This window comes from Alitiscatomonas sp. (assembly GCF_037242085.1).
Classification (GTDB): Bacteria; Bacillota; Clostridia; order Lachnospirales; family Lachnospiraceae; genus Alitiscatomonas; species Alitiscatomonas aceti.
In genome coordinates, this window is sequence record NZ_JAXXBR010000086.1 from 1 (window position 1) to 57,671 (window position 57,671).

Genomic DNA, 57,671 nt, shown 5'->3' on the forward strand with positions numbered 1-57,671 from the left:
GGTACTATATGGAAAGCCGGCTGATGGGCCGGTCGGCGGGCTTTGGAAAGCTTTTGTGGGGCTTTTCCCGCCATTACCTGAATATCGTGCTGACCATGTTCCTGCGGGACCTGATCATCGTCGGCGGAACGTTTTTATGCGTGCTGCCGGGGCTCTATTTTGCCTACTGCTACTACATGGTGCCTTATATCCTGGCGGAAAATCCGGAAATGAAGCCCATGGAAGCCCTGCGGCTTTCCAAGCAGATGATGGAGGGCCATAAAATGAACACATGGCTGCTGGAAATGTCCTTTTTGGGATGGATGTTCCTGGGGGCCATGGCCTGCGGCGTGGGAACCTTCTTCGTGCTCCCGTATTACTACGCCACCTTTGCGGAGCTGTACGCAGTGCTCCGGGCGCCTTACGGCGGGGAGTTAAACGGCTTCGGATATCCGGAGGTGGTACCCACAGGCAGCTTTGGCGGAACGTATGTAAACCAGGCAGACAGCGCCGGAAACGGCCAGTACGGCGGTTACGGCCAGACACAGGGAGGTGCAGACTATGTCGATCATCCACAAGGGAGGTATGGATCCGGCGGAATTTGCGGGCAGGACCATGTACCGTGTAATGGAAACGAAGCAGATGCAGAAGGAAGCGGAGTATTCGGTGGAGGACAGAGTGAAGGAGCGTCCGGCTGGACCGAAGCTTCGGGACAGGGTGAGGAGCATCCTGCAGAAGATCAGAGGGACGAGAGCATAAAGCGGTCCGAGGGCGGCCCGGGCCGGGGATACTACCTAAACGGCGTGTTCCATCCCTACTCAGAGGAGGAAGATAACTAATGGCAAAGGTTTATACATTCCTGGCGGATGGAATGGAGGAAGTGGAATGCCTGGGCGTGTGCGACGTACTGGCCCGGGCCGGCGTGGAGGTAAAGCTGGTGTCTGTCATGGGAAGACGCCAGGTGACCGGCTCCCATGGGTTCACGGTCACAGCCGACGCGCTGTTTGAGGAGATCACCGACGATGCCGACGTGCTGTTCCTGCCCGGAGGACTCCCGGGGGCAGACCATCTGCGGGACCATGAGGGCCTGGCGGCCATGCTGAAGGCCCACGGGGCAGCCGGGAAACGTCTGGCAGCCATCTGTGCGGCTCCGGGCGTCCTGGGAGGCCTGGGACTTTTAGAAGGGCGCAGGGCCACCTGCTTCCCCGGCTTTGAGGAGAAGCTTGCCGGAGCTGTCTGCACCGGGGAGGGCGTTGTCACCGACGGCCCCGTGACCACCGGAAAGGGCATGGGCTGGTCCCTGGACCTGGGGCTTGAGCTGGTGCGTCTCCTTATAGACGGAGAAACAGCGGAAGCCTTAAAAAAGAAGATCCAGTATGACCGTGTTTAGGGCGCTTTTTTAAAAAATAATACTAGTATTTCTAAAAACAGTATGATATAATGCTAAATTGAAGTGTAACGCCCAGAGTGACGGCGTTTCGATATTGGACGGATATGGAAGCCATGTCCGGTACAGATATATTTAAGGAGGAACCCATACAATGAGTTTACAGGTAGAAAAGTTGGAGAAGAATACGGCGAAGCTTACCATCGAAGTGCCGGCAGAAAAATTTGACGCAGCTGTGAAGAATGCTTACAATAAGAGCAAAAGCAGATTCAATATCCCGGGCTTCAGAAAAGGCAAAGCTCCCTTTGAAATGATCAAAAAGATGTACGGAGCAGGCGTATTCTTTGAAGACGCGGCCAACGAAGTGATCGACGAGAGCTATCCGGACGCTGCAAAGGAGAGCGGACTTGTGATCGTTTCCCGCCCCACTGTGGACGTTACCCAGATCGAAGAGGGTAAGGATTTCATCTACACAGCCGTTGTGGCTGTAAAGCCGGAAGTGACCCTGGGCCAGTACAAGGGCGTAGAGGTACAGAAGGTGAAGGCAGATGTGACAGACGCAGATATCGACGCAGAGATCAACAGCGTGAGAAATAAAAACTCCCGTCTGGTGACCGTTGAGGACAGAGCCGTTGAGAACGGCGATCTGGTGACCATCGACTTCGACGGCTATGTGGACGGAAAGAGATTCGACGGCGGAAAGGGCGACGATTATCCCCTGACCATCGGCTCCCACACCTTCATCGATACCTTCGAGGAGCAGCTGATCGGTAAGAACATCGGCGAGGAGTGCGACGTAAACGTGACATTCCCGGCTGAGTACCATGTAGAGGACTTAAAGAACAAACCGGCTGTATTCAAGGTAAAGGTAAAAGAGATCCAGAAGAGAGAGCTTCCGGAGGTGAACGATGAGTTCGCCAGCGAAGTATCCGATTTCGATACACTGGAAGAGTACAAGAACGATTTAAGAGTAAAACTCCAGGATGAGAAGCAGAAAGCCGCTGACACAGAGATAGAGAACCGTGTTGTGGATAAGGTGGTTGAGAACGCTTCCATGGAGATCGCTGACCAGATGGTTGACGAGGAAGTCAACGGTATGTTAAACGACTATGTGCGCAGACTGGAAAGCCAGGGCATCTCCTTCAAGCAGTATGCAGAGATCACAGGCATGACTGCAGAAAAGATCGGCGAGCAGATGAAGCCCCAGGCTTTAAAGCGGATCCAGACAAGACTGGTACTGGAGGCTGTTGTAAAGGCTGAGAACATCACTGCCAGCGATGAGGATGTGGACGCACAGTTCGACAAGATGGCTGAAGCCTACAAGATGGAGAAGGACCAGATCAAGGGTATGTTCGGCGAAGAGCAGATCGCCCAGATGAAGGAAGACCTGGCTGTACAGAACGCCATCACCTTCCTTGTAAAAGAGGCAGCTCTGACCGAATAGTCAGAGGTTTCAGTTTTAGAATACGCAGGAGAAACGGGGGTTGCTGCAGCTATGCTGTGACAATCCCCTGTCAAATGTTATGAGCAGGAGGAGAGAATATGAGCTTAGTACCTTACGTACTGGAATCCACCAGCAGAGGCGAGCGTTCCTATGACATTTATTCCAGACTTTTAAAAGACAGGATCATCTTCCTGGGAGAAGAGGTCAATGACGTGACCGCCAGCCTTGTGGTGGCACAGCTTCTGTTCCTGGAGTCTGAAGACCCCAATAAGGATATCAATCTGTACATCAACAGCCCCGGCGGCTCCGTTACAGCCGGTATGGCGATCTACGATACGATGAATTATATCAAATGCGACGTATGCACTACCTGTATCGGAATGGCAGCCAGCATGGGCGCATTCCTGCTTTCCGGCGGCGCCAAAGGAAAGCGGTTCGCTCTCCCCAATGCTGAGATCATGATCCACCAGCCCTCCGGCGGAGCCCAGGGCCAGGCCACAGAGATCAACATCGCGGCTGAGCATATTTTAAAGACCAGAAAGAAATTAAATGAGATCCTGGCTGCCAATACAGGCAAGCCTCTGGAGACCATCGAAAGAGATACAGAGAGGGATAATTACATGTCCGCCCAGGAGGCCATGGAATACGGTCTCATTGACCGCGTGATCACTGGACATTAATATGGAAATTTTTAGAATTGAGGTGTGAACATGCCAGTAAGACCTGAAGACAAGATCCGTTGTTCCTTCTGCGGAAAAAGCCAGGAGCAGGTCAGAAAGATGATCGCAGGCACTGGAAATAATGTATTTATCTGTGATGAATGTATTGAGCTGTGCAGCGAGATCCTGGAAGAGGAGCTGGGTCCCGAAGGGGAGGAAGCGCCGGATTTCGCAGGAATCAATCTGTTAAAGCCCAAGGAGATCAAGGAGTTCCTGGACCAGTACGTGGTGGGACAGGAGGAGGCCAAAAAGGTCCTGTCTGTGTCTGTATACAACCACTATAAGAGGATCACCTCCCAGAGGGAATCCGACATCGAGCTCCAGAAGAGCAATATCCTGATGTTGGGCCCCACAGGCTCTGGAAAGACCTACCTGGCCCAGACCCTGGCAAAGCTTTTAAATGTTCCCTTTGCCATCGCCGACGCCACCACCCTCACGGAGGCGGGATACGTGGGCGAGGATGTGGAGAACATCCTGTTAAAGCTGATCCAGGCGGCGGACAACGATGTGAGCCGGGCGGAGTACGGGATCGTGTATATCGATGAGATCGATAAGATCACCAAAAAGAGCGAGAATGTCTCCATTACCAGGGACGTTTCCGGCGAAGGCGTACAGCAGGCTCTCCTTAAGATCCTGGAGGGAACTGTTGCCAACGTTCCTCCCCAAGGCGGAAGAAAGCATCCCCAGCAGGAGCTGATCCCCATTGACACCACCAATATCCTGTTCATCTGCGGCGGGGCCTTTGACGGCCTGGAGCGGATCGTGGAATCCAGGATGGAGGCCAGCACCATCGGCTTTGGCGCCAAGATCGCCGACCGGAAGCACATGGATGTGGGGGCCCTGTTAAAGCAGGCCATGCCCCAGGATCTGACCAAATTCGGCCTGATCCCGGAATTTGTGGGCCGTGTGCCGGTGATGGTATCCCTGGATCTTCTGGACGAGGACGCCCTGGTGAAGATCCTGACAGAGCCGAAAAACGCCATTACCAAGCAGTATCAGAAGCTGTTTGAGCTGGATGACGTGAAGCTGGAGTTTACCCCCGAGGCGGTCCATTCCATCGCCCATATGGCAGTGGAGAGAAAGACCGGGGCCAGGGGACTGCGTTCCATCATGGAAAACGTCATGATGGATATGATGTATGAGATCCCGTCGGATTCCAATGTGGGGATCTGTACGGTGACCAGCGACGCAGTGGAAGGAAAGGGAAAGCCGGAGATCGTATACCGGGATCTGACGGTTCCCAGAAAGAACCTTTTAGGCAGATCAAAGAAAGACAGTAAGGGCGAGATCGCCTGATAGAGACGGGCTGCTGCAAAGCGAACAGGTTTTACAGCGGCCCATTTTTTCTATATATACAAAAGGAGAATGTTCATGGATGAAAAATTGATGACGCTGCCGGTCATTGCGCTCAGAGGGCTGACAGTGCTTCCTGAGATGATCCAGCATTTTGATATCAGCCGGGACAAGTCCATCAGCGCCGTGGAGCACGCCATGGTGGGAGAGCAGAAGGTGTTCCTGGTGACCCAGCGCCAGATCGAGGAGGAGGATCCCGATGCCTCCGGCCTGTTCCAGATCGGTACCATCGCCAGGATCAAGCAGCTGGTGAAGATCCCCGGCGGCCTGGTCCGGGTCATGGTGGAGGGCCTGGAAAGGGCAGAGCTTATCAATCTGCTCCAGGATGATCCGTATCTGGAGGCCGAGGTGGCAGAAGCGCCTCTGATGGAAGAAAACCTAAGCGATACTGTAAAGGAGGCCATGGCCCGCATCGTCAAGGAGAAGCTGGAAGAGTTTGGAAACGGCAATCCCAAGACGGTCAAGGACTTCATGGGCGGGCTTATGGCCATTACGGATCTGAACGAGCTGCTGATCCAGACGGCCGGTCAGTTCCCCTGGGAGTATACGGTGAAGCAGGAGCTTTTGGAGTGCGGTTATGTGAGCCATCTGTATGACCGGGTGGTCTATTATCTGATGCGGGAGATCGAGATCTTAAAGATCAAACGGGATTACCAGGGAAAGGTAAAGGCCAGCATTGACAAAAACCAGAGAGACTATATTTTAAGGGAAGAGCTTAAAGTGATCCAGGAGGAGCTGGGGGAGGAGTATACCGGCTCCGACGCAGACAGCTTCCTGGAGCAGCTGGAGAAGCTCAACGCAGATAAGGAGACGAAGGAAAAGATCCGCAAGGAGATCATGCGCTTCAAGGCGATGCCCGGCGGAAGCCAGGAGGCCAACGTGCTGCGGACCTACATCGAAACAGTGCTGGAGCTTCCCTGGAAAAAGACGTCCCGGGACAACCAGGATATCCGCCATGCGGAAAAGATCCTGGAGGAGGACCATTACGGACTGGAAAAGGTCAAGGAGCGGGTGCTGGAATATCTGGCAGTCCGGGTCCTGACCAAAAAGGGGACCAGCCCCATCCTCTGCCTGGTGGGCCCGCCGGGAACAGGAAAGACCTCCATCGCCCGGTCGGTGGCCAGGGCATTAAATAAGAAATACGTCCGCATCAGCCTGGGCGGCGTCCATGACGAGGCGGAGATCCGCGGTCACAGGAAGACGTATGTGGGCTCCATGCCGGGCCGGATCGCCGAGGCCATGCGCCAGGCGGGCGTGGCCAATCCGCTGATGCTTCTGGACGAGATCGATAAGGTATCCGGCGATTACAAGGGAGATGTGGCGTCGGCGCTCCTGGAGGTCCTGGATGGAGAGCAGAACGTGAAGTTCAGGGATCACTATGTGGAGATCCCCCTGGATCTTTCCGGCGTTCTCTTTATCGCCACAGCCAACACCACCCAGACCATCCCCGGCCCTCTTCTGGACCGTATGGAGGTGATCGAGGTATCCAGCTATACGGAAAATGAAAAGTTCCATATTGCCAGGAACTACCTGGTGACCAAGCAGCTGGAGCGGAACGGGCTGGATAAAGGAAAGCTCACCATCAGTGATAAGGCCCTGGAAAAGATCATCCACAACTATACCAGAGAGGCCGGCGTCCGGAACCTGGAGCGGCGGATCGGAGAGATCTGCCGGAAGGCGGCCAGGGAATTCCTGGAGAGGGATAAGACCTCTGTACGGGTGACCGAGGCCAACCTGGAAAAATACCTGGGCAAGGAAAAGATCACCTTTGAGGACGCCAACCAGGAGGATCAGGTGGGCATTGTCCGCGGCCTGGCCTGGACCAGTGTAGGGGGAGATACCTTGCAGATCGAGGTCAACGTGATGCCAGGAGACGGAAAGCTTCAGATGACGGGCCAGATGGGCGATGTGATGAAGGAATCGGCCCAGATCGCCCTGACCTATGTGCGCTCTGTCAGCGAAAAATATGAGATCCCCAGGGATTATTTTGAGACCCATGACATGCATCTGCATATTCCGGAGGGAGCCGTTCCCAAGGACGGCCCATCCGCCGGCATCACCATGGCCACGGCCATGCTGTCGGCGGTGACCGGAACAAAGGTCCATGCCAGGGTGGCCATGACCGGAGAGATCACCTTAAGAGGACGGGTGCTTCCCATTGGCGGCTTAAAAGAAAAGACACTGGCGGCCAGGATGGCCCATATGGAAAAGGTCCTGGTGCCGGCGGGCAACCAGCCGGATATGGCAGAGATCTCCAAAGAGATCACAAAAGGCCTTTCCATTGTCTATGTCAAGACCATGGAGGACGTGATCCGGGAGGCGTTCGTTTAAGATCGGAGGACAATATGATCATAAGAAATGTAGAACTGGAAACTGTCTGCGGCGTGACCAGCAGGCTGCCGGAAAATACTCTTCCAGAGTTTGCGTTTGCAGGAAAGTCCAATGTGGGAAAATCCTCGCTGATCAACGCGCTGATGAACCGGAAGGCCCTGGCCAGGACCTCGGCCCAGCCGGGAAAGACCCAGACCATCAATTTTTATAATATAAACAAAGAGCTGTATTACGTGGACCTGCCGGGATACGGCTATGCAAAGGTGTCCCAGACGGAAAAGGAAAAATGGGGGAAGATGATCGAAAACTACCTCCATAAGTCCAAAATGCTGAAATGCGTGTTCCTTCTGGTGGATATCCGCCATGAGCCGTCGGCCAATGACAGGACCATGTACGAGTGGGTGGTCTACAATGGCTTCCGCCCGGTGATCATCGCCACAAAGCTGGATAAGATCAACCGGAGCCAGATCCAGAAACAGGTGAAGCTCATAAGGAACGGCCTGGGAATGGAAAAGGACGACGTGATCATCCCGTTTTCCGCTGCCAGCAAGCAGGGGAGGGAAGAGATCTGGGCGCTGATCGGGAAGATGGCCGCCGGAGAAGAAAAAGAACAGGAGGAAGGCTCTGGGGAAACCGAGCAGGCCTGATCCGGGAAAAAGAACGGGGGAGCCCATATCGCCATGACATGGGCTCCCCCGGAGCCTTTATACGCCGTTTTTCCGTTTTACAGCCTGCTGGTATGCATCCATCACTGCCAGTCCAAGGGCGACCACGGCAGTGGGGACGGTGACCAGAAGAAAAAAATTCCGGCGGATCCGCCGGATCCGTCTGGACAGATCAGACCGCTGTCTTTTCATGGACTCCTCCTATTCTGACCGCATTAACGACCGCATGACAAAGGAATAGATCTCCTGGCTCCGCTCCTTCCAGTGGCCGCACATGATCTCGGCCTGGTCCTTATCGGGAACGGATACATCCAGGCTGATGAGCGCGGATTTTCCCTCCCGCACCTCACAGTGGACGATGTAATCCTGGTTTGTGGACTTATAGAAATCAGAGATGACGCCCACCTCGCTGCGGAGACGGAATTTATTTTCCTTTAAATAGCCGTCAATGTCGGAGACAATGGCAGGAGAGATATTGGATCCGAAGAAGGAAAGGGTATCCTCCCCTTCCCTGGTGATCTCATAGCGGGAGGAGTTGTGGATGGACTCCATTTTCAGAAGCCCGGCTTCCCGCAGCTCATTTAAGGCCTGCTGCAAAGTAAAGTAGGTGGTGTATTCATGGTCCAGGAAAAAATCCGTGAGCTGGGAATTGGTCAGCGGGAAGTTGACGTGGGCCAGCATATAGAGGATCATGAGCTTATAAAGGGTGATCGGATCCGATAACATAGGCTTACTCCTTTGAATCAATAGGGAACTATCCTTATTTTACAGGTTTCTCCCGGGGGATTCAAGTCCTTTTTCTTTTTTTAGGGGACAGCCTGGCGGCGGAGGGGAGGACCTTCCGGGCAGACATGCCCGAATTTCGTCGAAAATGGTAGTGTATTTACCAGTAAAGTATGATATGATAAACTGAAACGATTATGGCGGCCGGGCCTTCAGGGCGGCTGCTGATTATGAAAATCCAGGGTGAAATATTATGAGAGAACGGATCAACCGCCTCGCGCGAGGGATTGTGGATGCGGAGCTGCCGAAGCTGTTTCTTTCTCCGGTGAAGGTGGAGGAAACGCTGGGCAGCGATACCATATATAAACGAGAGCTGTACCTTTCCAGTGAAAATAATCTTTCTATCAAGGGGCTGGCCTACTCCACCCATTCCAGGGTGAGGATCGCCTCCCGGTCCTTCGGCGGCCTGAGAAACCATATTGTGTACGAGGTGGATACCTCCTGGTGCGAAAACGGGGATGTGATCCGCGGAACCATCAATCTGGTGACCAACGGCGGAGAGCTGGAGGTCCCCTTCCTTTTTTGTGTGGAAACGACGGCGTCCATCCGGGTCCTCTCCACCCTGCATACGGTGGAGGATTTTGTGGATCTGGCCCAGAAGGATATGGATCTGGCTCTGCGGCTCATGGAATATAAGGATTTTACGGACGCACCCTTCCTCCAGGACCTGCGGGTACGGGCAGTCTTTGACGGGATCCGGGGCCATGGAAACCGGCAGAACGCCCTGGAGGAGTTTTTCCTGGGGCTGGGAGTGAAGGAGCCGGTGGAGCTGACTCTTTCAGCCGCATCCAAAACGTATGATAATCCGAAAAAACAGGTGAGCGACCGGATCGTCCTCCAGAAAAATGGCTGGGGCTATGTATATATGGAGGTGAAGGCTGACGGGGATTTCATTGAGCTTTCTCAGAAGACCGTGACCCAGGCAGACTTTACGGACGGCCGCTTTGACCTGGCTTTTAAGATCCATCCGGAGCGGCTGCACAGGGGAAAGAACCTGGGGGCCATCCGGTTTTTGACGGTCCACGGAGAAACGGCGGTCCAGATCACGGCCACAGCTGGAAATGAGCCGGGAGCGGCAGCCAGGGACCGGGAGATCACCCGGTCCAGCATAGCCCGGTATCTGACGCTCCGGGAGGAGTATGAAAGCGGGAAAAATGATCCGGCAAAGGTTTTAGCGAAGCTCCAGAGGGAGCTGGACGCCATCCGCGGGGCCTGCGGCAGCTCTCTGCTCCACTCCCTGTTCCAGGCGGAGACGTATCTGGATGCGGGACGGCCGGATCAGGCGGCCCTGTGTCTGGACAGCTGCCGGGACCAGATCGCGGCAGAGGAGGAGAGGACCGGGACCCTGTACTGCTTTTACCAGTACCTCCAGTACCGGGTGAACCCCGATGAGACCAGGAGGGATGCGGTGCTGCGGCTTCTGAGAAAGAAGCTGGATAAGCGGAAGGGACGGTTTTATTTACAGCTCCTGCTTTTAAAGATGGAGCCGGAGCTGTTTGAGGAGGGCCCGGCGCTGTTTGACAGCTTTAAGACCCAGTACAGGAACGGATGCCACAGTCCCTTCCTGTATATCGAGGCCTGCCGGCTTCTGGAAAAGGATCCGGCTCTTCTGATGAATATGGAGCCCTTTGAGATCCATGCCCTGTATTACGGCGTGACCCATGGCATGATAGGAGAGGCGCTGGCCCTGCGGGCCGCGTCCCTGGCCTCCGGGGCGAAATTTTTCCACCGGCTTTACTACCGGCTCCTGGCGTCCCTTTATGAGAAATATCCGGAAAAGGAGATCCTGACGGCGGTGTGCTGTCTGCTGATCAAGGGCAATATGCGTACAGATGCCTGCTTCCCCTGGTATGAAAAGGGGATAAAGGAGGAGATCAGCCTCACCAGGATCTATGAATATTACCTGTATTCCCTGCCGGCCTCCTATGACCAGATGCTGCCGAAGCAGGTTCTGCTGTATTTTTCTTATGAGCACAGCCACATGGACCGCCGCAGCCGTTCCGTGCTCTACGCCAACGTTCTGACGTATTTAAAGCCCGGAGACAGGCTTTATAAGGCCTATGAGCGGGAAATGGAAAAGTTTGCCATGGAGCAGCTTTTTGAGGGAAGGATCGACCGATTCCTGGCAGTGATCTACCGGCATATGATCTACCGGGATATCATCGACGCCCAGGTGGCAAGGGTACTGCCGGGGATCTTAAGGGCCAACCGGATCTGCTGCCAGGATGCGTCCATGAAATATGTGGTGGTGGGCAGCGCCCTTCTGGAGGGAGAGGACGCCTATCCCTTAAACGATGGGACGGCATATGCGCCCTTATATTTTGACGATTGTGTGCTCCTGTTCCAGGATGTGTATGGAAACCGGTATATGGACGTTCCCTATACAAGGGAGCCGGTGTTGGAGGAACGGGAGCTGGAGGAACGGTGCTTTGAAATGTTCCCGGACCACCCCATGCTGAAAATGCGGGCCTGCCTTGGGATCATGGAAAAAGAGGAGATAGACGGAGACGGGATCCGCGTACTCCAGGATGCCCTGGATTCTCTTCCGGTGAAGGAGCTGTACCAGCAGAAAATTCTCACCCGGATCATCGCCTATTATAATGACCCGGCAAGGAACGGTGAGGAGGCCATGAACGAAGAGGGAGGAGCCTATCTTCTCCGGCTGGACAAAAAACGCCTGTCCCGGACGGAACGGGTGGGGATCTGCGAGACGCTGATCAGCCAGGATCTTTATAAGGAAGCCTATGATATGATCCGTGAATTCGGAGAAGAGGGCCTTAGGATCAAACGGCTTTTAAAGCTATGCACAAAGCTGATCGCACAGAATCTGGCAGAGGCAGACGACCTGCTTTTACATATGGCCCGGAGGATCTTCCTGTCCGGAAAAGGCGACAGCGTGATCCTGGACTATCTGTGCCGGTACTTCAACGGTGCCAACAGCGATATGTACCGGATCCTGGTACAGGCGGTCCGGGAGCATACAGAAACCTATGATATGGAGGAACGGCTCCTGGCCCAGCTTCTGTTCACCGGAAGCGATAAACACCTGGATACGGTATTCGATCTTTATGCCGGAAGGAAAAAGACCAGCGATGCCATTGTAAAGGCATATTTTACCATCCGCTGCGTGGATTATTTCTTAAAGGGCCAGACGCCGGGGGACCGGGTGTTTGCCTATCTGGAGGGGGCCATCAACGGAAGCCAGGAGATCCGGAAGCTGCCGGAGATCTATCTGATGGCCATGACAAAATATTACGCCGGTCTGCCGTCCCTGGAGAAGGAGCAGCAGCAGGTATGCCGCCGGTGTATGGCCGTCCTGCTGGACCAGGGCATGATTTTTGCATATTTTAAGGATCTGGCTCCCTATGTGGACCTTCCGGGAGAACTGCTGGATAAGGAGATCGTGGAGTACCGCGGCGCGCCGGAGGGCCGTCCGGTGCTCATGGTCCGTGTTCTTCCCGATGAGGAGGAGTTCCATGAGGAAGAGCTGAAGCCGGTGTATAAGGGGATCTATGTGCGCCAGAAGCTTCTGTTCGAGGGCGAGGTCATGGAATATACCATAAGCGAGTATGAGAATGGGGAGCCGGTGGAAAAGGCAAGCGGCAGGATCTCCTGCCGGGAAGCGGCCGCCGGGGACCGGGGAAATCGTTTTTCCGCCCTCAATACCATGGGACTCTGTCTGGCCATGAAGGACGACCGGAGGCTTAAGGAGGCCATGGTGCGGTATGTGACAGAAAGCCAGGCGGCAAAAGAGCTGTTCCCGCTGGCGGAGTAAGAGGAAAATGAAATGGACAAACTGATAATCGGAATCGACCTGTGCGATGCCTATACCCAGGCGGCGGTGGCCGGACGGGATGAGACCTGGGTGATCCCCACGGTCATCTGCCGGAAAAAAACAGACGGCGGGTGGTACGTGGGCGAGGAAGCATATAAATATACACTGATGGGCGAGGGCGTGATCGTGGACAAGCTCTTAAGCCTGGCTGTAAAGGATGGGACCGCCACCATCTCGTCGGTGAAATACCAGGGAGCAGAGCTTTTAAGGATGTATATGGAACGGATCCTGGCCATGATCCGGGCGGAATATCCGGGTGTGCCGGTGGCCCAGCTGGTGATCTCCCTGGAAAATATGGAAATGAAGCTGATGGACTGTCTTATGGGCTGTGCAGACGCTCTGGGGATCTCCAGGGATCTGGTCCACATTGCCAGCCATACGGAGTGCTTCGTTTACTACGTTCTGAGCCAGAAGCGGGACGTATGGGGCGGCCAGGTGGGGATGTTTTCCCTGTCGGATGAGGCACTGCGGTATTATGAGCTGAAGGTGGTCCAGGGGCCGAGGCAGATGACGGCCTGGGCGGAGCACGAGGATCTGGAGGAGGGCTTCAGCCTTAATGTGCTGGATTCGCCCTCCGGAGCCAGGATGGCCGATCAGATCCTCTGTGCCTGCGGGGAACGGCTTCTCCAGAAAAAGCTGTATTCCTCAATTTTTTTAACGGGAAAGGGCTTTGGAAGGACTGACTGGGCTCCAGAATTTATGAAGCAGGTGTGCCACCGGAGACGGGTGTTTGCGGAGCCATCCCTTTTTGCCCGGGGAGCGGCCTTAAAGGCCGGGGACTATCTGGAGGAGAGATCCTCCTATCCCTTTGTATGTCTGTGTGAGGGAAAATTAAGATCCACGGTGGCTATGGAGGTCATGAAGCGGGACAGCCGGATCCAGATCGCCCTGGCCTCCGCCGGAGAGAGCTGGTATGAGGCCAGGAGCGTTCTGGAGGTGATCCTGGACGGTCAGGAGGAGATCGAGCTGATCATCACATCGCCCCAGAATCCCAAGCAGAAGAGGCTGGTCCGGATCCCGCTGGAGGGCTTTCCCAAACGTCCTCCCAAGACCACAAGGGTGCGGATCGCTGTGGGCTTTCTGGATGAAAGGACCATGGTGGTGAAGATCGTGGACCGGGGCTTTGGGGAGCTGTTCCCGAAAACAGACGCTGAGATCCGTCAGGAGGTGAGAGTATGAGCCTGATCCTGTGCCGGCAGGAACCGGTGACATCCCCCTATTTTGTCGAGGAGCTGGGGGTCCATCTGTATTCCTCCCAGGAGCTGAATTACGTGATCTATCATCATCCTCTCCTGGTGATGGAGGATTTTGTGAACGAGCGTCTGGCGGCATTTTTACGGACTGAGCTGAGGCTTCCGTTCCTGGCGGAGCGGATCCAGAAGTGGATCCAGAGCCGGGGACCGTCGGATGAGCTTCTGTTCCTGATCCTCCAGGACTGCGCTTTCTATACCCAGGCAGAGCAGGCGGCCTACCGGCAGAAGGTGGCGGGCCTCAGGAAGCTGTCCTCCCATGAATATGAAAAGAGGAGGGCCGATTACTTTTACAGCCTGGGGCTTTACGGCCGGTCGGCCTCCATGTACAAACGGATCCTGGACAATGGGGACGGCAGGAGCTTATCCCACGAATTCAGGGGAAAGGTCTGGAACAACCTGGGAGCCTGCTATGGGGAGCTGTTCTCTTTCCAGAAGGCCATGGACGCCTATGTCTGCGCCTGGAATGAAAAGCCAGAGGCCGCGTATCTGAAGGGGATGTATTTCCTTACAAAGCTGGATCCGGAGCTTTCCATGAAGGACCGGTGCCGGGAGCTTCTGGCTTCCCAGGATACAGAGGGCTGGGACCGGGAGTTTAACGAGGCTCTGGCCAGGGCCGGACAGACGGGACCTGCGGTACGGCTCCAGGAAATTTTCGACAGGGATCCGGAAAAAAGGCTGGAGGGAGCCGCAAAGGTACTGAACCAGTGGAAGCTGGAATACAGGAAGATGCTGTAAAAATACCATAAGGCCCTTGACAAGGAGAAAAGATTCCACTATATTATTGGGTATATGAAAAAGCTGGGAAGAAGAGGAGTACGTACCAGGCGCCAGCAGAGAGGACTGTCCGCAGGCTGAAAGACAGGCCGGGAATGCAGGTACGGAAGGTAGCTTTGGAGCTGAAGCGGTGAGGGGCGAATGCCTGTCCAGCCGTTTCCGGGTGGTTTCCGTTATGGACCGGAAAGATCGCCGCAGCTGCGGTGAATAAAGGTGGTAACGCGGTATTTCGCCCTTTGCATTTGCAGAGGGCGTTTTCTTTTTAAGGAGAATTCTATGATTCGTTTAAGGCCATATAAACCGGGAGACGCCTGGAACCTTTTGGAATGGTGGGAAAACGCCGGTGAGGAAGATTTTTTAATGTGGAGCTGCGGGGAATTTTCATATCCCCTGGCCATCGAAGAGCTGGACGGATACTTTGCCCGGTGGTGTCTGCAGGAGACCGACGGCTGGCCGATGACGGCCCTGGATGAAAAGGGAACGCCTGTGGGCCATTTCCTGGTCAGGAAGGCGGATTATGAAGATGCCGAAGCCCGGGTGGGATTTATCATGACAGCCCCGGAGATCCGGGGAAAGGGCCTGGGAAAGGAATTTGCCGGCCAGATCCTGCGGTATGTATTCCAGGTGCTGGGGATGAAGAAGGTATCCCTGGCGGTGTTTGATAAAAATACCCAGGCAAAGGCCTGCTATGAGGCCGCAGGCTTCAAGGCCGTTTCCCACATACCAGATCATCTGGAGTATAAGGGAACCGTATACGGCGCATACGAAATGGAGGCGTATTCCAATGAATAAGCCCCAGGGCGGCTGCGAAAGCTGCGCGTTTTACGCCTATGACGAGGAATATGAGTATTACGTCTGCGAGGCAGATCTGGATGAGGATGAGATGTCCGCATTTCTGCGGGGCTCGGATTTTTCCTGCCCGTTTTACCAGCCCGGCGATGAGTACCGGGTGGTAAGAAAACAGATGTAGGGATACAAAAGAGATGGAACATAAAGGAGAGGAGCAGTTATGAAAGAACTGGAAAAGACCTATAATCCGGCGGCCATTGAGGACCGTCTGTACCAGAAATGGCTGGACAATAAATATTTCCATGCCGATGCAGAGAGAGGAAAGAGGGAGGGGAAGAAGCCCTTTACCATCGTAATGCCTCCGCCCAATATCACAGGCCAGCTCCATATGGGTCACGCCCTGGACAACACCATGCAGGACATCCTGATCCGTTATAAGAGGATGCAGGGATACGAGGCCCTCTGGCAGCCGGGTACGGACCATGCGGCCATTGCCACAGAGGTCAAGGTCATCGATAAGCTGAAAAAGGAAGGCATCGACAAGAACGACCTGGGCCGGGAGGGCTTTTTAAAGGAGGCCTGGAAGTGGAAGGACGAGTATGGCAGCCGCATCATCCGCCAGCTCCATAAAATGGGCTCCTCCGCCGACTGGGACCGGGAGCGGTTCACCATGGACGAGGGCTGCTCGGACGCGGTATTAGAGGTGTTCACAAGGCTTTACGAAAAAGGCTATATCTATAAGGGCTCCAGGATCATCAACTGGTGTCCCGTATGTAAGACGTCCATCTCCGACGCGGAGGTGAACCACGAGGAGCAGGACGGCTTCTTCTGGCATATCAATTACCCCATCGTGGGCGAGGAAGGACGCTTTGTGGAGATCGCCACCACCCGTCCGGAGACCATGCTGGGAGATACGGCTGTGGCTGTGAACCCGGAGGATGAAAGATATAAGGACCTGATCGGCAAGATGTTAAAGCTGCCGTTAACGGACCGGGAGATCCCGGTGGTGGCCGATGAATACGTGGACAAGGAGTTCGGGACCGGCTGCGTGAAGATCACACCGGCCCATGACCCCAACGACTTTGAGGTGGGAAAACGCCATAACCTGGAAGAGATCTGCATCATGAATGACGACGCCACCATAAACGTTCCCGGAAAATATTTCGGCATGGACCGTTATGAGGCAAGAAAGGCCATGGTGGAGGATCTGAAGGAGCAGGGGCTCCTGGTGAAGGTGGTCCCCCACTCCCATAACGTGGGGATCCACGACCGCTGCGGCACCACAGTAGAGCCCATGGTAAAGCCCCAGTGGTTCGTGCGTATGGATGAGATGGCAAAGCCGGCCATTGAGGCGTTAAAGACCGGAAAGCTGAAATTCGTTCCGGAGAGCTTTGGAAAAACGTATCTCCACTGGCTGGAGGGGATCCGCGACTGGTGCATTTCCAGGCAGCTCTGGTGGGGACACCGGATCCCGGCCTACTACTGCCAGGAGTGCGGCGAGATGGTTGTTGCGAAATCCATGCCGGAAAAATGCCCGAAATGCGGCTGCACCCACTTAAAACAGGATGAGGATACCCTGGATACCTGGTTTTCCTCTGCTCTCTGGCCCTTCTCTACCTTAGGCTGGCCGGAAAAGACAGAGGAGATGGAGTACTTCTATCCCACAAACGTTCTGGTGACCGGCTACGACATCATCTTCTTCTGGGTGATCCGTATGGTATTCTCCGGCCTGGAGCAGACGGGAGAATGTCCCTTTGACACGGTGCTGATCCATGGACTGGTGCGGGATTCCCAGGGACGGAAGATGAGTAAGTCCTTAGGAAACGGCATCGATCCCTTAGAGGTCATCGACAAATACGGCGCCGATGCCCTTCGTATGACCTTAATGACCGGAAATGCGCCGGGCAACGACATGCGCTTCTACTGGGAGCGGGTGGAGGCCAGCAGAAATTTCGCCAATAAGGTATGGAACGCCAGCCGCTTCATTATGATGAATATTGAAAAGGCTCCGGTCCTGGACGCACAGCCGGCGGATCTGACCATGGCCGATAAGTGGATCCTTTCCAAGGCCAACAGCCTGGTGAAGGAAGTCACTGAAAACATGGATAAGTTCGAGCTGGGCATCGCCCTCCAGAAGGTCTATGACTTTATCTGGGAGGAATTCTGCGACTGGTACATCGAGATGGTGAAGCCACGTCTCTGGGATGATAACGATACCACCAAGGCTGCGGCCATCTGGACCTTACGGACGGTGCTCATGGATTCCTTAAAGCTCCTGCACCCGTTCATGCCCTTTATCACAGAGGAGATCTTCTGCAATCTGCAGGAGGAGGAGCCGTCCATCATGATCTCTTCCTGGCCGGTCTACAAGGAGGAAAGGAACTTTGGTCCCGAGGAGCATGCCGTGGAGATCATCAAGGGAGCCGTGAGGGCGATCCGGAACGTGCGTACCTCCATGAACGTTCCGCCCAGCAAAAAGGCCAAGGTATTCGTGGTTTCTGAGGACCAGGAGGTACGGGAGATCTTTGAGCACAGTAAGGTATTCTTCGGGACCCTGGGTTATGCCAGCGAGGTAGCGATCCAGGCAGATAAGAACGGCATTGCTGAGGACGCCGTATCCGCAGTAGCTCCCCAGGCGGCCATTTATATGCCGTTTGCAGAGCTGGTGGACATCGAGAAGGAAGTAGAGCGTCTGAAAAAAGAGGAGGAGCGCCTGGCAAAGGAGCTTGCCCGGGTAAACGGAATGTTAAATAACGAGAAATTCGTTTCCAGAGCGCCTCAGGCCAAGATCGACGAGGAGAAGGCGAAGCTTTCCAAATATACCCAGATGATGGACCAGGTAAAGGAGCGTCTGGGCCAGCTTGTAAAATAAAAAAATTCCAGAGATCACCAGACTGCCGCAGGCTGTCGAAACAGAACGATGGGTTCTGCTTGCAGGCAGTCTGGATTTCTAGTATGATGGGGAGGTACAGGCGGTATGAAAAGGAAACAGAAAGAAACGGCAGAACAGTACCTGGAACGGATCCCGTCCTTTGCGAAAAAAAAGAGCGGGATGGAGGATGTGAGGGCATTTCTGGAGCTTCTTGGAAGCCCGGACAGGGGAATGAAGATCTTCCATGTGGCCGGGACCAACGGAAAGGGCTCTGTGTGCGCCTTTCTGTCCTCGGCCTTAAAAGAGGCCGGGCTTTGCTGCGGAGCCTTTACCTCGCCCCATCTTTCGGATATCCGGGAACGGTTTCTGATCCAGGGGGAGATGGTCTCACGGGAGGCTTTTGACCAGGCCTTTGAGACCGTGTACGGGGCCGCCGGCCAGTGGACCGCCCAGGGGAAGCCGCATCCCACGTATTTTGAGTTTCTTTTTTATATGGGGATGGTGCTGTTTTCCAGAGCCGGGATGGAGGTCCTGGTGCTGGAGACCGGTATGGGAGGCCTTTACGATGTGACAAATGTGGTGGAACATCCCCTGGTCTCTGTGATCACGTCTGTGAGCATCGACCATACGGCCTTTCTGGGCCATACGGCCGGCGAGATCGCAGTACATAAGGCAGGGATCATAAAACCCGGCTGTCCGGCCGTCTATGACGATTCCAGTCCGGAGGCGGAGGCTGTGATCCTTGAAACGGCAGAAAAGAAAGGGAGTCCGGCGTTCCCGGTGGGATGCGTCCCCTTCCGCCTGGAGGGGGAAACGCTGGTCTTCCAGTGGGATTACCTGGGAAAGACAGAGGAATTTACTGTGGGCTTTCCGGCCCCCTACCAGGCAGAGAACGCAGCCCTGGCGGTGACGGCTCTTTCCGTGTCCGGTCTTGGGATCCCGGCAGAAGCCGTACGCCGGGGCTTAAGGAGCGCCAGATGGCCGGCCAGGATGGAACGCCTGCTTCCCGGGGTCTATCTGGACGGCGCCCATAATGAGGACGGGATCCGGGCCTTTCTGGAGGCGGCCTGTCTTTTAAAGCGGGAACGGAGACCGGAGACCACCAGGCTTTTATTTGCCGTGGCAGCGGACAAGGAGTACGGACGGATGCTGGAAGAGATCGGCCGGAGCCTTCAGCCGGATGAATGTTATCTGACGGCGGCGGATACCTCCAGGGCCCTTTCTGTGGACGGGCTTTTCCAGGCGGCCAGGGAGCGGATGCCGGAAACAGCCAGGATCCGCTGCTTTGAAACTACGAAAAAAGCCTTTGAGGCACTGCTGGCAGACCGGACCGGCCGGGATCTTTCGTTTATTGCAGGATCCCTTTATCTGGCTGGCGAGATCCGGACGGCGGCAGCGGCCTGGATGGAGGAAGAACGATGATCGATTTTGAGGAAGAGATCCAGCGGTTTAAGCCCAGCCTTGAGGTGGAGGCAGTCAGCGATGCTATTATAAAGAGCGATCTGACGGATATGGCAGACATCATGATGGAGATCATGAAGGAGATAAAGGAAAAATAATCTATGGACTATTTGCAGAAGATCCAGTTTGCGGCCAACAGCTACTATAACCGCGGTCTGGAAATGGCGAAGGAAAGAGATCTTTCCGGGGCCGCGCTGTACCTGAAGAGGGCGCTGCAGTTCAACAAATATCATACGGACGCCAGGAATCTCCTGGGACTGATCTTTTATGAGATGGGGGAGACCTCTGATGCGCTGACCCAGTGGGTCATCAGCATCAATCTCCAGCCGGAGAATAACCGGGCGGACCATTATCTGGATGAGGTCCAGAGAAAGCCGGGCCAGCTGGAGATCGCCAGCCAGACCATAAAAAAGTATAACCAGGCGCTGTTCCATGCCCAGGGCGGCAGCGACGACCTGGCGGTCCTGCAGCTGAAGCGGATCGTGGAGGAAAAGCCCAACTTTGTAAAGGCCCATCTGCTCCTGGCCCTTCTTTATATGGAGCACGGGGATCATACAAAGGCAGGAAAGTCCCTTTTTAAGGTCTTACAGATCGATAAGACCAACCAGAAGGCCCAGCGGTACATGGAATATGTGAAATCCAGGACCGGAAAGGCCGATGTGGAAAAGCGGAAGATGAAAAACGCCTTTTCCCACCGGGAGATGCAGGACGACGACGTGATCCTGCCGCCCACCTATAAGGAAAATACCGGCTGGCAGTCCATCATCAACATTGCCATCGGTCTGGTCCTGGGGGCGGTGCTGGTGGTGTTCATGGTGATGCCGGCCAGGGAGCGTTCGCTGAATTATGAGCATAACCAGGAGATGCGGGCCTACGCCGATAAGCTGAACCTGGCCAACCAGAAGGCCGACAGCCTCCAGAAGGAGGCGGACCAGTACCGCCAGGAAAAGGAGGCGGCGGAGGAAAACCTAAGCAGCCTCATGGGCGATTCAGACAGCACCCTGTCCCAGTACGGGACCATGGTACAGATCTTAAACGCCTGGAGGAAGGGAGACATCCAGACGGCAGTGCAGCTTTATATCGGCCTGGACCAGAGTAAGATCACCGATGAGAGCATGGCTGGCGTCCTGGGAGAGCTCCAGGCAGAAATGAATGCCAGCGCCCCGGCGGTCTTAGAAAGCCTGGGAGCCCAGAGCACAGCGGCCGGAGATTATGACACGGCCCTTCACTACTACGAAAAATATATGGAGATCAACGATAAGAATCCCCAGATCATCTTCAACATGGCCATGATCTATAAGACCAAAGGCGATGAGGAGACGGCGGACCAGCTGTTCGGCCAGGTGATCATGAATTTTGCCGATTCACCGCTGGCGGAATCGGCCAGGGCAGAGCGGGGATATTAGCGGAGACAGGCGCATGCCTGGTGAAAAAGACCTTACAGAAGAAAAGCTGCAGGGTCTTTTTTTATGTCATGGGAAAGGAGACATAGTATGGAACCATCATTTATTTATGAGGCCAAGGGCCGGACCCTGGTGATCCATCTGCCCAGGGAGCTGGACCACCACAACTGCCGGAACCTGAAATATGAGACGGATCTGCTCATGGCAGAAAATTATATTTCCAGGATCCTGTTTGATTTTACAGGGACGGAGTTCATGGACAGCTCCGGTATCGGCATCCTGCTGAACCGGTACAAGGAGATGAAGGCCAGCGGCGGGAAGACCTGTCTTTACGGAGCAGGTCCCCAGGTACTTCGGGTGTTAAAGATCGCCGGGATCCCGGCGCTGATGGAGATGTATGATTCAGAAGAGGCGGCGTTTGGCGGCCAGGGGGTGGAGAAGCCATGAAAAAGAGAGAAGTCGTAACCATAAAAATGGACAGTGTATCAGAAAACGAGGAATTCGCCCGGGTGGCGGTGGCGGTGTTTTTAAGCCGCATGAACCCGACCCTGGAGGAGATCGAGGATGTGAAGACAGCGGTGTCTGAGGCAGTGACCAATGCGGTGATCCACGGCTACCAGGGAGGAGAGGGTACCATTACCCTGGAGGTGTCGGTGGAGGAGGACGTTCTGACGGTGCTGGTCCAGGATGAGGGCGTGGGGATCCGGGATGTGGCAAAGGCCATGGAGCCCATGTACACCACAGCGCCGGACGGGGAGCGGTCCGGCATGGGCTTTTCATTTATGGAGGCCTTTATGGATCAGGTGGAGGTGGTGTCCGCCCCAGGCTCCGGCACCACAGTGACCATGAGAAAGAAAATCGGCAGGTGACGCAGATGACAGACACCATGGAGTACATCAGACGGGCACACCAGGGAGATAAAGAAGCCAGGGATGCGCTGGTTACAGAGAACATGGGACTGATCTGGAGCATCGTCCGGCGGTTTGCGGGCCGCGGTTATGATCTGGAGGACCTGTTCCAGATCGGGAGCATCGGGCTTATGAAGGCCATCGACAAGTTCGATCTGTCCATGGATGTGAAGCTTTCCACCTATGCGGTCCCCATGATCACTGGAGAGATCCGGAGGTTTCTCCGGGACGACGGCATGATCAAGGTGAGCCGTCCCTTAAAGGAGCTGGCCGCAAAGACCGGGGCCGCCAGGGAACGGCTGGAGTTTTCCCTGGGCCGGGAGCCCACCATCGAGGAGCTGGCAAGGGAGGTGGGAGCCAGCCGCGAGGAGGTGGCCGCATCCCTGGAGGCGGGGGCGGAGGTGGAGTCCATTTACCGGCCTGTGGGCAGGGATGAAGAAAACGGCGGCTGTCTCATGGACCGGATCGCAGAAAAAAATTCAGAGAATGACCAGGTCTTAAACCGTATGGTCTTAACGGCGCTTTTAAAGGACCTGGGAGAGCAGGAGCAGCAGATCATCTTAAAACGGTATTTTGAAAATAAGACACAGACCGTCATTGCGTCGGAGCTGGGTATCTCCCAGGTCCAGGTCTCAAGACTGGAAAAAAAGATCCTAAGGCAGCTAAGGGAGCGGATGCTGGAATAATAAAACAGAGTCTGTGCATACTAGGGATAAAAGGAAAGAAGGAGAGACCAATGAAACACGGACTTCAGATTTTTGCATCGGCAATGTTTTTTGCTGTCATTGTATTTATGGTCTGGTATATGATCTGCGGCATGCAGGGAGCAGAGGAGGGACCGGAGGGGACCCTGGTCTTCCACGAGGACGGGAAGCTGGTGGAGCTTTGAGCGATACGGTCTATATAAAGATATCCCAGAGCACAGAGGTGCATGAGCCGGAGGTAAGGGTAAAGGATATCGCCCAGGTCCACTGCCGGAATAAGGCGGCGGAGGCCAGGATCAAGGCCCTTAAGGTCACATCCTTTAAGGAGCGGGACCGGGAGGCCTCTTATGTGGGGAGCGTCATGGATCTTCTGGAGGAGCTGGAAGGGACCGGCTCCTCCATCCAGATAAACAGTGTCGGGGAAACGGATTTTATCGTTTCATATAATCCACAGATAAAGCGAAGAGCAGCCCTCCAGTGGATGAAAACGGCCTTTGTATCGGCGGTCTCCTTCTGTGGGGCGGCCTTTGCCATCATGACCTTCAATAACGACGCCAATGTCACCGACGTGTTCGGGAATCTTTACCAGCTCATCATGGGGGCAGAGCCCCAGGGGATCACGGTTCTGGAGATCTCGTATTCAGCGGGGCTTTCCCTGGGGATCCTGGTGTTTTTCAACCATTTTGCTTCCTGGAAGATCACCGTGGACCCGACTCCCATTGAAGTGGAGATGCGGCTTTATGAGGAGAACCTGGATAAGGCCCTGATCCAGAATGCCGGAAGGAAGGAGGCGCAGACGGATGTACGGTAAGCTGGCTCTCTGCTTCATCGGACTCAGCTCCGGAGGCGTCATCGCCGCAGGGATCTTTGCCTTTCTGGCCATCATCGGCGTGTTTCCTCGGCTCATCGGAGTGACACACACAAGATGTCATGTGATCCTTTACGAGACCCTGCTGATCCTGGGGGGAACGGCCGGGAACCTTATGGACCTGTTCCATCTGCCCCTGGCAGGAGCCGGAACTGCGTTCCTGGCCCTGTGGGGACTGGCCCTGGGAGTGTTCGTGGGGTGCCTGGTGATGTCCCTGGCAGAGACCTTAAAGGCGCTTCCAGTGCTGGGACGGCGTCTGGGGCTTGCGGTGGGGATCCAGTATCTGATCCTTTCCATTGCCGCCGGGAAATTCGTGGGAGCCATGGTCTATTTTTCCAGAGGATTTGGAGGTAACTGATGGAGATCGAGAAAAAAGAATACGGAACGTACGTCAAGGAGATCACCCCGGTCCACAGCACTGTAAAAAATATGCTGCGGGCATTTCTTGCGGGAGGGGCGGTCTGCACCATAGGACAGGCATGTCTGGGCCTTTACGGCTCCATGGGCATGGAGAAGGAGACGGCTGCGGCCTGGACCACCTTAACGCTTATTGCCGCCAGCGTGCTCTTAACGGGCCTTGGACTTTACCAGAGGATCGTGAAATTCGCAGGCGCAGGAGCCCTGGTGCCCATTACAGGCTTTGCCAATTCTGTGGCGGCCGCAGCCATCGAATACCGGTCCGAGGGCCATGTGTTCGGCATCGGCTGTAAGATCTTTACCATCGCCGGTCCGGTGATCCTGTATGGGATCTTTGCCAGCTGGGCCCTGGGCCTGGTATACTGGGTGGGAGAGGCCCTGGGGCTCCTTCCGCTCTGATCCGGGTACGGAAGCTGGAAAAAAGGATACTGCAAAGGCGGCTGCGGCGCTGCTTTTACAGTATCCTTTTTGCGTTTGTGAAAAATGTAAAAAAATATAGATTTTACTTGATTTATTTGTTGGTTTTTGCTATATTGATGGAGTAGGGAATGATTATTTGAATGAAAAGTTCAAAATGTATAAATATTTTGAATTGTAAAAAAATGCATTGTGTCGCGGCATGCAAATAAAAATGAAAAAGAGAAGGAGAACGAGTATGAGGAAAAAACAGATGCGCAGACTTGCGTCTGCTCTGGCACTGACAATGGCAGCAGGTTTATTTACAGGCTGCGGAAGTCCTGCTCCCAAGGAGAGTGAAAGCGCTTCCGCTGAAACGGAGAAGACCGAAGCCGGAGAGTCCCAGGAAGCTGGAAAGACTGAGGACAGCAGCGCTGCTGCAAAGGATACGCTGATCATTGCTACGGCCAATGAGGCTCCTAACATGACCACGAATCTGCACAATGCAACAGCCGGCGAGTATCTGAACCTTATGACTCATGACCGTCTGTTTTATTCCAGTGAGGATCTTACGCCGAAGCCGTCTTTATGTGAAAGCTATGAGATCGTAAGCGATACGGAGTGGCTGTTCCATTTAAGAAAAGGTGTAAAATTCCACAATGGACAGGAAATGAAGGCAGAGGACGTAAAGGCTTCCCTGGAGCTCTGTAAAGAATCTCCCCAGGTTTCCCAGTACGGCCAGTCCACAGGAACGATTGAAGTTGTAGACGATTATACGGTGAAGATCACCACAGATGGTCCCCAGTCCGGACTTCTTTATGATCTGTGCCATCATGGGAACGCGATCCTTCCGGCAGAGCTGATCGCAAACGGCCATGATTTCAATAAGGAACCCATCGGAACCGGCCCATATAAGCTGGTGGAATGGAAGAAGGGCGAGAGCATTGAATTTGTTGCCTTTGAGGACTATTGGAACGGCGAAGCTCCCATCAAGCATGTGATCTGGAAGGTGATCCCGGAGGGCTCCTCCCGTACAATGGCTCTGGAGACCGGAGAAGTGGACCTGGTAGTAGATGTGGAGACGACCGATCTGACCCGTTTGATGGAAGCAGACGGGATCGAGGTATTTAATGAAGCAGGAACGACCCATCAGTGGATGATGGTCAACAACGAAGTGGCCCCGTTTAACAACCCGGATTTCAGAAAGGCCATTGCTTCTGCCATTGACAAAGAGGCTGTGATCCAGGTAGCGTTACAGGGAACCGGAAGCGTCAGTGATTCTATGCTTCCCGGCTGTTTCAAAGGCGTGACGGATACAGGCGCTCCGTCTTACGATTTGGATAAGGCGAAAGAATATATGGAAGCTTCTGGACTGAATCCGGCAGACTGTGGATTTGCGATCATCTGCTCGGATGATATGAAGCTTCGTATGGGTCAGGTGATCCAGAGCTGCCTGAAGGAAAATCTTGGGATCGATACGACTCTGGAGTCCATGGACCTGGCTACGTATCTGGATGTGACAGCCACCGGCGACTACCAGGCTGCCATCGGTAACTACACGGCTTCCTCGTTACTGGCCTATTCCCAGGGTGTTTACCACTCCATGTCCGTGAATGGATCCAATAAGACCAGACTGAACCTTCCTGAGATCGATGCTCTGATCGAAAAGGTCCAGACCACTTTGGATCCAGAAGAGAACGTGAAAGCCGTTACAGAGCTGAGTGACGCATTGAATGAAATCTGTCCGCAGGCTCCGTTGTTTGTAAGAAATAATGTCCGTGCATACAAGAAAGGTCTGAAGGGCTTTAATATTGATGCATCCGGAACTACATATTATCATAGGATGAGCTGGGAATAGGAAGTTTCCCAATACAGCCAGACACAGAAAAGAGTCAGCCCTGGGGTGTCCTCCTTGTGGAGGGGGCCCCAGGGCTTTTCTATGCCGTTTTCCCTTTGATTCATTATAATAGACTCTGGCTGAAATTTTTTTTGTGGTAAAATGAGCGTATAAGGGAGGAGTATTTCATGAAATGTTGCATCTGTGGAATGGAAATAGACCAGGAAAACAGGAGTGAAGAACATATTATTCATAATGCGATTGGAGGTATTTTAAAATCCGACAGTATTTATTGTAAAAAATGTAATAGTAAATATGGTTCAGATTTGGATAAAGCATTTACTGAAATTTTTGCACCAATCATTGATGGTTTAGATATGAACTTTGATCGTAAAACAGGTAAGACATCATACGAAGGGATTATGCGCGATAAAGAGGGAAATTCTTATAAAACATGGTTTAAAAATGGCAAAGTTATATCAATGTTTGATAAAGATGGGAAATATAAGAAATGGGAATCTGAGAAATACGAGAAAGTAGCATATGTTTTTAATTTAGATAATGAATTCTACAAAAAGGGAATGGCAAAAATAGCGTTTAATTTTGCAGTTTATTCAGATGTTGAGGTGAATAAACTGAATTGGGTATTTGATAGTAAAAATAAAGAATTAATGAATAAGCCTATCGTAATCCCCTTTGTACCTATGACATTATTTGATTCGATTATAGAGTCACAGGATACTTATGAATTATTTCATGTGTTAAGATTATTTAATTATAAAAATTTCCTTTATGCATGTATTGAACTTTTTAGTACATTTCAAGTATATGTACTCCTGCCAGATGATTTTTCTGGTGAGATATATAAAGAATACTGCCAAGTAATTAATAAGAATGACAGCGAGAAACATAAAAATGAATTAATGGACAGTTTGAATATTTTGGATTATAAAGATGCAGATATTATTGCAACTCAATATCAGATAGATATAAAAAAAGTAGTCAGTGATTTAAAAGAATATCATGGATACCAAGAAGAAAATATAAATATTGTATTTGAACAGATCCAGAAAATAGCATATGAAAAAATCCGTAAAAGAAGTTATGAAAGAAATTATTTGGAAATGCTCAATGAGAAATATGCAAAAGCAAATTTTATAAATATATTTGATCAAATAAAGGATGAGGAAAAACCAAGATATTATTCCGAGTTTCAATATTATACTTGCTATGAGAAAGATACTATTAATATAGAAAAATATAAGAAGATTTTATATTTGGATAATCAGAAATACCTATATCCCGTTTTTCTTGCAAGAATCATGTCTGTCGATCCATCTGTGTTTCAGCGTTATTGCCATTTTAAGTTTTATATGTTGATGGGGCATTTGAAAAACACATCATGTCTGTAATGAAAAGCCTGGAAGTCCGATCTCCTTTATACGTCTGCCAGAATACGGTTCAGCTCCTCCGGGACATATTTTCCATGAAAGCCGGGAATACTGGAAGATAAAGAATCGAAATGGAAAGGCGATGGAAATATGGGAACGAGTAAAAGAGGAAAGGCCAGCCTGTTATTTGAAGATCCTCCTCTGATCCTTTCTGCCGCTTCGGTGGTGGGAAAGAAGGAAGGGGAGGGGCCCCTGGGAAAATATTTTGACCGGATCGAGATGGATTCCATGCTGGGGAAACGGACCTGGGAGGAGGCGGAAAGCGAGCTCCAGACCAGGACCGCACGGCTGGCCATTGAAAAGAGCGGGCTGGATAAGGAGGAGATCCGGTATTATTTTGGAGGCGATCTCCTGGCCCAGCTGATCGCCACCTCCTTTGGGAGCATGGACCTGGAATTCCCCATGTTCGGGCTCTACGGGGCCTGTTCCACCATGGGGGAGGGCCTTCAGCTGGGCTCCATGACCGTGGCCGGAGATTTTGCCGACCGGGTGCTGGTAACGGCCTCCAGCCATTTTGCATCGGCGGAAAAGCAGTTCCGCTTCCCCCTGGAGTATGGGAACCAGAGGCCGCTTTCTGCCACATGGACCGTCACCGGCTGCGGGGCCGTGGTCCTGGGAAAAGGCGGAGGAGGGAGCCCGCTGGCCCGGGTGGCCGGGATCACCACAGGAAAGATCGTGGACATGGATTTTAAGGATTCCATGAACATGGGGGCAGCCATGGCCATGGCCGCACTGGATACCATTGTCACCAATTTTAAAGACCTGGGAGTGGACGAGAGATATTATGACCGGATCATCACCGGGGATCTGGGAACCGTGGGCCGCAGGCTGCTGCTGGATTATCTCTTAAAGGCAGGCCATGACATCGAAAGCCGGTACATGGACTGCGGCATTGAGATCTTTGACGGCAGCACCCAGGATACCCACGCAGGAGGAAGCGGCTGCGGCTGCTCGGCTGCGGTGCTCTGCGGCTATATCCTTCCCCGGATCCAGCAGGGAGAGTGGAAGCGGGTCCTTTTTATGCCCACAGGAGCCCTGCTTTCCACGGTCAGCTTCAATGAAGGAAAAAGCGTCCCAGGCATCGCCCATGGGGTGGTCCTGGAACGCATGGACGAAGGAAGAAAGTAAATAAAACGGAAAGAAAGGCGGATGTGCAATGGAATATATACGGGCGTTTCTGGTGGGAGGACTGATCTGCGCGGCGGTGCAGCTTCTGCTGGACCGGACAAAGCTGATGCCGGGCAGGATCATGGTGTCCCTGGTGGTCACAGGAGCGGTCCTGGGATTTCTGGGGATCTATGAGCCCTTTGCCCAGTGGGCCGGGGCCGGAGCCACGGTTCCCTTAACGGGCTTTGGGAACACGCTCTGGAAGGGGATCGCCAGGGCCATGGGCGAGGACGGGATCCTGGGGATCTTCAAAGGCGGCTTCACAGCCAGCGCCGTGGGAATCTCCGGAGCCCTGGTATTTGGGTATCTGGGCTCCCTGGTATTTAAGCCGAAGATGAAGGGATAAAACGGACGGCTTTACAGCCGCCCGGCCCGGTCCTTGATATTTTGCTGGAAATTGATGACCGTATGTTCATACTCAGAATTCATGAACGGAGATGTGATAAGGAAATCTGCGGTGGCCTTATTGTTGGCAATGGGGATATCATAGACCTGGGCGATCCGGAGAAGGGCCTTGACATCCGGGTCATGGGGCTGGGCCGTCAGCGGGTCGGAGAAAAAGACCACAAAGTCCACCCCGCCTTCCACGATCTTTGCGCCGATCTGCTGGTCGCCGCCCAGGGGGCCGCTGTTATAGCCCTTGACCGGAAGCCCGGTGGCATCGGTGACCATCCTGGCGGTGGTGCCGGTGCCGCAGAGAAAGTGGTGCTTTAAGATCTCCTTGTGGGCATCGCACCAGCCAATGAGCTCGCGTTTTTTGCTGTCATGGGCAATAAGGGCGATTTTTTTCTGCTTTCCAATGGTAAGTGTCAGATAATCCATAATTGATTCCTCCTTTTGGTTAATAATGCCATAAAAAACAGAAGGTGTCAATGAATTGTTAAGGCACGAACGGTTTCATTTTACAGAAGGAAACAGCGGGGAAGGGGTTGACTTTTCCGGAAGATGCGGCTAATATATAAAACAGCAGTTAAATTTTTAAAAGGCATGGAAGGTGTACAGGGTGCCTGTTTTCCGACAGAGAGGGGATGTCATCGGCTGGAAGCATCCCAGGTTCAGACAGGAAGGCCTAATTTCCCACCGGAGCTGCATGGCTGAAACGGATATGATCTGCAAGTAGGCTGTGACGTGGTTCACGCGTTAGGTGAAGAGGAAAGTGTCTGCCAGAGGCAGGAATTAGGGTGGTACCGCGGAATTTTCGTCCCTGATACGTTTAAAGGAAACGTATCGGGGATTTTTTATTTGATAAGAGATTTCTATCAAGTAAAAAAGCACTTCGTGCTGAATCGCGCTGCACCGTGCAGAAGACGGTCTTTTGAAAATTTCCTAAAAGTATTGAAAAACTGGAATGGAGGAACATATGAAAGAACAGTTAGAGAAGATCAAATCAGAAGCGCTGGCAAAGATCGACGCTTCAGACGCTCTGGAAAAGTTAAATGAGATCCGGGTGGCATATCTGGGAAAAAAGGGTGAGCTGACCACCGTGTTAAAGAGCATGAAGGATGTGGCCCCGGAGGAAAGACCCAAGGTGGGCCAGATGGTCAACGAGGTACGCGCCCTCATCGAGGAGCGGCTGGAGGAAACGAAGACCGCACTGGCAAGAAAAGCCAGAGAGGAACAGATGAAGCGGGAAGTGATCGATGTGACCCTTCCGGCAAAGAAGGCCAATACAGGCCACAAGCATCCCAACACCATTGCCCTAGAGGAAGTGGAGCGGATCTTCGTGGGCATGGGCTACGAGGTGGTAGAAGGACCGGAGGTAGAATACGATCTGTATAATTTTGAAAAACTGAATATCCCCAAAGGGCATCCGGCCAGGGATGAGCAGGATACCTTCTATATTAATGACAGTATCCTTTTAAGAAGCCAGACCTCTCCGGTACAGGCCAGGGTCATGGAAAAACAGAAGCCGCCGATCCGTATGATCGCTCCGGGACGTGTATTCCGCTCCGATGAAGTGGATGCCACCCATTCCCCCTCCTTCCACCAAATCGAGGGCCTGGTGATCGACAAGCACATTACCTTTGCAGACCTTAAGGGAACTCTGGCAGAGTTTGCCAGAGAGCTGTTCGGAGAAGATACCAAGGTAAAATTCCGTCCCCATCATTTCCCGTTCACAGAGCCCAGCGCCGAGGTGGACGTAAGCTGCTTCAAATGCGGCGGCAAGGGCTGTCGGTTCTGTAAGGGCTCCGGCTGGATCGAGATCTTAGGCTGCGGTATGGTACACCCCCACGTTCTGGAAATGTGCGGCATCGATCCGGAGGAATACACAGGCTTCGCCTTCGGCGTAGGCTTAGAGCGCATCGCCCTGTTAAAATACGAGATCGACGACATGCGCCTCCTCTACGAAAACGACATAAGATTCCTGAAACAATTTTGATTCCGACAAGCCGTGCGGTTCCAGAATCACAATCCCGGAAGCGGAATGCCTGCATTCCAGCGGCCGGGAGAGTGATTCCGGAACCATGGGGCGCTCGCCCCAAACGAGGATCGCACCGCGATCCGAGTAAGCACGGCGACCTGGCGGGAGTCCACTTTTCCCGATCCCGGAAGCGGAATGCTTGCATTCCAGCGGCCGGGAGGGTGATTCCGGAACCATGGGGCGCCCGCCCCAAACTCGGATCGCACCGCGATCCGAGTAAGCACGGCGACCTGGCGGGAGGCCACTCTTCCCGATCCCGGAAACATCCTCACATACCCCCCACGGGCACCATAAATCATCGATTACACAACCACAGATAGGAGAAAACAGACTATGAATACATCCTTATCCTGGATAAAAGCATATGTTCCAGACCTGGACGTGACCGCCCAGGAATACACCGACGCCATGACCCTGACCGGAACAAAGGTAGAAGGCTTCGAGCGTCTTGACAAAAATCTTGAAAAGATCGTAGTAGGCGAGATCCTTTCCATCGACCGCCATCCCGACGCAGACAAGCTGGTGATCTGCCAGGTGAACGTGGGAGATGAGACCCTCCAGATCGTCACCGGCGCTCCCAACGTCCATGTGGGCGACAAGGTCCCGGTGGTCTTAGACGGAGGAAAAGTCGCCGGCGGCCACGACGGCGGCCCCCTTCCCGAGGACGGCATCACCATCAAGGCCGGAAAGCTGCGCGGCGTGGATTCCTACGGCATGATGTGCTCCATCGAGGAGCTGGGCTCTGACCGGAACATGTATCCGGACGCACCGGAAAGCGGCCTCTACATTCTTCCGGCAGACGCGGTTCCCGGAGAGGACGCCGTTGCCCTTTTAGGCCTCCGCGACACCGTATTCGAGTATGAGATCACCTCCAACCGCGTGGACTGTTACAGCGTCCTGGGCATTGCCAGAGAGGCGGCAGCCACCTTCGGAAAGGAATTCAAGGCTCCGGTGATCACAAAGACCGGAAACAGCGAGGATATCAATGATTACTTAAAGGTAACCGTAGAAAATACAGACCTCTGCAAACGCTACTGCGCCAGAATGGTGAAGAACATCCATCTGGCTCCGTCTCCCAAGTGGCTCCAGCACCGCCTGGCAGCCTCCGGCATCCGCCCCATCAACAACATCGTGGACATCACAAACTACATTATGGAAGAGTACGGACAGCCCATGCACGCCTTCGACTATGACCTGCTGGCCGGTCATGAGATCGTTGTGAAATGCGCCAAGGACGGCGACGTGTTCCAGACCCTGGACGTCCAGGAGAGAAAGCTGGACCATACGGTGCTCATGATCAACGATGCAGAGAAGGAAGTGGGGATCGCCGGTATCATGGGAGGCGAAAATTCCAAGATCACCGATGACGTGAAGACCATGGTATTCGAGTGCGCCACCTTTGACGGCACCAATATCCGCCTTTCCGCAAAAAAGGTGGGCTTAAGGACCGACGCCTCCGGAAAGTATGAAAAAGGACTGGATCCCAACACCGCCGAGGAGGCCGTAAACCGCGCCTGCCAGCTGATCGAGGAGCTGGGAGCCGGAGAGGTAGTGGGCGGCATGATCGACGTTTATCCGGTAAAGGCAGAGGAATCCAGGGTGAAATTCCAGCCTGAAAAGATCAACGCTCTTTTAGGTACTGACATTGCTCCGGAGACCATGCTCCAGTACATGGAAAAGATCGAACTGCGGTACGATAAAGAGACCGGTGAGATCGTGGCTCCCACCTGGAGACAGGATATCCACTGCATGGCAGATCTGGCAGAGGAGGTGGCCAGATTCTATGGCTACGATAAGATCGGAACCACCCTCCCCACCGGCGAGGCCACCACAGGAAAGCTTTCCTACAAGCTGCGTGTGGAGCAGATCGCCAGAAATGTGGCTGAGTTCTGCGGCTTCTCCGAGGGCATGACCTACTCCTTCGAGAGCCCGAAGGTATTCGATAAATTAAACATTCCGGCAGAGGATGCCGCAAGACAGACCGTAGTGATCTCCAACCCCCTGGGCGAGGACTTCAGTGTCATGAGGACCCTTCCTCTCCACGGTATGTTAAACTCCTTATCCACCAACTACAACCGGAGAAATAAAAATGTCCGTCTGTACGAGCTGGCCAACGTATATCTTCCCAAGAGCCTGCCCTTGACAGAGCTTCCCGACGAGCGGATGCAGTTTACCCTGGGCATGTACGGAGACGGCGATTTCTTCACCATGAAGGGCGTGGTGGAAGAGTTCTTTGATAAGGCCGGAATGCATGGACGTGTATCCTACGATCCGGAAGCAGGGAAAGCCTTCCTCCATCCAGGCAGACAGGCCGCCATCCTTTATGAGGGCGACATGGTCGGATACCTGGGAGAGGTACATCCGGATGTGCTGGATAATTATAAGATCGGAGAAAAGGCATACGTGGCAGTTTTAGATATGCCTGCTGTAACGCCCCATACCTCCTTTGACCGCAAGTACACCGGCATTGCCAAGTATCCGGCAGTGAGCCGTGATCTGAGCATGGTGGTTCCCAAGAACATCCTGGTGGGCCAGATCGAGGAGATGATCGTTCAGAGAGGCGGAAAGATCCTGGAGAGCTACAACCTGTTTGATATTTACGAGGGCTCCCAGATCCTGGAGGGCTATAAGTCCGTCGCTTATTCCATCACCTTCCGGGCCAAGGACCACACCCTGGAGGAAAAGGAGATCAATGGTGCCATGAATAAGATCTTAAACGGATTAAAGTCCATGGGCATCGAGCTCCGCGCATAAGACAGGATAAAAATGGCTATCCTTACAGTAACCAAACGCTGTAAGGAGGCCATTTTTTTATGGATATGGATTATGAGATCGTAAAGGTAAGAGGAAGGGAGATCCTGGATTCCCGGGGAAATCCCACCGTGGAGGCAGAGGTGGAGCTGGAATGCGGGGCTGTGGGAAGGGCGTCCGTGCCCTCCGGCGCGTCCACTGGAAGCCATGAGGCCAGGGAGCTCCGGGACGGCGGAGACAGGTATCTGGGGAAGGGCGTGAAAAGGGCTGTGGAACATGTGAACCACGGGCTGGCGGAAGCGGTGCTTTTTGAAAATGTCCTGGACCAGAGCCGCATCGACCGGCTCCTTAAGGAGGCCGACGGCAGTGAAAACAAGGAGCGCCTGGGCGCCAACGCCATTCTGGCTGTATCCCTTGCGTCGGCCAGGGCGGCGGCCAGCGCCTTAAAGCTCCCGCTGTACCGGTATCTGGGAGGAATCAGCGGACGGACCCTTCCAGTCCCCATGATGAATATTTTAAACGGGGGGAGACATGCGGACAACACCGTGGACCTGCAGGAGTTTATGATCATGCCCACAGGAGCGTCCGGATTTTCTGAAGGGCTCCGGATGGGGACAGAAGTGTACCATACTTTAAAGCGTCTCTTAAAGGAAGGCGGGTACTCTACGGCAGTGGGAGACGAGGGAGGCTTCGCCCCGGATCTTAAGGATTCCAGAGAGGCTCTGGATTTTCTGGTGCGGGCGGTCCGGGAAGCCGGATATGAACCGGGTACAGACGTGAAGATCGCCATCGATGCGGCAGCCAGCGAGCTTTATAATGAAGAAACGGGACGCTACGATTTTCCCGGGGAAAGCTCCATGACCGGGATCCCGGTTTCCAGGTCCGCGGAGGAGATGGTGGAATATTTCCGGAGCCTGTCCGACGGCTTTCCCATATGCTCCATCGAAGACGGCCTCCACGAAGAGGACTGGGAGGGATGGCAGCTCCTTACCAGGACCCTGGGTCACCGGATCCAGCTTGTGGGAGACGATCTGTTTGTCACCAATGAAGCGCGGCTCTTAAAGGGGATCCGGTCCGGAGCCGGAAACGCCATCCTGGTAAAGGTAAACCAGATCGGGACCTTAAGTGAGAGCCTGGCGGCCATTGAGACGGCAAAAAAGGCCGGCTTCGGGACTGTGATCTCCCACAGGTCCGGGGAAACAGAGGACAGCTTCATCGCGGATCTGGCGGTGGCTGTCAACGCGGGACAGATCAAGACCGGCGCGCCCTGCCGCTCTGAACGGACGGCGAAATACAACCAGCTTCTGAGGATCGAAGGGGAACTGGAGGGAAATTTCCAGAAATAACGGTTGTTTTTTAGGGCATCCTATGATATGATAGACATGCTTGTAAACAGGAGGTGTAAGTGTGCTGAGAATCATTCTGACAATCGTATTTGTTTTATTATGCATTGCAATGACTGTGATCGTACTGATGCAGGAAGGAAAGTCCGCAGGACTTGGCGCCATCAGCGGTGCAGCGGAGACATACTGGGGCAAAAATAAAGGCCGTTCCATGGAAGGAAAGCTGGAAAAATTTACAAAGCTCGCGGCGGTCCTGATCTTTGTCCTGGCTCTTGTATTAAACTTAAAGGTATTTTAAGACGATGAACACTCTTGCAGATGAAATGCAGGAGTGTTTTTTGGCTTATAGGAAACCTGTAAAGCAGGATTCCATTTGAAAATAAAGATGAAAAAGGAGATTCATGGAAGAAAATCTTTTAAAAGAAAGAAAAGAAACGCTCATGGCCTTAATGAACGACAAGGCCTACATTCCCATGAAGCTGAAGGAGCTGGCGATCCTTCTGGGTGTTCCAAGGGAGGACCGGGGAGAGCTGGAGGCGGTGCTGAAGGCGCTCATGGCCGATGGGAAGATCGCTGTTTCTAAAAAAGGAAAATACGCCCGGGCAGAGATCTTTGCAGAGACAGGCGTTTTCACAGCCCATTATAAGGGCTTTGGCTTTGTATCCGTGGAGGGACGGGAGTCCGATCTGTTCATCGCCCCGGACAACACCGGAGACGCCATGGACGGAGATACGGTCCAGGTGACAGTGGAGGAAGCAGGAAGCGGCCGCCGGGCGGAGGGGACCGTCATAAAGGTATTGAAGCGGGCCAACGAAACGGTGGTGGGCATGTATGAAAAGAGCAAAAAGAATCATTTTGGCTTTGTGATCCCGGATAATCCCAGGATCACCATGGATATCTTCGTTCCGGAAGGAATGGACATGGGTGCGGTCTCCGGCCATAAGGTCATGGTAAAGCTCACCTCCTACGGGGGGAAGAGAAAAAATCCGGAGGGGCAGGTGGTGGAGATCCTGGGCCATGTAAACGATCCCGGCGTGGATATTCTGTCTATTGTCCGCGCCTATGGCCTGCCGGAGTCCTATCCGGAGGAGGTCATGGAGGAAGCAGCCCGTGTCCCGGAGGAGCTTTCGGCGGAAACCGTGGAAGAGGAGCTTAAAAAGGGCCGGAAGGATCTCCGGTCTGTGCCCATGGTCACCATCGATGGAGAGGACGCCAAGGATCTGGACGATGCGGTCAGCATTTCAAAGGAATGTGAGGATGGCCGGACGATCTACCATCTGGGAGTGCATATTGCGGATGTGGCCCATTATGTGACGGAAAAAAGCGCTCTGGATGCGGAGGCATACCGGCGGGGCACCAGCGTATATCTGGTGGACCGGGTGATCCCCATGCTGCCTCACCGGCTTTCCAACGGCATCTGCTCCTTAAACGCCGGCTGCGACCGGCTGGCCTTGAGCTGTCTGATGGATATGGACGAAAAAGGGAATATCACCGGCCATGAGATCTGTGAGACGGTGGTGCGGATCGACCGGCGGATGACGTATACGGCGGTGAATGCTGTGCTCACAGGCGGGAATACAGATGAGAGCCTTGAAACAGAGGGCTTTGGCTCCATGTTCCGTCTGCTGGATGAGGCGGCCGGGATCCTGCGTAAAAAGCGTATGGAGCGGGGAGCCGTGGACTTTGACTTTGCGGAATGCAAGATCCTACTGGATGAAAAGGGGCGGCCGGAGGCTCTGGTACCCAGGGAGCGGAACGCGGCCACCATGCTCATTGAGGATTTTATGCTGGCGGCCAACGAGACGGTGGCAGAGGATTACTACTGGCAGCAGATCCCGTTTCTGTACAGGACCCACGAAAAGCCCGATGAGGAAAAGATCCGCCGGTTTGCGATCCTGATCAACAACTTCGGTTACTCCCTTCATATCGGAAACGGGGAGGTCCATCCCAAGGAGATCCAGAAGCTGCTCTCCCGGGCAGCGGGAACGCCGGAGGAGGCCATGCTCTCCAGGCTTGCCCTGCGGTCCATGAAGCAGGCAAAATATACCACGGACTGCGTGGGCCATTTCGGTCTGGCAGCCCGGTATTACACACATTTTACATCCCCCATCCGCAGGTATCCGGATCTGCAGATCCACCGGATCATCAAGGAGAACCTTCATGGCAGGCTGGGAGAAAAACGGCTGTCCCACTATGGAAAGCTGCTGCCGGAGGCCGCAGTCTGGACCTCCTCCAGAGAACGGTTGGCCGAGGAGGCAGAACGGGAAACGGAGAAGGCGAAAAAGGTCCAGTACATGGAACGGCGCATCGGGGAGGTTTTTGACGGGGTCATCTCCGGGATCAGCAATTATGGATTTTATGTGGAGCTTCCTGATACGGTGGAGGGCATGGTCCATGTAAGCGAACTGGACGGCGATTATTATGTGTTCGATGAAGCGCATTATGAGCTGGTGGGAGAGCGCACCAGAAAACGGTTTAAGCTGGGACAGCCCATCCGCGTCCAGGTGGTGGCTGTGGACCGGTATTTAAAGACCATCGACTTCCTTCCGGTGCGGGAGTTTTAGGGCTTTGGGAGCGAAAATGCAGACTCCGGAGCCAGGGGCTTCCGTCCGGGCGTAAAAATCAGACAGAAACGAGGAAAACATCTATGGGGAAGAATAGTATCAAGCTGATCGCCAACAATAAAAAGGCGTATTTCGACTATTTCATCGACGATAAATTTGAATGCGGCATTTCCCTGGCAGGAACAGAGGTGAAGTCCCTCCGTATGGGCAAATGCAGCGTCAAGGAGTCCTTCGTGCGGATCGTCAACGATGAAGTGATGATCTATGGCATGCACATCAGTCCTTATGAAAAGGGAAATATTTTTAATAAGGATCCCCTTCGGGAGAGAAAGCTTCTGATGCACCGGTATGAGATCAATAAATTAAAGGGAAAGATCCAGGAAAAGGGCTATACCCTGGTGCCTCTCCAGGTCTATTTTAAGGGAAGCCTGGTGAAGGTGGAGATCGGCCTGGCCCGGGGCAAGAAGCTTTATGATAAGCGGGCGGATATTGCCAAAAAGGACCAGAGACGGGAGCTGGAAAAGGATTTTAAGGTAAAGAACCTGTACTAACAGACCGGAAGGAGGGAAGTCCATGGATGGCCGCCATACCTATATTGCCATTGATCTCAAGTCCTTTTATGCCTCAGTGGAATGTATGGAGCGGGGGCTGGATCCTCTCCGGACGTGTCTTACGGTGGCAGACGGGACCCGTACAGAAAAGACCATCTGCCTGGCAGTCTCTCCGGCCTTAAAGTCCTTCGGGATCCCGGGGCGGCCCAGGCTCTTTGAGGTGAACCAGAAGGTGAGGGAGGTCAACGCCGCCAGAAAGAGGAACGCGCCGGGAGGCAGGCTTTCGGGGGAGTCCTATGACGCAGAGGAACTTAAAAAGGATCCGTCTCTGGCGGTGTCCTTTCTTACGGCCCCGCCCAGGATGGCCCTGTATATAGAAAAGAGCACAAAGATCTATGACATTTATCTGCGGTATGTGGCTCCAGAGGATATCCACGTATACTCCATTGACGAGGTATTCATGGATGTGACCCAGTATCTTCCTATATATAAGATGACGCCTCATGAACTGGCTATGAAGATGATCCGGGAGGTCCTTAAGGAAACAGGGATCACGGCCACGGCCGGGATCGCGGAAAATCTGTATCTCTGTAAGGCGGCCATGGACATTGTGGCAAAGCGGGTGCCGCCGGACCAGGATGGGGTGCGGATCGCAGAGCTGGACGAAATGAGCTACCGCCGGCTTTTGTGGGACCACAGGCCGCTGACTGATTTCTGGCGGGTGGGCCGTGGATATGCGAAAAAGCTGGAGGCGGCCGGACTGTTCACCATGGGAGACATCGCCAGATGCTCTCTGGGAAAGCCTGGGGAGTTTTACTGTGAGGACCTGCTGTACCGGATGTTCGGCATCAACGCGGAGCTCCTCATCGACCATGCCTGGGGATGGGAGCCATGTACCATTGCGGACATCAAGGCCTACCGCCCGGAGGAAAAGAGCGTGGGAGCCGGTCAGGTGCTCCAGTATGCCTACGATTTCCAGAAGACGCGGAACGTGGTCCGGGAGATGGCTGACGCTCTGGCCCTGGAACTGGTGGAAAAACGTCTGGTCACAGACCAGGTGGTGCTGACCGTGGGCTATGACCGGGAAAATCTGACAGATCCCGGACGGCGGAAGGCATACCGCGGGGAGATCACCGTGGACCGGTATGGCCGCCAGATCCCAAAAGCCGCCCATGGAACGGAGCATCTGCGCCGCCCCACATCCTCCTCGGACCAGATCGTGGAGGCATTTACGAGACTGTTTGACCGGATCATGGACCCGTCCCTTCTGACCCGCCGGATGTATCTGTCCGCCATCCATGTAAAAGATGAGAGGGAGGCCGGGAAGGAGGAGGCATACTGCCAGCTGAGCCTGTTTGACGATTTCGGCCTGGAGGAAGAGACATCCCGGGAAGAAACAGAAAAGCGGGAACGGGAGAGACGGATGCAGGAGGCAATGCTGACGATCCGGCAGAAATTCGGAAAGAACGCCATTGTTAAAGGCATGAATTTACAGGAGGGGGCCACGGGCATGGACCGGAACCGGCAGATCGGAGGTCACAGGGCAGAATGAAAAAATATGAGGACATTATTTCTCTTCCCCACCATGTGTCCGATCATCATCCGCAGATGTCCCTCCATGACCGGGCGGCCCAGTTTTCTCCCTTTGCGGCCCTGACGGGCTATGGAGATGCGGTGGAGGAAACGGCGCGGCTGACATCCCAGAAGAAGATCCTGGACGAAACGGAGCGGGAGGCCCTGGACCGGCAGCTGGCTTCTCTGGCGGGACTCCTGGAGGAGAGCCGGAAGGCAGACGGAAGACGTGGGCGCGTTCCCGGGGTCCGGATCACATATTTTCTTCCGGACCAGAAAAAGAGCGGGGGAGCTTATCTAAAACAGTGCGGAGCCGTCACAGACCTGGACTGGCTGCGGGGAGAGATCGTTATGGAGGATGGGACGCGGATCCCGGCGGAGGATGTGGTGGAGCTGGAGCTGTCCCGGACTTGACTTTTTTCCTGTAAGATGGTATGATGATCATGCTCCATAAGAGCGCCAGTAAGGGCTTGTACTGGTTTCGACGGGGGCTATGAAGCTGGTGAAGCTATCCGCATGCGATGCGTTAAATGGCAAACCTAAATATAAACGCTAACGACGAATTAGCATACGCAGCCTAATTTAGGCGGCTGTCGGCCCCGGCGGACCTGCACTCCGGGTAACCGGCATCATTAATTGCAGGAAACGACACGTGCAAAGCTTTGAGCACGCGGGCGTAGGATGAAGCTACTGAACGTACCAGGATGTCTGTTTCCGGGTACGGGAGGGAATGTCAAAGAACAGACTATGATAGTAGAAGAACAGGGGATTGGTTTTCGGACAGGGGTTCGATTCCCCTCAGGTCCACGAAAAAGACGGGTTTAACCTTATGGGTTTAAATCCGTTTTTTGTTTCATAAAGTAAGCTTAGGGAAAAGGAGGCGGAAAATGAACAGACAAAGACTTTTTATTGCGGTATGTATGACAGCGGCAGTCCTGGGCGGCTGCGGTGCGAAGGAGGCAGACGCGGCCGCGGCCGCGGGAACGGAACAGACGGCTGCCGGCATAGAAAACGGATCCGAAGCTTCTGATGCAAAGGATGAAAAGCCAGGCACTGCCGGGAGCGGTACGGGTGCGCTTATGACAGATGGATCCGAGATCCGGACAGAAAAAACAGGCACAGGGGATCCGGAAGGCATGACTTTGTATGCAGAGCTTTCGTTTTACCTGGGGGATGTGGAGTGGCGCCTGCAGAAATTCGCCCAGTCCGATCTTGTGGACCATGGAGAGCTGCTCCTGGACGACAGATGCCGCTTCCTCATAAGAGCTGTATCCGGGGATGGTGCTTATGTATTTTTCGATGAGGCTGTGCAGTTGGGGGAACCGGAGGCGGATGTTTGGACGGATCCGGAGGACCGGCTCCATGTGGTGATCCGCGACGCCCGGACGGCCAGATACAGGATCACAGACCACATCTACGATAAAGATACAGAAGTATTTAATGGAAGAGTACTGATCGGCGAAGATGGGATCAATTACTGGGGAACAGCCGCAGGAAATGGAGGAGGGCTTTCTTTGGAGACCGAAGGCCAGGAGGAGATGGAGACCCTCTGCGGCTATATCCAGAAGATCGAAAACGGAGCGGTCTGGATCGACCAGGTGGAATACGTGGAAGAGAGCGATATGGAAAGGATCAGAGAACTGGGGCTTACAGAGGCAGATATGGCCGGCGGCTTCTATATCTATAACCCGGAGGAGGAATCCGTTCCGCTGACACTGGCTGACGATGCGGTCTATACGTTCATTGACTGGGGGAGGGATTTTATCCCTTCCGATTCTTCACAGGACCTGACGGTCTCTACTACGACGCTGGCTCTTTTTGAGGCATATCTGGAAACCTACGAGGATGGAAAGCCAGGAATGCCGTTTTTTATGGAGACCGATGGGGATAGGGTGATCCGTATTTTTGAAAAGCCTATGGCATAAAAAAGGCAGTTGTTTTGAAAATGTGATTTAGATGCATCCTATAAACATACATTAATAGGCTTGCATCTTGGCAGACTGATTTATATATTTTTTTGGTGTTCTGAAATATATCTTTGTAAGATTTTTTATACTTCTGCCATGAGCAAAAATTTTGTGAAAGTCTGCTCTCTGGAGTTTTGAACCTGGAGAGCAGACCCTGGAACTTTAGGAGTGGTGCCGTTCCTTAATCATACCTAGTTTTTTCATAGTCCGATAAAGAGTGCTGGTACTGATTCCAAGGGATTCAGCGGTTTTTTTCCGATTATTATTGTTTTGAATGAGAGTATCTTTAATGATGCCTTCGTGGAGGCTGTTGATTCCAGCCTTTATGAGGGCATTTGTACTATCAGTCCGGGGCTCTTTTGCCTGGAAACCCTGAGAAACGGAAACTGCCCGGACAGCTGCATTTAAATCCAGGCTGTTGCCGGAAGAAAGGACCATGGCCCGTTCTACCAGATTGGATAGCTGGCGGATATTTCCAGGATAGGGGAAGGAACGGAGGTATTTGATGGCTTCTGGATCAACTCGGCTGACAGGGATATGCAGCTCTTTTGACTTCTGTTTCACAAAATGGCGGATCAGAAGTTCGATATCATCTTCCCGTTCTTTTAAAGAAGGGAGTTTCATTTCTAATACACTGATCCGGTAATAGAGGTCTTCCCGGAACATTTTTTTCTTAACCATTTCTTTTAGGTCTTTGTTGGTTGCGGCAATGACACGGATATCCACAGGAATGACCCGGACACCTCCAATGGGAGTGACTTCATGCTCCTGAAGGACGCGAAGAAACCGGGCCTGGACATGCAGTGGCATTTCACTAACCTCATCAAGAAAGACAGTTCCCTTATGTGCCTGGACAAACAAACCCTGCTTTCCTCCGCTTAAGGCACCAGTAAACGCTCCCTTTTCATAACCGAACAGCTCGCTTTCAATCAAATTTTCCGGTAAAGCGGCACAGTTGATTACCACAAAGGGGCCTTTTTTGCGTTGACTGGCATTGTGAATGCTTTGAACGAACATTTCTTTTCCTGTTCCTGACTCCCCATAGACCAGGATGGAACTGTCCACGGCCGCATACCGAGCGGCAGTTTGGATACAGGAGGTGACGGCAGGGCTATTGCCAATGATATTCCGGAAGGTGATAGAGGCTCCAGCATTTCCTGGAAGCATTTGTTTTCGTACCTGTTGTTCCACGGTCTGAAGCTTTTCAACAGGGGTCAGCGTTAAAACAGCAGAACGGAATACCTCATGAACGAATATGGCTTTTCCTTCCAAAACATAGGGACTGCCATGGAGGGTGACCATTTTTCCAGAAAAATCTTCAAAGTCAGTTAGGAGCATTTGAATTTCTGGACAATTTAAAGGGGTCTGGAAGACAAAGAGTGAACAGAGCTGAAGAGAACTCATACGGAGAAATGTACTGGCAGAACGATTTGCTGTCTGAATTTTTCCGTTGGGTTCAAGGGAAAGGATGCCTTCAGAAATATGATCCTGAATGGTGTGTAAAATTTCGGTTTGCTCCTGCCGTTCTTCTATGGCTTTCAGATTATGCTGAGCCAGGTGGACTGCTGAGAGGATATCACTTTCATCATAAGGTACATTGATAATTGCCATATGGTGGCTTTTAGCAAACTCATTAATGATACCGCCGCCAATGACAACCTTATAGCCATCTTCTTCCAATTTTTGGAAAATTCCTGGAAATTCACTGGTACTTTGGTAAGGAAAATAGGAGACAGCACCGGGGAAATCTTCGCAGGCCTTCCGGACAGCGGGGCTGTTGCTCTCTCTCCAGACAATAGCGGCATGGTCGGAGAGTTTCAGAGCGTTACGGATGGAATCAGTAAATGAAATTCGGTTTCTTCGTATGGTAACGACGGAAATGTCCACCTGGTTCATAATAGATTCGGCATAAACGTCGCCGGTAATAAGTATTTCCGCTCCCTGGGCGATGGCCCGATGAAGTACATCAAGCGAATCTGTGTTTTCATCTAGCTCATAGACAGGATAGGAAAGGGCACTTTGTTTCAAAATCAGGCGGGCATGATCACAATGGTATTTTCTTCTCAAAGCGATGATGATTTTTTCTTTCATGATACTCCTTTTTGATAAAATGTTGAATTTGAATGTTATATTAATTCGTTCAGTCAAAAATGAATTTTATTTTTTCAGTTTATCGCATTTTTCTTTCTTTTACAAGTGACATGGAAAAAAACAAGAAAAGTGACATGGAAAAAAACAAGAGGATTGTTAAGTAATATACATAAAAAAAGAATCGTACATATATAGATCTGATAAATAAACAGAAAAACATAGTATCAATGAAAATTTGGCATGGAGATTGCTTATTATTTAGAATGTGACACAATAAAGCGGATCCGAAGTAAAACAAACGTAAACAAAAAGAAAAGGGGGTCATTTTTATGACGTATGCGGTTCTTGGTTATGCAATGATTGCTCTGATTGTGATTCTTCTGCTTACCAATAAGGCCAATCCAATCATGGCATTTATTATTGTTCCGCCGATTATTGCACTAACAGCTGGTTATTCCATTTCAGAAATTAATGATTTCATCAAAGCTGGTGTTTCAAGTTCCATGGGAACAGCACTTCTTGCCATGCTTTCTATTATATTCTTCAGCATTATGACGGAACAGGGATTATTTGATCCAGTGGTTGATTTTCTCGTTTCCAAAGCGGGAGACAAGGTGGCGATTATTGTTGTGATCTCTGCTCTGGTAGCACATTTTTCCCATTTGGATACGGGAACAACCAGTACGCTGCTGGTTACAATTCCGGCTATGCTTCCCATTTACAAAAGAATCGGAATTGATAGAAAGTATCTGTACCTGGTCATTGTTCAGGCCATCGGTGTTATGAATCTTCTTCCCTGGGGAGGAGCCATTACCCGTTCCTGCGCTGTAACTGGAATGGACCCGGCAGCCATCACAAGAGCCCTTGTCCCCTGTCTGATTGCAGGCTTTGCTTATAATATGGTTACAGCATATCTTTACGGCAAACGTGCTCAGGCAAAAATTCGTGACGGCATTCTTGACAGAGGAGAAGATTCTGTAGAAGGTGACAGCGGGCTGACAGTGGAAGGAAACCGTAATACAAAGCTGAATATGAAATATTGGATTAATCTGGCCTGGACGCTTTTCATTATTGTCCTTTTGTTTAAAGGAACCTTTGCTGGTTATATTACGTTTATGTTTGCGGTTGCAGGAGCTTTGCTGATTAACTACCGGACTGTAAAGGAGTGGAATGGAATTATTGACAAGTATGCGAAGAATGCACTGCGAATTACACTGGTCATGTTTGCAGCCGGTTTCTTTTCGGGAATTTTGAACAAGAGCGAAATGCTGACAGAGATGGCAGGAGTTGTTACCAGTATGATCCCAGCCTCCATGGCTCCTCTGTTTGCGATTATCTGTGGTGTGATTGCTTTTGTATTCTCAATCCTGCTTGGGGCCGATGGTTTCCATTATGGTATGATGCCCCTTTTAATCAAAGCGGGGGAAACCTTTGGATTTGGACAGACTGGACTGGTATACATTATGTGCATGGGTGCGGATGTGGTTTCCCAGCTTCGTCCGGTACAGGCTACATCCTGGATGACGGCTGGAATGTGCAACATTGAATTTAAGGACGGAGCCATTAAAGCGTTTCCGATTATTCTCGGACTTTTTGCAGTAGAAGTTGTTGTTGGCGTGATTTTTGGAATTATTCCAATCTTATAAGGAGAAAACCATGATTATTGATAAACTGGAGTATGCGTCAAGATACTATGGATTGAATTCTAATCTGGATTATGTGTTGAAGTATCTTGTGGAGCATGAAAAAGAACTGAAGGAAAGTCCCATTGGTATTACCAGATTTACAGAAAATATTCAAGGAAAATGCATTGCCTACAATACTGTGGTCGGCAGCAGGAAATGGGAGTCCCATGAAGAGTTTACAGATCTTCAGTATATGTTAAAGGGTACAGAGCGCATTGGATTTAATCATGAAGAGAATATGGTTAATTCTAAAAAACAGGAAGGAAAGGACCAGATTCTCCATGAAGGTGATGGTGACAAAATCCTCCTTCCGGAAGGATATTTTATCATTTTGTTCCCGGGAGAGGTCCATATGTCAAAACTCGCAGATGGTCCTTCTACCTGTGTTGAAAAAGCAGCGTTTAAGATCCGTCTTTAAGATGGAAGGGGAGGAAGAAAAAATGAGTCAGAAACCATTATATGCTTATGTGGGAACATATACGACAGAAAATTCCAAGGGGAACCGCAATGCCCATGGGGTAGGAATCTATGTGTATGAGATCAGCAGGACCAATGGAAGATGGAAGCTGGTTCAGGAAATGCCTGCATTAAATCCTGCCGTCCTGCAATTTGGAAAAGATCAGAAGTATGTTTATTGTGTCAATAGCAACAGCGGAGGTGTGACAGCCTTTCTCCGTGACGGGGAAACGGGAATGCTTACAGAATTGAACCGTGCAGAAACAGACGGCAATAACATCATGATTATGTCTGTGGATAGAGCCGGAGAGTACATGGTTACTGGTGATCATAAGGGAATTGTTAATGTATTTCATCTGGAAGCGGATGGAACCATCGGAAAAAAGACAGACAGCTTTGTTCTTCCGGGTGAGAAGGGACCGCTGAATGAGAAGATTCAGCCCTGGTCCCGTCCGCATCACCTGCCTTTTTCACCGGATGGCAGATATGTGCTGATTGCGGATAAGGGACTGGACATTGTCCACAGTTATGCCATCGACAGGGAAATAGGGAAGCTTTCCCTGGGACAGCAGCTAAAGTGCCATGGTGCTTCCTGCCCGCGCCATTTGTGGTTCCATCCTAATGGGGAATGGGTCTATATTAATACAGAATATACATCTACGATTATTGCCTGCCGGTATGACAGAGAAAAGGGAACCCTGGAACCTTTCCAGGTAGTTTCAGCTCTTCCGGATGATTATTTCGACGTGAATACTATGACATCAGAGCTGGTGGTCCACCCCAACGGAAAATTTCTTTATATTTCTAACCGTCGTGTTAACAACATCGGTGCCTTTTCTATTAATCAGAAGACGGGGAGGCTTTCTCCAATTGGATGGATTCCCTGTGGTGGAAAGAAGCCAAGATTTTTCGCCATTGAGCCCGGAGGAAGGTATTTGTTCAACGGTAATCAGTCAAGTGATACAATCACATTATTCGCCATTAACCAGGAAACTGGTGAACTGGAGGCTACAGGAAAAGTTTTGAATACACCGACACCGGTATGGATCTTGTTTACAGATGCGGTGGAATCCATTGAAGAATTTGGAGAAAAGAGAGGGGAGTAATAAATATGAGTGTGGGAAATCGTGTGTTTTTACAGAGGGAACTTCCAGATATGGAGCTGGTAAAGCGGTATCAAAGACTTCCGGCCGCCAATGTGGCCGATACCATGAGCCGTTCCTGTGCTTTAAATTCAGAAATTCATCTGATCAGCAGTCCGGACCGGCCGATCATGGCCGGTCCGGCGCTCACAGTTAAGGCTCGTCCAGGGGATAATCTGATGCTTCATAAGGCTTTGGACATGGCTCAGGAGGGAGATGTAATTGTGGTATCCAATGATGGAGACCGGACTCATTCTCTAATGGGAGAGATTATGGCAGTTTATGCGCAGAATAAGAGAAAGGTGGCGGGTATTGTTCTGGATGGCCCTATTCGGGATATGGAAGAATTGTCTCAGATGAGCCTGTTCCTTTATGCCACAGGCTCCACACCGGGAGGACCTTATAAGGAAGGGCCAGGTGAGATCAATGTGCCAATCTCTATTGGGAATATCGCTGTAAAGCCTGGAGATATTATCCTGGGAGACCGGGATGGGGTGATTGTCATACCACAGGAAGATGCAGCCTCCATTATTGATGGAGCAGAAGCTTATGCAGCTATGGACGCGGGGAAGGTAGAGGAAGCTAAAAACGGAACGTCCAAGAGGCAGTGGGTGGAAGATACACTGGCAAAGAAAAATGTGGAGATTATCGACGGGACATACAAAGGCTGAGAGAAGTGGAAGTAAGGAGGAAGCGGATTAATGAAAACGGTTTTATGCAGCAGAACCAGACCATCTCAGATCGGAGAGGAAATATACGACGGCGGCTTTGGGTATACACTGGATTTTTCCTGGGCCAAATGGCCGAAAGACCTGGAGGGTGTCCATACTCTCAATGGCTGTTTTGATCCAGAAGGAAATCTTTATGTGGCAACGGAGAATCCGGAGAATCCGGTAGTGATCTTCTCCCCGGAGGGGGAATATCTCCGCAGTATAGGAGCCGGGTTATTTAAAAAGGCGCATAGTGTATTTCTGACACCCCATAGAACAATCCTGACAGCAGACACCAGCCCCGGTTACCATGTGATCCGGGAGATTACTATGGATGGGGAACTGGTTTATGACTTTGGAACATTGGGCCAGCCGGGGGATTCAGGCTATGATCTGAATTATCTGAAAACGCTGGAAAAGGAGGGCCGTGTTCCCCAGGACCCAGAGTGGAATAAGCGGGCGGAGGCGAATGCCAGGCTGGACAGCGTGAAAAAACTGGGAACCCCGTTCTGCCGCCCTTGTGCGATGATCATGAATGAAAATGGCGAATATTTTGCAGCTGACGGTTATGGGAACGATGCAGTCCATAAATTCAGAGCAGATCGCTCATACGAAAAATCCTGGGGAGGTCCGGGACAGGAGCCGGGGAAGTTTCGGCTGGTCCATGATATTCGTCTGGATGACCGGGGCCGTCTTTGGGTAACAGACCGGGAAAATAAGAGGGTGCAGATATTCACTCAGGATGGAGAACTTCTGGCTGTGATCGGAGGGAATCTGATGCGGATCGGAGCTGTTTGGATTTCTGGTTCACTTGCTTACATAGGAGAACTGGATGGTGGGATCACTGTTGTTGATATGGATTTCCATGTGTTAGCGCAGCTGGGATGTAAAGGATCGGTCATACATGCCCATGGTCTTACGGCAGATAAGGATGGAAACCTGTTTGTATTTACCAATCGGAAAAATTCCAATACTATTTTACGATTAATTCGGAAATAAGGGAGGTACAAAGGATGAAGGGGACGAAATTTACATTTTTTGGAGCTATGTGTGTACTGGTGGAGCGAAGTGACGGAAAGAAGTTCCTATTTGATCCGTATATCACGGAGAATCCTCAGACAGATGCGCCTCTTGAACAGTTTCTGGATATCGATTATCTCTTTGTAACCCACAATGCGGGAGATCATTTTGGGGATGCAGATGTGATCATGGAAAATGCGCCCAAGGCGGTTTTGTTCAGCGGAAAGGATGTAAACCGTCACGTTCAGAAGCGGGTGCCGCTTCCCAGAGAGCGGTGGTTTGGGACGATCTATGGAGACAGTCGGAAACTGGATGAGATTACGACCGTCCACACGGTCAATGCGATTCACCGCTCCAAAGAAAACAACAGCGGAACAGAAGTTTCTCATCCGGCGTTTGGATTTATTTTGGAGGTAGAACCTGGCGTTGTGTATTATCATGTGGGGGATACCTGCCTATTCGGGGATATGCGCCTGTATCGGGAACTGTATCACCCGACAGTCATGACCGTTGGAATCTCCAGTTTTAAGGCTCCTTATCCACCTTGTGAAATGCCGGCCCGGGAGGCGGCCTATGCTGTATCCTATGTGGGCCCGGATGTTGTGATTCCAACCCACTATCCAGAAAGCAGCCATGCACCGGAAGAGTTTCGGAAACATATGGAAACGCTGGCACCACAGGTAAAGATTCAAGGGAAAATTGGAAAAACGTTTTTATATATCCCTTCTTGTGTCATGGAGGATGAGTGAAGACGGGAGAATCCCTTGGTTCCAGACTGAAAAGAGGAGTGTGTTGTTTTGGACTTTCCGTGGTGCTGCCCTGCCCATCGGTGATTGAAATGGCTGCGTTGGCAGGTTATGATTTTGTGCGGATCGATTGGGAACACGCACTGTTCGGAGCAATAGAGCTGAGGGAACTTTTAAATACAGCACGTCTGGTGGGAATGCCCTGTCAGGTCAGGGTACCGGAACTGACAATGATCACGCCGCTGTTAGGGCAGGAGCCAGCGGGGATTATGGTTCCCCATGTGGAATCAGAGAAGGAGGCCAGGGCCGCAGTGGATGCCTGTCGATTTCAGCCTCTGGGCCGGCGGGGGATGGACGGCAACACAAGACGGATGCGCTGTGAGGGAATGACAAGACGTACTTATATGGAGTACCAGCAGGAAAATCTGGATATAGTTGTCCAAATTGAGAGTATACCGGCAATGGAGAAGATTGATGAAATTCTTTCTTTAGATGGAATCACCATGGTGGCAACTGGACGTGCAGATTTATCCCAGGAACTGGGTTTCCCAGGACAGAAAAATCACCCGGCTGTGCTGGAGGCAGAGGAATTTATCATAAGAAAGGTCCTGGAACATGGAAAATATCCCATAATCGCCGCAGAATCAGCGGGACGGGTGGGGCAGCTGTATGAGATGGGAGTCCGATGCTTTCTAGTGGGAAAGGACGAGGCGCTCCTGGCGAAAAAGGTAGCAGAAAACCTGGAAATTGTTAAAAATTTTCATCTAAATGAAGGATAAAACAAGGGATCAGATATTTGAGTTCAAGTCCCGGATGTGGCAGTTATGTCTGTCGGTCCGGGGCTCTTTTGTATCTGTTTTTTAGAAAACTTATATAATCATGCCACGGAAACAAGATACAGTAAAATAAAATTCATTTTGTAATTTGTGGGCTATCAATTAGGAAAACATAAGTAAAAGAAATTATTATACGCAAATAAGCCCGCCAGAAGGCGAGCTTATTGAGAATGTTTGTTTATAGGCTGTGGCTGGATTATGTTTTCTGGACAGCCCCTTTTTATCATGCATGGATCGCCGCAAGCCTTTCAGCTGTCTGGCTGGAAATCTCTCCATCCTTTTGTTCTTCTCTTTCTCTGACCATCTGCCAGATCAGATCATGCATCCACTGGACCGTTTCTTCCAGCTTCTTGTTTTCATCCCGAAGACGGCGGACCTCATTTTCTAGATTGCTGATGAGCTGGTCTTTTTCATCGATCATAACGCTGTTCCTCCCCCGATATTTTAAATGGAGTATATCATTTTGTTTAGGTTCTGTCCAGTGAAAGGGGGAGGATTGACAAAGCCGTCACAAACTGGGGAAAAACTGTGATTGCTTCATACGGAAATTTGAGCTATAATGGGGAAATAAGTCGGACGGACGACGGAATCGAGGTTTACTATGGCATCGGCGCAGAATGATTTTTCAAAGGGAAGCGTGGTGGGGAATATTATGGGAATGGCCATTCCCATGACTGCTGCGCAGCTTATCAATCTCCTATACAATGTGGTGGACCGGATCTATATCGGCTATATCCCGGAGCACGCCACTCTGTCGCTGACCGGTCTTGGCGTCTGCCTTCCGGTCATTACTGCGGTCATGGCGTTTGCCAATCTGTTCGGTATGGGAGGAGCGCCCCTCTGCTCCATTGAACGGGGGCGGGGGAACCAGAAGGAGGCGGAGGCCATCATGGGAAATGCGTTTACCCTCATGGTGATCTGCGGGATCCTGCTGACTATCCTGGGGATCGTATTCCGGCGGCCGCTGCTTTATCTTTTCGGGGCCAGTGATTCGACCTATCCCTATGCGGAATCCTACATGACCATTTACCTGCTGGGCAGTGTGTTTGTGATGATGGGGCTGGGTATGAACGCCTTTATCAATTCCCAGGGATTTGGGCGGATCGGGATGCAGACAGTGCTCCTGGGGGCTGTGGCCAACATCATCCTGGACCCTGTGTTCATTTTCGGTTTTCGCATGGATGTCCGGGGAGCAGCCCTGGCCACGATCATTTCCCAGTTTTTATCGGCGGCGTGGGTGCTGAGGTTCCTGTTCAGCGACAGGAGCATCCTGCGGCTGAAACGGGAGACCATGGTGCTGAAAAAAGCCCGGGTGCTGAAGATCGTTTCCATGGGCATGTCCAGCTTTGCCGCAGGTTTTACCAACAGTGTGGTGGCGGTGGCCTGCAACGCAACGCTTCAGACCTGGGGCGGGGATCTGTATGTGGGAGTTATGACGGTGATCCATTCCGTGAGGGAGATAGCAGAAAATCTGGTGAAGGGCCTTACGGGCGGCTCCCAGCCGGTGCTGGGCTATAACTTTGGAGCCGGACAGTACGACCGGGTGAAAAAGGCCATCCGCTTTTTATCGGTGTCCACCATTGCCTTTACCACCTTCTGCTGGATCCTGATCTCGATCTTCCCGGAGACGTTTATCCACATCTTCAACCGGGATGAAACCCTGGTACAGGCGGCTATTCCGGCAGTACGGGTCTACTTTTTTGGTTTTTTTATGATGTCTCTTCAATATTCGGGACAGGCCTGCTTCATTGGCCTGGGAAAGGCTAAACAGGCCACCTTCTTTTCCATATTCCGGAAGGTCATCATCGTTTTGCCGCTGACGCTTTTATTCCCAAGGCTGGGAGGCCTGGGGGCCATGGGGGTATTTCTGGCGGAACCGGTCTCCAACTTTATCGGCGGAGCGGCCTGCTATGGGACCATGCTGCGTACTGTGTGGCCGGAGCTCAATAAGAAAAAGGAAAGCGCGTGACTGGATCCGCAGAGGATCTGATCAGAAAATGATCGGAAAAATAAAATATATCCGGGAGGGGAAATCTCAAATGGAACTTAACAGGGAAGAAGATGCCAGGTTTCTGGTGCATCACCAGGTGACAGAAAAAAAGCTTCTGCATCTGGAAAAGGGAGTAAGGAAGCTGGGCTTCCAATCGGGAGGAAACAGGATCCTGGCGGGGCTTTTGATGGCTTCGGTCATGGGACTGGCCGTAGGCCTTGTTTTTGACGGTATGGTGGCACGGACGTTTTCGGCCATTGCCGTAGTGCTGTTTCTGATCTTTGCCGCAGGTGTGTATTCCATCTTTAAGGCATGGTTTGACGCAAAGAAGACCATCCATCTTCAATATGAGGCAGGAAAAAAAGATATGAATTATGACTGGGAGTATCGGTTTTTTGACGATTGCTATGAGGTCATTGGAAAGAACGAGGCGTCCAGGGTCTGCTATTCCAACCTGGGCCGGATCCTGGAATTTACAGGAATGCTGGTCTTGGTAGAAAAGGGCAATGTGGTCCGGTATTTTATGGAAGAGGATGTGGAAAAGGGGACTGCAGAGGAGCTTAGGGAGTTCTTAGAAAGGAAAAGCGGGACAAAGACTGAGTTTGTCTCCGTGAGGTGATGGATATGGAACCGTTATTTGCTGTGCGGATGACGCATGATGAAGATATGTATTATAACCAGGTACTGGCCTCGAAACAATCAGCGCCGGCAGAAAAGCCTGGAAAAAAGAATTTTCTTTCCAGGGTGGATCTTTCTGATGTGATCTTCGGGCTTCTGGCGTTTTTTGTTTTTTACATGACCTTTCCGGCGGAAGAGCTGGCGCAGCGGATCGTCCAGTCAGCTCTTATGGCAGGCGTGTTTGTCCTCGTCCTTGGCCAGCTGAACGGAAACAGGAGGAGGGAAAAACAGAGGATCGCTCCGGATGCCGATGAAAGGAACCAGGCGGAGATGATCATGGAAAGCTCCGGTCTGGCGGGAGAGCCGTGTACGGTATCCTTTTACGAGGATTCATTCCAGCTGGAAAATCCTGGGATCACCACCAGCTACCGGTACGAGGGTGTATCGTGGATCAAGGAGACAGAGCAGTATTATATGATCTTCTGGACCCGTTCTACGGTGATCCCAGTGGAAAAGGCTGGCTTTTACAGGGGCACTCCCAGCCAGTTCAAAGCCTTTCTGGAGAAAAAATGCCAGAAGACCATTATGAAAGCCAGATAAGAAAATAGGAGAAAATCATGGGAATTAAGATAAAAAAGGATACAATGCCGCGCCTGGAGGACCTTCCGGTGCTGAAGATCCGGTACACAATGGCGATCCCGCTGATCGGTATTGTGGACATCCTCACAATGGGGAGCTTTTACGCCAATCCGGTCACAGACGGACATATAATGCTGAAGATCTTTTATGTGATCAACGCCCTGATCGGAGGGACCTTTGCTTACTGGGGGCTCAGATGGAAGACCACGGTGGACGGGAAAAAGATCCGTGTCCGCCCGGCCTTCAGTGCCGCAAAGGAGCTGCCGTTTACGGAGATCAAAAAAGCGGTGCTTCATAAGAAAAAGAAAAATGGTTCGCTGATGTATTACACGCTGATAGACAGCAAAGGCCAGGAGATCGTGAAGCTTTATCCTACCATGAAGGACAGCGCCATGCTCCTGGAGCGGCTGAAACGGCTGAAGGTGCGGATCGAAGAGGTAAACGACCGGTAGAGGAATGGACGCCGGAAATCTGCGTATACTACCTTTGAATACGGAAAAGGAGGTATATGCGATGACGAGACTGGAATGTACCGTGGCAAGCTGCGTCCATAACTCGGAAAAGTGCTGCTGTAAACAGGGGATCCTGGTGGAGGGAGTCAATGCCAGGGAAAGCTGTGATACCTGCTGCGGAAGCTTTGAGGAAAACCGCGGAGGCCTGTTCAAAAACCTGTTTAAGACGCCGGAAACCAGGCTGCAGGTGGACTGCGACGTTCTGAACTGCCTGTATAACGACGATCATCAGTGCCGTGCAGAGAGGATCTCGATCCTGGGAGACGGAGCCAGGGCTGTTGGGCAGACGGAGTGCGGCAGCTTTAGAGAACGGTAGGCAGAAAAAATGGAGACAGGGATTCTGCAGGCGGCCGGGGACAAGAGCCCCGCGCCGCTTTGGCAGAGTCCCTTTTTTTGAAAAAGTATTTAAACAAGGTCCATTGATTTTTTATTGACAGGATGCTGCATTATTTTTGAAACCAGACTTTTCAAGTGAGAAGGTCTGGTTTTTTTATTTCATTGACTCGCTTTGCGGACCAGGAGGCGGACAACTCCATTGACGTTTACATTAGAGACGAGCATATGGACGTATTGGAAGACAGTGGGAAAAGACCCTTACAGAGAAGCCTCCGGTATTCACAAAAAAAACGGGTATGACCAAGACGCTTACAGGAAGCTGACTGTTCATCACGAAAGAATGATCAGACGTGAAGGGATCAAAAGCTGGGGCTTAGGATGAAAACGCGGCATAAAATAGATTATGTACAACATTAGGCCTTTCTCCCTCTAATAACTTTGATTATATCATTTAAAAATGGCTATATCAATATGAAATACTGACATTTACATACAAAAACTTTATGATATGGCCGTTTTACTTCCCATAATCTATTTTATAGGAATTCTAGCCTTTTGTGCCTGTAAAAAGTCCAGAACCGTAGCTGGTCAGGACATCAATGATAGGGGGGTGAGAATATGGACCGCGTTATGCAAAGGGCCGGCCCTATGATGCGGGGATCGTAATGGAGGACGGAGCAGGACCTCCGGCAGACGGTATCTGGGCTCCTGAAGGCAGAAAAGAAAATAGAAAAGGGTGAGGAGGAGAGAAATGAAAAGCGATATAAAGCGATTAGTGAAAAGAAGCACTGCTGGTTTTCTGGCGGTTTGGATGGTTTTTGGAAACAGCATATCGGCGTTTTCTAATGTTGAAGCCGGTTCTGGAAGAGCAGGCCAGAAGAAGGAAGAAACCGTGTCCACAGCTTTGGAAATGGAAAAAAAGAAAACGCCAAAAATGATGACCTCTTCCAACGCGGAGAAGAAAAATGTCCTATCCGCAGAGGTGGGCAGCATGGAGATCCAGATCCGGGAGAAGACCGCTGGCGCTCTGGAACAGGCGGAAGCTCTGGAGGTATATGACCTGGGGCAGGACGCCACTGTGGAGGCGGCTCTTTTGGAGAAGCTTGAAGAAGGCGAGGAGCTGGCCGGCTATGTGGCCCTTGATATTAGTCTCTTTGACGGCGAGGGCGCGGAGATCGAGCCGGATGGCAATGTCAATGTGGAGGTCAGCGGCATTGAAGCTCCCGGGGAATACGATGATGTTATGATCGTTCATCTGGAGGAGAGGGAACATCCGGGAAAAATGCGTCCCATGGGCGTAAACCGTCCCAATCTTCCGATGACAGCAGCCCATAACGAGGAAGAGGGCGTCTATGACGCCACTGTGGTAACGGAAGGCATTAAGGATGAAATTGAGAAGTCCGACAGGATCACCTTTACGGCGGAATCATTTTCATCTTATGTGATTACCTTTATTAAATCCGCAACGGAGTATCAGGCTGTGGATGTTTTCCTGATGGATACCAGGACAGGGGACGAGTTTACAGCTGCTGCGGACAATCTTCAGATCACCGTCGACGATGACGGTATCGAAATCCTGAAGCTGGTGGAAGGAAACCAGATGGGACAGATCGCAAAAGCTGGCGAGGTGTCTCCTGACGGAGAAGCGGTCTATATGTCTTACGCCTATGCGTCCACGGATGAAGAGGGAAATGACCGTATTACCCATGTGAATTTTGCGGAGATTGAAGGGAAGGATCAAGCGGCGCTTTATCTTTGGTACGATCATCTGGGTACTCTCGAGATCCCCGTTGAAGTGTATCTGGAGGACAGTCCTGCCGATGAACGGTATGAATTTACGATCGTGGCAGGGACGATCCGAAACAATGCAGAGGCCGTTTTAAACGAAGCAGGCTTGACGGAAGAGAATGGAAACTATGCCTTTGAGAAAGCTGTCGTATATAGAGTAGAGGATGGTGAGGAGCAGGAAATCGAGATCGTTTCCAGGATCGGAGACACGATCTATTACAGTACAAAAGTCAGCAACGGCGTGGTCGGAAGCTTTAAGGAAGGAAGCGGAAGAACGATCCGCCTTTATTACAAAGAGGCGTATAAGGTGACTCTTACTGTTACAGCCGCTTCCGGAACAGAAACCAATATCGGAAATACGGTGAATGGACAGTACGTGGGAGATACCATTGAGATCGACGTTGCGAAAAACGGAAGCTTCAGTATTCCCATCACCATCGCCCAGGGATATGCAGTGAAAGTGGAGTGTACTGAGGATCCTGCCTTGGATTACAACTCCGCCGATGCGCCCAATCATCTGAGGGAATATACGATCAACGGAACGAACCTTACAGAGGATATAGGGATCAATATCACCTTCTCGAAACCGGCGCTGGCGTTTACGTATGATTTTTCCAATGAGAGTATTTTCCATAACACTACGGTGGAGATATCTCAGGGTGGAAGCTGGCAGGAAGCTGGTAAAACGGGAACGATTTCGGTTCCTGAAGGAGACGACTCACTGTCGATTCGATTGAATCCCAACTCGGACTTCTTAGGATCAGCTTGGATTTTTGATGCGCTTGCCGTCAATGACCAGGCTCTGATGATACCGGTGGATCCGGGATTTTTGTCAGGAAGCTGGAATTCTGAGGAAAACAGTGAATTGTTTGACACGGCAGGAAAGAAAATTGCTGACGTTACCATAACAGTAGATAGAGGATTCCTTTCGCGCAACAGAATATATACGATTGCATTCAGCAATATCAAGTGTCCCTTAAAAATGACCGGCGGCAGTATGCGGGAATACTTTGATCAGCAGGCGATCCTGTATGAGAAGGGAGATGGGCTTCAGGTATCCTGGGCATATAACGATGGCGGAGTAGATAGCGCCGCTTCGATTGAGAAGGGCGATGCCATTGAATTTAACCAGAATG

54 protein-coding genes and 1 other RNA gene (1 of these 55 running past the window's edge) are annotated in these 57,671 nt (G+C 51.9%); 50 read left to right on the forward strand and 5 right to left on the reverse strand.

Annotation, left to right across the window (positions count from 1 at the left end; all coding sequences use genetic code 11):
• The 7 genes from WIH05_RS08725 to yihA form a co-directional block, all read left to right on the forward strand.
• The coding region (locus tag WIH05_RS08725) for a DUF975 family protein (protein WP_337425261.1) at nt 1-818 on the forward strand (818 nt) is incomplete at its 5' end.
• Entirely contained in the window at nt 818-1,369 is a 552-nt protein-coding gene (locus tag WIH05_RS08730; RefSeq protein ID WP_022273729.1) for a DJ-1 family glyoxalase III, read from the forward strand. The genes WIH05_RS08725 and WIH05_RS08730, both read left to right, overlap by 1 nt.
• Nucleotides 1,370-1,520: 151 nt before the next feature.
• Complete coding sequence (tig, locus tag WIH05_RS08735; protein ID WP_022273730.1) at nt 1,521-2,810, forward strand: trigger factor; 1,290 nt, start codon at nt 1,521-1,523, stop codon at nt 2,808-2,810.
• A 98-nt stretch (nt 2,811-2,908) separates the two neighbouring features.
• A complete protein-coding gene (gene clpP, locus WIH05_RS08740) occupies nt 2,909-3,490 on the forward strand; it encodes an ATP-dependent Clp endopeptidase proteolytic subunit ClpP (protein WP_022273731.1) in 582 nt (193 codons plus the stop codon).
• A 30-nt stretch (nt 3,491-3,520) separates the two neighbouring features.
• Complete coding sequence (clpX, locus tag WIH05_RS08745; RefSeq protein WP_022273732.1) at nt 3,521-4,825, forward strand: ATP-dependent Clp protease ATP-binding subunit ClpX; 1,305 nt, start codon at nt 3,521-3,523, stop codon at nt 4,823-4,825.
• 75 nt (nt 4,826-4,900) lie between these two features.
• Nucleotides 4,901-7,213 (forward strand): endopeptidase La, encoded by a 2,313-nt coding sequence (gene lon / locus WIH05_RS08750; protein WP_158358493.1) that lies wholly within the window; start codon nt 4,901-4,903, stop codon nt 7,211-7,213.
• Between the two features lie 14 nt (nt 7,214-7,227).
• Nucleotides 7,228-7,860, forward strand: a complete 633-nt coding sequence (gene yihA / locus WIH05_RS08755) for a ribosome biogenesis GTP-binding protein YihA/YsxC (RefSeq protein WP_022273735.1) — start codon at nt 7,228-7,230, stop codon at nt 7,858-7,860.
• A gap of 57 nt (nt 7,861-7,917) precedes the next feature.
• Here the strand turns inward: yihA and WIH05_RS08760 are convergent, their stop codons facing one another.
• Entirely contained in the window at nt 7,918-8,070 is a 153-nt protein-coding gene (locus WIH05_RS08760; protein ID WP_022273736.1) for a hypothetical protein, read from the reverse strand.
• 9 nt (nt 8,071-8,079) lie between these two features.
• Nucleotides 8,080-8,604, reverse strand: a complete 525-nt coding sequence (locus tag WIH05_RS08765) for a DUF4364 family protein (RefSeq protein ID WP_022273737.1) — start codon at nt 8,602-8,604, stop codon at nt 8,080-8,082.
• 250 nt (nt 8,605-8,854) lie between these two features.
• Here WIH05_RS08765 and WIH05_RS08770 point away from each other — a divergent pair, with 250 nt between their 5' ends.
• The 20 genes from WIH05_RS08770 to spoVAE all read left to right on the forward strand — a co-directional run bounded on the left by WIH05_RS08770 (nt 8,855) and on the right by spoVAE (nt 29,142).
• Nucleotides 8,855-12,436, forward strand: coding sequence for a DUF5717 family protein (locus WIH05_RS08770; RefSeq protein ID WP_337425262.1), 3,582 nt, complete (start codon nt 8,855-8,857; stop codon nt 12,434-12,436).
• A gap of 12 nt (nt 12,437-12,448) precedes the next feature.
• Nucleotides 12,449-13,675, forward strand: coding sequence for a DUF5716 family protein (locus WIH05_RS08775; protein ID WP_022273739.1), 1,227 nt, complete (start codon nt 12,449-12,451; stop codon nt 13,673-13,675).
• Nucleotides 13,672-14,484 carry a hypothetical protein gene (locus tag WIH05_RS08780; protein ID WP_337425263.1) on the forward strand — a complete coding sequence of 271 codons (813 nt, stop codon included), beginning with the start codon at nt 13,672-13,674 and terminating at the stop codon, nt 14,482-14,484. Before WIH05_RS08775 ends, WIH05_RS08780 begins: the two co-directional genes overlap by 4 nt.
• Before the next feature lie 315 nt (nt 14,485-14,799).
• On the forward strand, nt 14,800-15,315 hold the full coding sequence (locus tag WIH05_RS08785) for a GNAT family protein (protein ID WP_215655259.1): 516 nt from the start codon (nt 14,800-14,802) through the stop codon (nt 15,313-15,315).
• The gene (locus WIH05_RS08790; RefSeq protein WP_022273742.1) at nt 15,308-15,493 is read left to right on the forward strand and encodes a DUF6472 family protein; all 186 of its coding nucleotides are present in this window, start codon (nt 15,308-15,310) and stop codon (nt 15,491-15,493) included. Before WIH05_RS08785 ends, WIH05_RS08790 begins: the two co-directional genes overlap by 8 nt.
• Nucleotides 15,494-15,532: 39 nt before the next feature.
• Entirely contained in the window at nt 15,533-18,184 is a 2,652-nt protein-coding gene (locus WIH05_RS08795; protein WP_337425264.1) for a valine--tRNA ligase, read from the forward strand.
• Nucleotides 18,185-18,289: 105 nt separating this feature from the next.
• Nucleotides 18,290-19,606 (forward strand): folylpolyglutamate synthase/dihydrofolate synthase family protein, encoded by a 1,317-nt coding sequence (locus WIH05_RS08800; protein ID WP_022273744.1) that lies wholly within the window; start codon nt 18,290-18,292, stop codon nt 19,604-19,606.
• Nucleotides 19,603-19,743, forward strand: coding sequence for a hypothetical protein (locus WIH05_RS08805; protein WP_022273745.1), 141 nt, complete (start codon nt 19,603-19,605; stop codon nt 19,741-19,743). The genes WIH05_RS08800 and WIH05_RS08805 overlap by 4 nt, the downstream gene beginning before the upstream one ends.
• A 3-nt stretch (nt 19,744-19,746) precedes the next feature.
• On the forward strand, nt 19,747-21,051 hold the full coding sequence (locus WIH05_RS08810; RefSeq protein WP_262428012.1) for a tetratricopeptide repeat protein: 1,305 nt from the start codon (nt 19,747-19,749) through the stop codon (nt 21,049-21,051).
• Nucleotides 21,052-21,138: 87 nt separating this feature from the next.
• Nucleotides 21,139-21,495: an anti-sigma factor antagonist gene (locus WIH05_RS08815; RefSeq protein ID WP_022273747.1), complete on the forward strand. Its 357-nt coding sequence runs from the start codon at nt 21,139-21,141 to the stop codon at nt 21,493-21,495.
• Nucleotides 21,492-21,917, forward strand: a complete 426-nt coding sequence (gene spoIIAB / locus WIH05_RS08820) for an anti-sigma F factor (RefSeq protein WP_022273748.1) — start codon at nt 21,492-21,494, stop codon at nt 21,915-21,917. Before WIH05_RS08815 ends, spoIIAB begins: the two co-directional genes overlap by 4 nt.
• A 5-nt stretch (nt 21,918-21,922) precedes the next feature.
• A complete protein-coding gene (locus WIH05_RS08825; RefSeq protein ID WP_022273749.1) occupies nt 21,923-22,642 on the forward strand; it encodes a SigB/SigF/SigG family RNA polymerase sigma factor in 720 nt (239 codons plus the stop codon).
• A 50-nt stretch (nt 22,643-22,692) separates the two neighbouring features.
• Nucleotides 22,693-22,845, forward strand: coding sequence for a hypothetical protein (locus tag WIH05_RS08830; RefSeq protein WP_022273750.1), 153 nt, complete (start codon nt 22,693-22,695; stop codon nt 22,843-22,845).
• Entirely contained in the window at nt 22,842-23,471 is a 630-nt protein-coding gene (locus WIH05_RS08835; RefSeq protein ID WP_337425265.1) for a stage V sporulation protein AA, read from the forward strand. The genes WIH05_RS08830 and WIH05_RS08835 overlap by 4 nt, the downstream gene beginning before the upstream one ends.
• Complete coding sequence (locus WIH05_RS08840; RefSeq protein WP_022273752.1) at nt 23,461-23,886, forward strand: stage V sporulation protein AB; 426 nt, start codon at nt 23,461-23,463, stop codon at nt 23,884-23,886. The genes WIH05_RS08835 and WIH05_RS08840 overlap by 11 nt, the downstream gene beginning before the upstream one ends.
• On the forward strand, nt 23,886-24,344 hold the full coding sequence (locus WIH05_RS08845; RefSeq protein ID WP_022273753.1) for a SpoVA/SpoVAEb family sporulation membrane protein: 459 nt from the start codon (nt 23,886-23,888) through the stop codon (nt 24,342-24,344). Before WIH05_RS08840 ends, WIH05_RS08845 begins: the two co-directional genes overlap by 1 nt.
• A gap of 256 nt (nt 24,345-24,600) precedes the next feature.
• Nucleotides 24,601-26,199, forward strand: a complete 1,599-nt coding sequence (locus tag WIH05_RS08850; protein ID WP_022273754.1) for an ABC transporter substrate-binding protein — start codon at nt 24,601-24,603, stop codon at nt 26,197-26,199.
• Nucleotides 26,200-26,366: 167 nt separating this feature from the next.
• Nucleotides 26,367-27,590, forward strand: coding sequence for an HNH endonuclease (locus WIH05_RS08855; protein WP_022273755.1), 1,224 nt, complete (start codon nt 26,367-26,369; stop codon nt 27,588-27,590).
• Between the two features lie 129 nt (nt 27,591-27,719).
• Complete coding sequence (locus WIH05_RS08860; RefSeq protein WP_022273756.1) at nt 27,720-28,757, forward strand: stage V sporulation protein AD; 1,038 nt, start codon at nt 27,720-27,722, stop codon at nt 28,755-28,757.
• A gap of 28 nt (nt 28,758-28,785) precedes the next feature.
• Nucleotides 28,786-29,142, forward strand: coding sequence for a stage V sporulation protein AE (gene spoVAE / locus WIH05_RS08865; RefSeq protein ID WP_022273757.1), 357 nt, complete (start codon nt 28,786-28,788; stop codon nt 29,140-29,142).
• A gap of 11 nt (nt 29,143-29,153) precedes the next feature.
• Here the strand turns inward: spoVAE and WIH05_RS08870 are convergent, their stop codons facing one another.
• A complete protein-coding gene (locus WIH05_RS08870; RefSeq protein ID WP_158357159.1) occupies nt 29,154-29,618 on the reverse strand; it encodes a methylglyoxal synthase in 465 nt (154 codons plus the stop codon).
• 538 nt (nt 29,619-30,156) lie between these two features.
• Between WIH05_RS08870 and pheS the strand changes: the two genes are divergently transcribed.
• The 10 genes from pheS (at nt 30,157) to WIH05_RS08920 (ending at nt 41,924) form a co-directional block, all read left to right on the forward strand.
• A complete protein-coding gene (gene pheS, locus WIH05_RS08875) occupies nt 30,157-31,176 on the forward strand; it encodes a phenylalanine--tRNA ligase subunit alpha (protein WP_022273758.1) in 1,020 nt (339 codons plus the stop codon).
• Nucleotides 31,177-31,551: 375 nt separating this feature from the next.
• The gene (gene pheT, locus WIH05_RS08880; RefSeq protein WP_337425266.1) at nt 31,552-33,972 is read left to right on the forward strand and encodes a phenylalanine--tRNA ligase subunit beta; all 2,421 of its coding nucleotides are present in this window, start codon (nt 31,552-31,554) and stop codon (nt 33,970-33,972) included.
• Nucleotides 33,973-34,031: 59 nt separating this feature from the next.
• Nucleotides 34,032-35,315 carry a phosphopyruvate hydratase gene (eno, locus tag WIH05_RS08885; RefSeq protein ID WP_158357156.1) on the forward strand — a complete coding sequence of 428 codons (1,284 nt, stop codon included), beginning with the start codon at nt 34,032-34,034 and terminating at the stop codon, nt 35,313-35,315.
• A gap of 61 nt (nt 35,316-35,376) precedes the next feature.
• Nucleotides 35,377-35,610: a preprotein translocase subunit SecG gene (secG, locus tag WIH05_RS08890; RefSeq protein ID WP_022273761.1), complete on the forward strand. Its 234-nt coding sequence runs from the start codon at nt 35,377-35,379 to the stop codon at nt 35,608-35,610.
• Nucleotides 35,611-35,713: 103 nt separating this feature from the next.
• Nucleotides 35,714-37,876, forward strand: coding sequence for a ribonuclease R (rnr, locus tag WIH05_RS08895; RefSeq protein WP_337425267.1), 2,163 nt, complete (start codon nt 35,714-35,716; stop codon nt 37,874-37,876).
• Nucleotides 37,877-37,959: 83 nt separating this feature from the next.
• Nucleotides 37,960-38,427 (forward strand): SsrA-binding protein SmpB, encoded by a 468-nt coding sequence (smpB, locus tag WIH05_RS08900; RefSeq protein WP_022273764.1) that lies wholly within the window; start codon nt 37,960-37,962, stop codon nt 38,425-38,427.
• A gap of 22 nt (nt 38,428-38,449) precedes the next feature.
• Nucleotides 38,450-39,979 (forward strand): DNA methylase, encoded by a 1,530-nt coding sequence (locus WIH05_RS08905; RefSeq protein ID WP_158357152.1) that lies wholly within the window; start codon nt 38,450-38,452, stop codon nt 39,977-39,979.
• Nucleotides 39,976-40,413 (forward strand): hypothetical protein, encoded by a 438-nt coding sequence (locus tag WIH05_RS08910; protein WP_337425268.1) that lies wholly within the window; start codon nt 39,976-39,978, stop codon nt 40,411-40,413. The genes WIH05_RS08905 and WIH05_RS08910 overlap by 4 nt, the downstream gene beginning before the upstream one ends.
• Nucleotides 40,414-40,465: 52 nt before the next feature.
• Nucleotides 40,466-40,809: a transfer-messenger RNA gene (gene ssrA / locus WIH05_RS08915) on the forward strand.
• Between the two features lie 77 nt (nt 40,810-40,886).
• Entirely contained in the window at nt 40,887-41,924 is a 1,038-nt protein-coding gene (locus WIH05_RS08920) for a hypothetical protein (protein ID WP_337425269.1), read from the forward strand.
• Between the two features lie 204 nt (nt 41,925-42,128).
• On the opposite strand, the gene WIH05_RS08925 is transcribed toward WIH05_RS08920, so the two are convergent.
• Nucleotides 42,129-44,057, reverse strand: a complete 1,929-nt coding sequence (locus WIH05_RS08925) for a sigma 54-interacting transcriptional regulator (RefSeq protein ID WP_337425270.1) — start codon at nt 44,055-44,057, stop codon at nt 42,129-42,131.
• A gap of 329 nt (nt 44,058-44,386) precedes the next feature.
• Between WIH05_RS08925 and WIH05_RS08930 the strand changes: the two genes are divergently transcribed.
• From WIH05_RS08930 to WIH05_RS08960, 7 genes are read left to right on the forward strand one after another with little or no spacing between them, the layout of a single operon-like run.
• Nucleotides 44,387-45,703, forward strand: a complete 1,317-nt coding sequence (locus WIH05_RS08930) for an SLC13 family permease (protein WP_337425271.1) — start codon at nt 44,387-44,389, stop codon at nt 45,701-45,703.
• Between the two features lie 10 nt (nt 45,704-45,713).
• Nucleotides 45,714-46,160 (forward strand): YhcH/YjgK/YiaL family protein, encoded by a 447-nt coding sequence (locus WIH05_RS08935; protein ID WP_022272147.1) that lies wholly within the window; start codon nt 45,714-45,716, stop codon nt 46,158-46,160.
• 22 nt (nt 46,161-46,182) lie between these two features.
• Nucleotides 46,183-47,304 carry a lactonase family protein gene (locus WIH05_RS08940; protein ID WP_337425272.1) on the forward strand — a complete coding sequence of 374 codons (1,122 nt, stop codon included), beginning with the start codon at nt 46,183-46,185 and terminating at the stop codon, nt 47,302-47,304.
• A gap of 5 nt (nt 47,305-47,309) precedes the next feature.
• Nucleotides 47,310-48,011 (forward strand): RraA family protein, encoded by a 702-nt coding sequence (locus tag WIH05_RS08945; RefSeq protein ID WP_215655267.1) that lies wholly within the window; start codon nt 47,310-47,312, stop codon nt 48,009-48,011.
• Between the two features lie 30 nt (nt 48,012-48,041).
• Entirely contained in the window at nt 48,042-49,049 is a 1,008-nt protein-coding gene (locus tag WIH05_RS08950) for a hypothetical protein (protein ID WP_022272773.1), read from the forward strand.
• A gap of 14 nt (nt 49,050-49,063) precedes the next feature.
• On the forward strand, nt 49,064-49,819 hold the full coding sequence (locus tag WIH05_RS08955; RefSeq protein ID WP_337425273.1) for an MBL fold metallo-hydrolase: 756 nt from the start codon (nt 49,064-49,066) through the stop codon (nt 49,817-49,819).
• The gene (locus tag WIH05_RS08960) at nt 49,816-50,595 is read left to right on the forward strand and encodes an aldolase/citrate lyase family protein (RefSeq protein ID WP_337425274.1); all 780 of its coding nucleotides are present in this window, start codon (nt 49,816-49,818) and stop codon (nt 50,593-50,595) included. Before WIH05_RS08955 ends, WIH05_RS08960 begins: the two co-directional genes overlap by 4 nt.
• Nucleotides 50,596-50,875: 280 nt before the next feature.
• On the opposite strand, the gene WIH05_RS08965 is transcribed toward WIH05_RS08960, so the two are convergent.
• Nucleotides 50,876-51,073, reverse strand: a complete 198-nt coding sequence (locus WIH05_RS08965; RefSeq protein WP_337425275.1) for a hypothetical protein — start codon at nt 51,071-51,073, stop codon at nt 50,876-50,878.
• 180 nt (nt 51,074-51,253) lie between these two features.
• Here WIH05_RS08965 and WIH05_RS08970 point away from each other — a divergent pair, with 180 nt between their 5' ends.
• The 6 genes from WIH05_RS08970 to WIH05_RS08995 all read left to right on the forward strand — a co-directional run.
• Nucleotides 51,254-52,621, forward strand: coding sequence for an MATE family efflux transporter (locus WIH05_RS08970; RefSeq protein ID WP_158357143.1), 1,368 nt, complete (start codon nt 51,254-51,256; stop codon nt 52,619-52,621).
• A gap of 70 nt (nt 52,622-52,691) precedes the next feature.
• The gene (locus WIH05_RS08975; protein ID WP_022272778.1) at nt 52,692-53,261 is read left to right on the forward strand and encodes a hypothetical protein; all 570 of its coding nucleotides are present in this window, start codon (nt 52,692-52,694) and stop codon (nt 53,259-53,261) included.
• Nucleotides 53,262-53,266: 5 nt separating this feature from the next.
• Nucleotides 53,267-53,860, forward strand: coding sequence for a YcxB family protein (locus WIH05_RS08980; protein WP_022272779.1), 594 nt, complete (start codon nt 53,267-53,269; stop codon nt 53,858-53,860).
• Between the two features lie 17 nt (nt 53,861-53,877).
• Nucleotides 53,878-54,351 (forward strand): hypothetical protein, encoded by a 474-nt coding sequence (locus WIH05_RS08985; protein ID WP_022272780.1) that lies wholly within the window; start codon nt 53,878-53,880, stop codon nt 54,349-54,351.
• Nucleotides 54,352-54,412: 61 nt separating this feature from the next.
• The gene (locus WIH05_RS08990) at nt 54,413-54,727 is read left to right on the forward strand and encodes a DUF1540 domain-containing protein (RefSeq protein WP_022272781.1); all 315 of its coding nucleotides are present in this window, start codon (nt 54,413-54,415) and stop codon (nt 54,725-54,727) included.
• Nucleotides 54,728-55,498: 771 nt separating this feature from the next.
• Nucleotides 55,499-57,671, forward strand: part of the annotated coding region (locus WIH05_RS08995; protein ID WP_337425276.1) for an InlB B-repeat-containing protein (this coding region is incomplete at its 3' end). 1,992 nt of the annotated region lie beyond the right edge of the window; 2,173 of its 4,165 annotated nt are in view.

Bases quoted from the DNA above. Each gene is read 5' to 3' on its own strand.
- WIH05_RS08730 (WP_022273729.1), top strand. From the start codon at position 818: ATGGCAAAGGTTTATACATTCCTGGCGGATGGAATGGAGGAAGTGGAA.
- tig (WP_022273730.1), top strand. From the start codon at position 1,521: ATGAGTTTACAGGTAGAAAAGTTGGAGAAGAATACGGCGAAGCTTACC.
- clpP (WP_022273731.1), top strand. From the start codon at position 2,909: ATGAGCTTAGTACCTTACGTACTGGAATCCACCAGCAGAGGCGAGCGT.
- clpX (WP_022273732.1), top strand. From the start codon at position 3,521: ATGCCAGTAAGACCTGAAGACAAGATCCGTTGTTCCTTCTGCGGAAAA.
- lon (WP_158358493.1), top strand. From the start codon at position 4,901: ATGGATGAAAAATTGATGACGCTGCCGGTCATTGCGCTCAGAGGGCTG.
- yihA (WP_022273735.1), top strand. From the start codon at position 7,228: ATGATCATAAGAAATGTAGAACTGGAAACTGTCTGCGGCGTGACCAGC.
- WIH05_RS08760 (WP_022273736.1), bottom strand. From the start codon at position 8,070: ATGAAAAGACAGCGGTCTGATCTGTCCAGACGGATCCGGCGGATCCGC.
- WIH05_RS08765 (WP_022273737.1), bottom strand. From the start codon at position 8,604: ATGTTATCGGATCCGATCACCCTTTATAAGCTCATGATCCTCTATATG.
- WIH05_RS08770 (WP_337425262.1), top strand. From the start codon at position 8,855: ATGAGAGAACGGATCAACCGCCTCGCGCGAGGGATTGTGGATGCGGAG.
- WIH05_RS08775 (WP_022273739.1), top strand. From the start codon at position 12,449: ATGGACAAACTGATAATCGGAATCGACCTGTGCGATGCCTATACCCAG.
- WIH05_RS08780 (WP_337425263.1), top strand. From the start codon at position 13,672: ATGAGCCTGATCCTGTGCCGGCAGGAACCGGTGACATCCCCCTATTTT.
- WIH05_RS08785 (WP_215655259.1), top strand. From the start codon at position 14,800: ATGATTCGTTTAAGGCCATATAAACCGGGAGACGCCTGGAACCTTTTG.
- WIH05_RS08790 (WP_022273742.1), top strand. From the start codon at position 15,308: ATGAATAAGCCCCAGGGCGGCTGCGAAAGCTGCGCGTTTTACGCCTAT.
- WIH05_RS08795 (WP_337425264.1), top strand. From the start codon at position 15,533: ATGAAAGAACTGGAAAAGACCTATAATCCGGCGGCCATTGAGGACCGT.
- WIH05_RS08800 (WP_022273744.1), top strand. From the start codon at position 18,290: ATGAAAAGGAAACAGAAAGAAACGGCAGAACAGTACCTGGAACGGATC.
- WIH05_RS08805 (WP_022273745.1), top strand. From the start codon at position 19,603: ATGATCGATTTTGAGGAAGAGATCCAGCGGTTTAAGCCCAGCCTTGAG.
- WIH05_RS08810 (WP_262428012.1), top strand. From the start codon at position 19,747: ATGGACTATTTGCAGAAGATCCAGTTTGCGGCCAACAGCTACTATAAC.
- WIH05_RS08815 (WP_022273747.1), top strand. From the start codon at position 21,139: ATGGAACCATCATTTATTTATGAGGCCAAGGGCCGGACCCTGGTGATC.
- spoIIAB (WP_022273748.1), top strand. From the start codon at position 21,492: ATGAAAAAGAGAGAAGTCGTAACCATAAAAATGGACAGTGTATCAGAA.
- WIH05_RS08825 (WP_022273749.1), top strand. From the start codon at position 21,923: ATGACAGACACCATGGAGTACATCAGACGGGCACACCAGGGAGATAAA.
- WIH05_RS08830 (WP_022273750.1), top strand. From the start codon at position 22,693: ATGAAACACGGACTTCAGATTTTTGCATCGGCAATGTTTTTTGCTGTC.
- WIH05_RS08840 (WP_022273752.1), top strand. From the start codon at position 23,461: ATGTACGGTAAGCTGGCTCTCTGCTTCATCGGACTCAGCTCCGGAGGC.
- WIH05_RS08845 (WP_022273753.1), top strand. From the start codon at position 23,886: ATGGAGATCGAGAAAAAAGAATACGGAACGTACGTCAAGGAGATCACC.
- WIH05_RS08850 (WP_022273754.1), top strand. From the start codon at position 24,601: ATGAGGAAAAAACAGATGCGCAGACTTGCGTCTGCTCTGGCACTGACA.
- WIH05_RS08855 (WP_022273755.1), top strand. From the start codon at position 26,367: ATGAAATGTTGCATCTGTGGAATGGAAATAGACCAGGAAAACAGGAGT.
- WIH05_RS08860 (WP_022273756.1), top strand. From the start codon at position 27,720: ATGGGAACGAGTAAAAGAGGAAAGGCCAGCCTGTTATTTGAAGATCCT.
- spoVAE (WP_022273757.1), top strand. From the start codon at position 28,786: ATGGAATATATACGGGCGTTTCTGGTGGGAGGACTGATCTGCGCGGCG.
- WIH05_RS08870 (WP_158357159.1), bottom strand. From the start codon at position 29,618: ATGGATTATCTGACACTTACCATTGGAAAGCAGAAAAAAATCGCCCTT.
- pheS (WP_022273758.1), top strand. From the start codon at position 30,157: ATGAAAGAACAGTTAGAGAAGATCAAATCAGAAGCGCTGGCAAAGATC.
- pheT (WP_337425266.1), top strand. From the start codon at position 31,552: ATGAATACATCCTTATCCTGGATAAAAGCATATGTTCCAGACCTGGAC.
- eno (WP_158357156.1), top strand. From the start codon at position 34,032: ATGGATATGGATTATGAGATCGTAAAGGTAAGAGGAAGGGAGATCCTG.
- rnr (WP_337425267.1), top strand. From the start codon at position 35,714: ATGGAAGAAAATCTTTTAAAAGAAAGAAAAGAAACGCTCATGGCCTTA.
- smpB (WP_022273764.1), top strand. From the start codon at position 37,960: ATGGGGAAGAATAGTATCAAGCTGATCGCCAACAATAAAAAGGCGTAT.
- WIH05_RS08905 (WP_158357152.1), top strand. From the start codon at position 38,450: ATGGATGGCCGCCATACCTATATTGCCATTGATCTCAAGTCCTTTTAT.
- WIH05_RS08910 (WP_337425268.1), top strand. From the start codon at position 39,976: ATGAAAAAATATGAGGACATTATTTCTCTTCCCCACCATGTGTCCGAT.
- WIH05_RS08920 (WP_337425269.1), top strand. From the start codon at position 40,887: ATGAACAGACAAAGACTTTTTATTGCGGTATGTATGACAGCGGCAGTC.
- WIH05_RS08925 (WP_337425270.1), bottom strand. From the start codon at position 44,057: ATGAAAGAAAAAATCATCATCGCTTTGAGAAGAAAATACCATTGTGAT.
- WIH05_RS08930 (WP_337425271.1), top strand. From the start codon at position 44,387: ATGACGTATGCGGTTCTTGGTTATGCAATGATTGCTCTGATTGTGATT.
- WIH05_RS08935 (WP_022272147.1), top strand. From the start codon at position 45,714: ATGATTATTGATAAACTGGAGTATGCGTCAAGATACTATGGATTGAAT.
- WIH05_RS08940 (WP_337425272.1), top strand. From the start codon at position 46,183: ATGAGTCAGAAACCATTATATGCTTATGTGGGAACATATACGACAGAA.
- WIH05_RS08945 (WP_215655267.1), top strand. From the start codon at position 47,310: ATGAGTGTGGGAAATCGTGTGTTTTTACAGAGGGAACTTCCAGATATG.
- WIH05_RS08950 (WP_022272773.1), top strand. From the start codon at position 48,042: ATGAAAACGGTTTTATGCAGCAGAACCAGACCATCTCAGATCGGAGAG.
- WIH05_RS08955 (WP_337425273.1), top strand. From the start codon at position 49,064: ATGAAGGGGACGAAATTTACATTTTTTGGAGCTATGTGTGTACTGGTG.
- WIH05_RS08965 (WP_337425275.1), bottom strand. From the start codon at position 51,073: ATGATCGATGAAAAAGACCAGCTCATCAGCAATCTAGAAAATGAGGTC.
- WIH05_RS08970 (WP_158357143.1), top strand. From the start codon at position 51,254: ATGGCATCGGCGCAGAATGATTTTTCAAAGGGAAGCGTGGTGGGGAAT.
- WIH05_RS08975 (WP_022272778.1), top strand. From the start codon at position 52,692: ATGGAACTTAACAGGGAAGAAGATGCCAGGTTTCTGGTGCATCACCAG.
- WIH05_RS08980 (WP_022272779.1), top strand. From the start codon at position 53,267: ATGGAACCGTTATTTGCTGTGCGGATGACGCATGATGAAGATATGTAT.
- WIH05_RS08985 (WP_022272780.1), top strand. From the start codon at position 53,878: ATGGGAATTAAGATAAAAAAGGATACAATGCCGCGCCTGGAGGACCTT.
- WIH05_RS08990 (WP_022272781.1), top strand. From the start codon at position 54,413: ATGACGAGACTGGAATGTACCGTGGCAAGCTGCGTCCATAACTCGGAA.